General features: G+C 63.4%; 48 protein-coding genes and 1 pseudogene. 26 read left to right on the forward strand and 23 right to left on the reverse strand.

Translation table 11 applies throughout. From position 1 onward, the window contains the following. Together IG169_RS14830 and IG169_RS14835 are read left to right on the forward strand one after the other, a co-directional pair. Positions 1–420: pseudogene (locus tag IG169_RS14830) on the forward strand (N-acetylglutaminylglutamine synthetase); the annotation flags it as partial. Continuing rightward, positions 420–1,583 (forward strand): osmoprotectant NAGGN system M42 family peptidase, encoded by a 1,164-nt coding sequence (locus IG169_RS14835; RefSeq protein WP_193177009.1) that lies wholly within the window; start codon positions 420–422, stop codon positions 1,581–1,583. The pseudogene IG169_RS14830 and the gene IG169_RS14835, both read left to right, overlap by 1 nt. 9 nt (positions 1,584–1,592) lie before the next feature. On the opposite strand, the gene IG169_RS14840 is transcribed toward IG169_RS14835, so the two are convergent. Next, on the reverse strand, positions 1,593–2,837 hold the full coding sequence (locus IG169_RS14840) for a Zn-dependent hydrolase (protein ID WP_193177010.1): 1,245 nt from the start codon (positions 2,835–2,837) through the stop codon (positions 1,593–1,595). Positions 2,838–2,973: 136 nt separating this feature from the next. Here IG169_RS14840 and IG169_RS14845 point away from each other — a divergent pair, with 136 nt between their 5' ends. The 6 genes from IG169_RS14845 to IG169_RS14870 all read left to right on the forward strand — a co-directional run bounded on the left by IG169_RS14845 (position 2,974) and on the right by IG169_RS14870 (position 10,994). Next, a complete protein-coding gene (locus IG169_RS14845) occupies positions 2,974–4,533 on the forward strand; it encodes an ABC transporter substrate-binding protein (protein ID WP_193177011.1) in 1,560 nt (519 codons plus the stop codon). 62 nt (positions 4,534–4,595) lie between these two features. Next, positions 4,596–5,540, forward strand: coding sequence for an ABC transporter permease subunit (locus IG169_RS14850; RefSeq protein WP_193177012.1), 945 nt, complete (start codon positions 4,596–4,598; stop codon positions 5,538–5,540). After that, the gene (locus IG169_RS14855; protein ID WP_193177013.1) at positions 5,540–7,480 is read left to right on the forward strand and encodes a dipeptide/oligopeptide/nickel ABC transporter permease/ATP-binding protein; all 1,941 of its coding nucleotides are present in this window, start codon (positions 5,540–5,542) and stop codon (positions 7,478–7,480) included. The genes IG169_RS14850 and IG169_RS14855 overlap by 1 nt, the downstream gene beginning before the upstream one ends. A 7-nt stretch (positions 7,481–7,487) precedes the next feature. Beyond that, positions 7,488–8,456: an ABC transporter ATP-binding protein gene (locus IG169_RS14860; RefSeq protein ID WP_246717398.1), complete on the forward strand. Its 969-nt coding sequence runs from the start codon at positions 7,488–7,490 to the stop codon at positions 8,454–8,456. Between the two features lie 6 nt (positions 8,457–8,462). Then, positions 8,463–9,251, forward strand: coding sequence for a FadR/GntR family transcriptional regulator (locus tag IG169_RS14865; protein WP_193177015.1), 789 nt, complete (start codon positions 8,463–8,465; stop codon positions 9,249–9,251). Between the two features lie 132 nt (positions 9,252–9,383). After that, positions 9,384–10,994: a CHASE domain-containing protein gene (locus IG169_RS14870; protein WP_193177016.1), complete on the forward strand. Its 1,611-nt coding sequence runs from the start codon at positions 9,384–9,386 to the stop codon at positions 10,992–10,994. A 22-nt stretch (positions 10,995–11,016) separates the two neighbouring features. Here the strand turns inward: IG169_RS14870 and IG169_RS14875 are convergent, their stop codons facing one another. From IG169_RS14875 to IG169_RS14890, 4 genes are read right to left on the reverse strand one after another with little or no spacing between them, the layout of a single operon-like run. Next, complete coding sequence (locus tag IG169_RS14875; protein WP_193177017.1) at positions 11,017–11,448, reverse strand: hypothetical protein; 432 nt, start codon at positions 11,446–11,448, stop codon at positions 11,017–11,019. A gap of 4 nt (positions 11,449–11,452) precedes the next feature. Further along, positions 11,453–11,791, reverse strand: coding sequence for an ElaB/YgaM/YqjD family protein (locus IG169_RS14880; protein WP_193177018.1), 339 nt, complete (start codon positions 11,789–11,791; stop codon positions 11,453–11,455). Next, positions 11,788–12,924: an AI-2E family transporter gene (locus IG169_RS14885; RefSeq protein ID WP_193177019.1), complete on the reverse strand. Its 1,137-nt coding sequence runs from the start codon at positions 12,922–12,924 to the stop codon at positions 11,788–11,790. The genes IG169_RS14880 and IG169_RS14885 overlap by 4 nt, the downstream gene beginning before the upstream one ends. 53 nt (positions 12,925–12,977) lie before the next feature. Continuing rightward, positions 12,978–13,934, reverse strand: coding sequence for a PRC-barrel domain-containing protein (locus IG169_RS14890; RefSeq protein WP_193177020.1), 957 nt, complete (start codon positions 13,932–13,934; stop codon positions 12,978–12,980). Between the two features lie 225 nt (positions 13,935–14,159). On the opposite strand from IG169_RS14890, the gene IG169_RS14895 reads away from it, so the two are divergent. Next, the gene (locus tag IG169_RS14895) at positions 14,160–14,498 is read left to right on the forward strand and encodes a hypothetical protein (protein ID WP_193177021.1); all 339 of its coding nucleotides are present in this window, start codon (positions 14,160–14,162) and stop codon (positions 14,496–14,498) included. A 177-nt stretch (positions 14,499–14,675) separates the two neighbouring features. Here IG169_RS14895 and IG169_RS14900 read toward each other — a convergent pair whose 3' ends face one another. Beyond that, on the reverse strand, positions 14,676–15,431 hold the full coding sequence (locus IG169_RS14900; protein WP_193177022.1) for a Crp/Fnr family transcriptional regulator: 756 nt from the start codon (positions 15,429–15,431) through the stop codon (positions 14,676–14,678). A gap of 118 nt (positions 15,432–15,549) precedes the next feature. On the opposite strand from IG169_RS14900, the gene IG169_RS14905 reads away from it, so the two are divergent. Continuing rightward, on the forward strand, positions 15,550–15,909 hold the full coding sequence (locus tag IG169_RS14905) for a response regulator (RefSeq protein ID WP_193177023.1): 360 nt from the start codon (positions 15,550–15,552) through the stop codon (positions 15,907–15,909). On the opposite strand, the gene IG169_RS14910 is transcribed toward IG169_RS14905, so the two are convergent. Together IG169_RS14910 and IG169_RS14915 are read right to left on the reverse strand one after the other, a co-directional pair. Beyond that, positions 15,910–16,470, reverse strand: a complete 561-nt coding sequence (locus tag IG169_RS14910) for a sigma-70 family RNA polymerase sigma factor (protein ID WP_428982253.1) — start codon at positions 16,468–16,470, stop codon at positions 15,910–15,912. Then, on the reverse strand, positions 16,463–16,678 hold the full coding sequence (locus IG169_RS14915; RefSeq protein ID WP_246717399.1) for a NepR family anti-sigma factor: 216 nt from the start codon (positions 16,676–16,678) through the stop codon (positions 16,463–16,465). Before IG169_RS14915 ends, IG169_RS14910 begins: the two co-directional genes overlap by 8 nt. A gap of 126 nt (positions 16,679–16,804) precedes the next feature. On the opposite strand from IG169_RS14915, the gene IG169_RS14920 reads away from it, so the two are divergent. From IG169_RS14920 to IG169_RS14940, 5 genes are all read left to right on the forward strand, one after another. Continuing rightward, complete coding sequence (locus IG169_RS14920; RefSeq protein WP_193177025.1) at positions 16,805–17,596, forward strand: response regulator; 792 nt, start codon at positions 16,805–16,807, stop codon at positions 17,594–17,596. Between the two features lie 70 nt (positions 17,597–17,666). Further along, positions 17,667–17,831, forward strand: a complete 165-nt coding sequence (locus tag IG169_RS14925) for a DUF1328 domain-containing protein (RefSeq protein WP_193177026.1) — start codon at positions 17,667–17,669, stop codon at positions 17,829–17,831. A 56-nt stretch (positions 17,832–17,887) separates the two neighbouring features. Continuing rightward, positions 17,888–18,859 carry a sensor histidine kinase gene (locus IG169_RS14930; RefSeq protein WP_193177027.1) on the forward strand — a complete coding sequence of 324 codons (972 nt, stop codon included), beginning with the start codon at positions 17,888–17,890 and terminating at the stop codon, positions 18,857–18,859. Positions 18,860–18,992: 133 nt separating this feature from the next. Further along, positions 18,993–20,267 (forward strand): DUF2254 domain-containing protein, encoded by a 1,275-nt coding sequence (locus IG169_RS14935; RefSeq protein WP_193177028.1) that lies wholly within the window; start codon positions 18,993–18,995, stop codon positions 20,265–20,267. A gap of 2 nt (positions 20,268–20,269) precedes the next feature. Continuing rightward, the gene (locus tag IG169_RS14940) at positions 20,270–20,452 is read left to right on the forward strand and encodes a hypothetical protein (protein ID WP_193177029.1); all 183 of its coding nucleotides are present in this window, start codon (positions 20,270–20,272) and stop codon (positions 20,450–20,452) included. A 65-nt stretch (positions 20,453–20,517) separates the two neighbouring features. Here the strand turns inward: IG169_RS14940 and IG169_RS14945 are convergent, their stop codons facing one another. Further along, positions 20,518–20,715 (reverse strand): CsbD family protein, encoded by a 198-nt coding sequence (locus IG169_RS14945; protein ID WP_193177030.1) that lies wholly within the window; start codon positions 20,713–20,715, stop codon positions 20,518–20,520. A gap of 50 nt (positions 20,716–20,765) precedes the next feature. Further along, on the reverse strand, positions 20,766–21,299 hold the full coding sequence (locus tag IG169_RS14950) for a DUF992 domain-containing protein (protein WP_210326043.1): 534 nt from the start codon (positions 21,297–21,299) through the stop codon (positions 20,766–20,768). Between the two features lie 698 nt (positions 21,300–21,997). Between IG169_RS14950 and IG169_RS14955 the strand changes: the two genes are divergently transcribed. From IG169_RS14955 to IG169_RS14970, 4 genes are all read left to right on the forward strand, one after another. Then, a complete protein-coding gene (locus IG169_RS14955) occupies positions 21,998–23,137 on the forward strand; it encodes a sugar ABC transporter substrate-binding protein (RefSeq protein ID WP_193177032.1) in 1,140 nt (379 codons plus the stop codon). A gap of 74 nt (positions 23,138–23,211) precedes the next feature. Continuing rightward, on the forward strand, positions 23,212–24,765 hold the full coding sequence (locus IG169_RS14960; protein WP_193177033.1) for a sugar ABC transporter ATP-binding protein: 1,554 nt from the start codon (positions 23,212–23,214) through the stop codon (positions 24,763–24,765). Further along, positions 24,762–25,748 (forward strand): ABC transporter permease, encoded by a 987-nt coding sequence (locus tag IG169_RS14965; protein WP_193177034.1) that lies wholly within the window; start codon positions 24,762–24,764, stop codon positions 25,746–25,748. Before IG169_RS14960 ends, IG169_RS14965 begins: the two co-directional genes overlap by 4 nt. 50 nt (positions 25,749–25,798) lie before the next feature. Next, complete coding sequence (locus IG169_RS14970; protein ID WP_246717401.1) at positions 25,799–26,734, forward strand: ABC transporter permease; 936 nt, start codon at positions 25,799–25,801, stop codon at positions 26,732–26,734. A gap of 16 nt (positions 26,735–26,750) precedes the next feature. On the opposite strand, the gene gntR is transcribed toward IG169_RS14970, so the two are convergent. The 13 genes from gntR to IG169_RS15035 form a co-directional block, all read right to left on the reverse strand. After that, positions 26,751–27,779 (reverse strand): HTH-type transcriptional regulator GntR, encoded by a 1,029-nt coding sequence (gene gntR / locus IG169_RS14975; RefSeq protein WP_193177036.1) that lies wholly within the window; start codon positions 27,777–27,779, stop codon positions 26,751–26,753. Between the two features lie 199 nt (positions 27,780–27,978). Beyond that, on the reverse strand, positions 27,979–28,509 hold the full coding sequence (locus IG169_RS14980; protein ID WP_193177037.1) for a gluconokinase: 531 nt from the start codon (positions 28,507–28,509) through the stop codon (positions 27,979–27,981). Positions 28,510–28,608: 99 nt separating this feature from the next. Further along, complete coding sequence (kynA, locus tag IG169_RS14985) at positions 28,609–29,448, reverse strand: tryptophan 2,3-dioxygenase (RefSeq protein WP_193177038.1); 840 nt, start codon at positions 29,446–29,448, stop codon at positions 28,609–28,611. Continuing rightward, the gene (gene kynU / locus IG169_RS14990) at positions 29,445–30,638 is read right to left on the reverse strand and encodes a kynureninase (protein WP_193177039.1); all 1,194 of its coding nucleotides are present in this window, start codon (positions 30,636–30,638) and stop codon (positions 29,445–29,447) included. The genes kynA and kynU overlap by 4 nt, the downstream gene beginning before the upstream one ends. Then, positions 30,635–32,257, reverse strand: coding sequence for an AMP-binding protein (locus IG169_RS14995; protein WP_193177040.1), 1,623 nt, complete (start codon positions 32,255–32,257; stop codon positions 30,635–30,637). The genes kynU and IG169_RS14995 overlap by 4 nt, the downstream gene beginning before the upstream one ends. 11 nt (positions 32,258–32,268) lie before the next feature. Next, complete coding sequence (locus IG169_RS15000; RefSeq protein ID WP_193177041.1) at positions 32,269–32,700, reverse strand: RidA family protein; 432 nt, start codon at positions 32,698–32,700, stop codon at positions 32,269–32,271. Between the two features lie 6 nt (positions 32,701–32,706). Continuing rightward, positions 32,707–33,870, reverse strand: coding sequence for an acyl-CoA dehydrogenase family protein (locus IG169_RS15005; RefSeq protein WP_193177042.1), 1,164 nt, complete (start codon positions 33,868–33,870; stop codon positions 32,707–32,709). A gap of 1 nt (position 33,871) precedes the next feature. Next, positions 33,872–34,684: an enoyl-CoA hydratase family protein gene (locus IG169_RS15010; RefSeq protein ID WP_193177043.1), complete on the reverse strand. Its 813-nt coding sequence runs from the start codon at positions 34,682–34,684 to the stop codon at positions 33,872–33,874. After that, on the reverse strand, positions 34,681–35,121 hold the full coding sequence (locus tag IG169_RS15015; protein WP_193177044.1) for a MarR family transcriptional regulator: 441 nt from the start codon (positions 35,119–35,121) through the stop codon (positions 34,681–34,683). The genes IG169_RS15010 and IG169_RS15015 overlap by 4 nt, the downstream gene beginning before the upstream one ends. Then, a complete protein-coding gene (locus tag IG169_RS15020) occupies positions 35,118–35,858 on the reverse strand; it encodes an SDR family NAD(P)-dependent oxidoreductase (RefSeq protein WP_193177045.1) in 741 nt (246 codons plus the stop codon). The genes IG169_RS15015 and IG169_RS15020 overlap by 4 nt, the downstream gene beginning before the upstream one ends. Beyond that, entirely contained in the window at positions 35,855–38,143 is a 2,289-nt protein-coding gene (locus IG169_RS15025; RefSeq protein WP_193177046.1) for a bifunctional salicylyl-CoA 5-hydroxylase/oxidoreductase, read from the reverse strand. Before IG169_RS15025 ends, IG169_RS15020 begins: the two co-directional genes overlap by 4 nt. Positions 38,144–38,306: 163 nt before the next feature. Then, entirely contained in the window at positions 38,307–39,269 is a 963-nt protein-coding gene (locus tag IG169_RS15030; RefSeq protein ID WP_193177047.1) for a sensor domain-containing diguanylate cyclase, read from the reverse strand. 134 nt (positions 39,270–39,403) lie between these two features. After that, positions 39,404–40,165, reverse strand: a complete 762-nt coding sequence (locus IG169_RS15035; protein ID WP_210326044.1) for a GntR family transcriptional regulator — start codon at positions 40,163–40,165, stop codon at positions 39,404–39,406. 92 nt (positions 40,166–40,257) lie between these two features. On the opposite strand from IG169_RS15035, the gene IG169_RS15040 reads away from it, so the two are divergent. The 7 genes from IG169_RS15040 to IG169_RS15070 all read left to right on the forward strand — a co-directional run bounded on the left by IG169_RS15040 (position 40,258) and on the right by IG169_RS15070 (position 46,594). Beyond that, positions 40,258–41,046, forward strand: coding sequence for a citryl-CoA lyase (locus IG169_RS15040; protein ID WP_193177048.1), 789 nt, complete (start codon positions 40,258–40,260; stop codon positions 41,044–41,046). Next, on the forward strand, positions 41,046–42,359 hold the full coding sequence (locus IG169_RS15045) for a phenylacetate--CoA ligase family protein (protein ID WP_193177056.1): 1,314 nt from the start codon (positions 41,046–41,048) through the stop codon (positions 42,357–42,359). The genes IG169_RS15040 and IG169_RS15045 overlap by 1 nt, the downstream gene beginning before the upstream one ends. 38 nt (positions 42,360–42,397) lie before the next feature. Further along, positions 42,398–43,411 (forward strand): TRAP transporter substrate-binding protein, encoded by a 1,014-nt coding sequence (locus IG169_RS15050; protein ID WP_193177049.1) that lies wholly within the window; start codon positions 42,398–42,400, stop codon positions 43,409–43,411. Between the two features lie 71 nt (positions 43,412–43,482). Next, positions 43,483–43,959: a TRAP transporter small permease subunit gene (locus tag IG169_RS15055; RefSeq protein WP_193177050.1), complete on the forward strand. Its 477-nt coding sequence runs from the start codon at positions 43,483–43,485 to the stop codon at positions 43,957–43,959. After that, on the forward strand, positions 43,956–45,257 hold the full coding sequence (locus IG169_RS15060; RefSeq protein WP_193177051.1) for a TRAP transporter large permease: 1,302 nt from the start codon (positions 43,956–43,958) through the stop codon (positions 45,255–45,257). The genes IG169_RS15055 and IG169_RS15060 overlap by 4 nt, the downstream gene beginning before the upstream one ends. Before the next feature lie 44 nt (positions 45,258–45,301). Beyond that, positions 45,302–45,892 carry a VOC family protein gene (locus tag IG169_RS15065; protein WP_193177052.1) on the forward strand — a complete coding sequence of 197 codons (591 nt, stop codon included), beginning with the start codon at positions 45,302–45,304 and terminating at the stop codon, positions 45,890–45,892. Between the two features lie 27 nt (positions 45,893–45,919). Continuing rightward, positions 45,920–46,594, forward strand: a complete 675-nt coding sequence (locus tag IG169_RS15070; protein ID WP_193177053.1) for a glutathione S-transferase family protein — start codon at positions 45,920–45,922, stop codon at positions 46,592–46,594. Positions 46,595–46,725 lie beyond the last annotated feature (131 nt).

Below are 46,725 nucleotides of genomic sequence, written 5' to 3' on the forward strand. Positions count from 1 at the left end.
GCGGCGACCGGCGGCGAATCCCGAATTCCACTCGACGGCGAAACCGAACGCACCGTGCGCGAGGCTGGTTACGGCCTCGACGACGTGTTGCCGGTGGAAACCGAATTGGCGGTGCGCAAGACGGCGAACCTGCATACCGGCGGGACCATCCATGACGTCACCGACATTATCGACCCGACTCTCGTCGACGCCGCGGTGTCAGCGGCGCGCGCGATCGACATCCCCGTCACCGGCATCGACTTCATGGTGAAATCGCCGCGGAGCCGGGACTATGCCTTCATCGAGGCCAACGAACGTCCGGGCCTCGCCAACCATGAACCGCAACCGACGGCGGAGCGGTTCGTCGATCTGCTTTTTCCGCTTTCCGTACCCGCCGCGGTGCGGCAGACTTTGCGTAAAGAAGGGGAGGGTAACCGCTAGTGTCACGCTTGGCCATCGATCACGAATACCTGCTGTCCACACTGGACGCGCTGCTGCAGATCCCGAGTCCGACGGGCTACACGGATCCGATCGTCCGCCATGTCTCGGCGGAGCTCGAACGGCTCGGACTGGGCATCGAACTGACACGGCGCGGCGCGATCCGGGCGATCCGCCCCGGCAAGCGGGAAAGCGGTGCCCGCGCAATCGTTTCGCATCTCGACACGCTGGGCGCGCAGGTCAAATATCTGAAGGACAACGGCCGGCTCGAAGTGGTTCCGATCGGCCACTGGTCGGCGCGTTTCGCGGAAGGAGCCCGGGCGACGGTATTCGCCGAAGAAGGCGGCTATCGTGGCACGATCCTGCCGCTGAAGGCGTCAGGTCACACCTTTAACGACGAGGTCGACAAGCTGCCGGTCGGATGGGAGCACGTCGAGTTCCGCATCGACGCCCTGGCGCGGAACAAGGAGGATATCGAGCGTCTCGGCATCGAGATCGGTGATATCATCGCCATCGATCCGCAGACGGAGTTCCTCGACAACGGTTTCATCGTGTCGCGCCATCTCGACAACAAGGCCGGCGTCGCGGTGATGCTGGCGGCGCTGAAAGCCATGCAGGACGAGGCCGTCGAAACGCCGGTCGATATCCATTGGCTGTTCACGATCGCCGAGGAAGTCGGCGTCGGCGCATCATCGGTCCTGACCCACAATGTCGCCTCGATGATCACGGTCGACAACGGGACCACGGCACCGGGACAGAACTCCGACGAATTCGGCGTGACCATCGGCATGGCGGACCAAACCGGCCCGTTCGACTACCATCTTGCCAAGAAGCTTGCGACGCTGTGCCAGGAAAACGAAATCCGCTACCAGAAGGATATCTTCCGCTATTACCGGTCGGACTCGGCGAGTGCGATCGAGGCGGGTGCCGACGTGCGTACCGCGCTGATCACCTTCGGCGTCGACGCCTCGCACGGCTACGAGCGTATCCATACGCATGCGCTGCGCTCGCTCGCGGAACTGATCACCGCCTATGCGGTCAGCCCGGTGATGATCAAGCGGGACTTCAAGGAAACCTCCGGCGTGAAGGGCTTCACGCGCCAACCGATAGACGAGGCGGCCCAGAAGCTGTCGCCGGCCGTCAAGGACGAGGCACTGAGCAAGTAATGGCGGTCGTCAGGCGCAGGACAGCCGCACAAGCGCGTTCAGCATCAACTGCGCGCCCTTTTCGATGTCGGCCCAGTCGCTCCACTCCTCGGGCGCGTGGCTGATGCCGTTGCGGCTCGGAATGAAGACCAGGCCGGACGGACAGAAAGACTGCATCGTCTGGGCATCGTGACCGGCGCCCGACGGCATGTCCAGCGCGTCGATGCCGAGTTTTTTCGCCTCCTCGGCGAGGACGGCATGGATGCCGGAATCGAGCGTGACCGGCGAAAGCCAACTCTTCTCCTCGATCGTGTGGCTCAGGCCATGCGCCCGCGCGGCGGCCTCGATATCGAGCATGATGCTGGCGCGCATGTGCCGCATGACATGTTCCGACGTGTCGCGAATGATGATCGAGAAGTCGGCCGCGCCGGGAATCGTGTGGGCGAAATTCGGATGGATATCGACCTTGCCGATAGTGATCCGGCTCTCGTCCGTGCCGAAGCGGTCAATCGTCGAGGGGATGGTGCAGGCGAATTCGGCGAGGCCGGCGAAGGCGTCGGACCGCATGTCCATCGGCGTGGTGCCGGAATGGTTGGCGACGCCCTCGAAACGCACCTGCAGATTGCACACGCCCGAGATGCCATTGACGATGCCGACCGCGATCGACGCCCGTTCGAGGACGGGTCCCTGCTCGATATGCAGTTCCAGGAAAGCCTCGATCGAGCCCGGCGTCCATGCGGCATCGAGCGCACCGAACGGATCGAGACCCTGCGCGCGCATGGCGTCGGTGAGCGCTACGCCGTCGCTGTCGGAGGCCAGTTCGATCCATTCGCGCGTGACGGCGCCGGCGATGGTCTGCGACCCCAGCATGCCACCGAAGCGGCCCTCCTCCTCGGCGGTTGCGGCGACGACGACCGCGGTTTTCGGTTCGACACCCGCGTCCTTCATGGCGCGCACGCATTCGAGCGCGATGCAGGCGCCGAGCGAGCCGTCGAAAGCGCCGCCTTCGGGAACCGTGTCCAGATGCGAGCCCGCCATGACGCAGGCGCCCTCGCCCGGACCGTAGCGCCCGAAGAGATTGTTTACAGGGTCGCGGCTCACCGTCAGCCCGTCCTTGCCCATTTGCTGGGCGAACCAGTCGCGTACGGCCATGTCGTCGTCCGAATATCCGACGCGGTTGTAGCCGCCGGTTACGGCATTGAATCCAAATGTATTTACGCCGTCGAGCAGGCGGCGGAGACGGTCTATGTCAATGGCGGGCGTCGGAAGAACCATGATCGAGCCGTGCTTTTTCCCAAGTCTTGTAACGGGGGCCGTCTCTAGGATGCACAAAAATTTATCATAATAAATGCTTGCATGAATTTTAATTTTCCTAATTAATTAACTCCCATCTGCAACGATGGAGACCGCCATGAAGAGACTTCTGGCTGCGGTGATCACGGCCGCATCGCTCGCATTCGCTTCACCTTCCCTCGCTCAAACGCCGCCGAACGTGCTCGTCGTCGGCCAGATCGCGGAGCCAAAATCGCTCGATCCGCATGCGGTCACGGCGGTCAACGATTTCCGCATCCTGATGAACATCTATGACGGGCTGGTGCGCTACAAGGACGGCACGCTGGAAGTCGAACCGGCACTGGCCAAGAGCTGGACGATCTCCGACGACGGAACGGTCTACACGTTCAAGCTGCGCGACGGCGTGAAGTTCCACGACGGGTCGCCGTTCAACGCCGAGGCGGTCAAGTTCAACTTCGACCGCATGCTCGACGAGAACCATCCGTATCACGATACCGGGCCGTTCCCGCTGTCGTTCTTCTTCTCCTCGGTCGACACCGTCACCGCGGTCGACGACCTGACCGTCGAGTTCAAGCTGAAGGAGCCCTATGCGCCGTTCCTGTCGAACCTCGCCTACCCGACCGGCCTGATCGTCTCTCCGGAAGCGGTGAAAAAGTATGGTTCGGAATTCGGCCGTCATCCGTCCGGCACCGGTGCCTACAAGTTCGCCGAATGGGAAGCCAATTCGAAGGTCGTCGTTACCCGCAACGACGATTACTGGGACGGCGCGCCGTCGCTCGAGGCGGTCATCTACCGGCCGATCACCGACGCCAACACGCGCATCGCCGAAATGCTGTCGGGCGGGCTCGACATCATGGTCGAGGTGCCGCCGGACAGCCTGCAGCAGTTCCGCACCGACGCGAACTTCACCGTCTACGAGCAGGCCGGACCGCATCTCTGGTTCCTGATCCTGAATGCCAAGGAAGGGCCTTTCGCCAACAAGGAAATCCGCCAGGCGGCCAACTACGCGATCAACAAGAAGGCGCTTGTCGACAACATCCTGCAGGGCACGGCCGAGGTCGCGGCCGGCCCGACGCCGCCGGCCTTCGCATGGGCCTATGACGACAAGCTGCAGCCCTATCCCTACGACCCCGAAAAGGCGAAGGCGATGCTGAAGGAGGCGGGCTACAATGGCGAGCCGGTGACCTTCTACGTCACCGAGGGCGGCTCCGGCATGCTCGATCCGATCGCCATGGGTACCGCCATCCAGGCCGACCTGCAGGCGGTGGGCATGAAGGTCAATATCGAGACCTACGAATGGAACACCTTCCTCGGCAAGGTGAACCCGGGCCTCGAAGGCAAGGCCGACATGGCCGAGATGGCCTGGATGACCAACGACCCGGACACGCTGCCGTTCCTGGCGCTGCGCACCGGAGCATGGCCGGACAAGGGCGGCTTCAACTCGGGCTACTATTCGAACCCGAAAGTGGACAAACTGCTCGAGGAGGCCCGTCGCGCCACCGACCAGTCAAAGCGCGCCGAACTTTACAAGCAGATGCAGGAAATCGTCCACGACGATGCGCCCTGGGTTTTCGTGGCGAACTGGAAGCAGAACGCCGTGACCAAGGCGAGCGTGGAGAACTTCAAGCTGCAGCCGTCCTTCTTCCTGATGCTGCAGAAAGTCGCCAAGCCGCAGTGAGCGGCGCCGATACCGGCGGAATTCTCCGCCGGTATCGCACCAACCGGGCAGATTGAATCGCAGTGACGGCCTATATCGCGAAACGTCTTCTGGCAGCGATCCCGGTTCTTTTCGGGCTGACGATCATCGTCTTTCTGATCATGGCGATGATCCCGGGCGATCCCGCGACGGCCATTCTCGGCTCCTATGCGACGCCGGAAAACGTCGAACGCCTGAACCGCCAGCTCGGCCTCGACAAGCCCCTGGTTCAGCAATATTTCATCTGGCTCGGAAACATGCTGCACGGCGATTTCGGCCGCTCCTACACGCTCAACCGGCCAGTGCTCGACGAGGTGCTGGAGCGGTTTTCCGCGACGCTGATCCTTGCGGGAACATCGCTTGTCCTGTGTTCCGTCCTCGGCCTGATCGCCGGCGTCATCTCGGCGGTGCGGCAGTTCTCCTGGGTCGACAAGATCATCACCTTTGTCGTCCTGATCGGCATCTCGGTGCCATCCTTCTGGCTCGGCCTGCTGCTGATCCTGGTCTTCGCCGTCGATCTGCGCTGGTTCCCGGCCAGCGGCATGTTCGCGATCTATGGCGGCGGTGACCTGCCCGATCTCCTGCATCACCTGTTCCTGCCGGCGCTGACGCTTGCCGTGGTCGCCACCGGCGTGATCGCGCGGCTGACGCGAACCGCGATGCTGGAGGTTCTGCGCCAGGACTATATCCGCACCGCGCGCGCCAAGGGCGTGACCGAGAACGCGGTGATTTACAAACATGCCTTCAAGGCGGCGCTCGTCACCGTCATTCCGGTCATCGGCATCCAGGCCGGCTTCGTGCTCGGCGGCGCGGTCTATATCGAGACCGTGTTCCAGTGGCCGGGCATCGGGTCGATGCTGGTCAAGGCGATCTCGACGCGCGACCTGCTGCTCGTCCAGGGTGGCGTGCTGGTGGTTGCAGCAGCCTATGTCCTGTTCAATCTCGCCGCCGACGTCGTGCAAACTATTCTCGATCCGAGGCTGCGCTGATGGCCGAAGCCGCTGCCGCTCCGGCAAAGCCCGCAAAGACCACGTCGGGGCGTCCCGACAGCCTGCACCTGCTGCTGAACAACAGCCTGGCGACGGCGGGGCTGGTGATCTTCGCCCTGATCGTGCTGGCCGCACTCGCCGCGCCGCTGCTGCCGCTGCCCGATCCCGATGCCACGGCGCCCGCCAACCGGCTTCTGCGGCCGCTCGCCGAAGGCCATCTCCTCGGTACCGATGCGCTCGGCCGCGACATCCTTTCGCGGCTGATCTGGGGCACCCGCGTCAGCCTCGCCGTCGGCATTTCGGCGACGCTGATCGCCGCCTTTTTCGGATCGCTGATCGGGCTTGTCGCGGGGTATGCCGGCGGCCGGGTCGACACGCTTCTGATGCGCGGCATCGACATGGTGATGGCGTTTCCCTACATCCTGCTGGCGCTCGCCATCGTCGCCGTGCTCGGGCCCGGCCTGCTGAACGCGCTCTACGCCATCGCCGTCGTCAACATCCCGTTCTTCGCGCGCAATATCCGCGGCATCGCGCTCGGCCTGTCGCGGCGGGAATTCGTCGACGCGGCGCGGCTTTCCGGCAAGTCGAACACGCAGATCCTGTTCGTCGAGGTTCTGCCGAACGTGCTGCCGGTGATCATCATCACCATGTCAACGACGATCGGCTGGATGATCCTCGAGACGGCGGGGCTGTCTTTCCTCGGCCTCGGCGCGCAGCCGCCGCAAGCCGATCTCGGCTCGATGCTCGGCGACGGCCGGAAGATCCTGTTCACCGCACCGCATGTCTCGATCATTCCGGGCACGATGATCTTCGCGCTGGTGATGAGCATCAACCTGCTCGGCGACGGCGTGCGCGACGTGCTCGATCCGCGGCTGAAATCGGGCGCGCTGACGCGGCCGGTGGCGCGCACCGCCGTGATGCGTCAGATCGTGCCCGAAGACATCCGGCCGGATCGCAACGCCGTCCTCGACGTGCGCGGCCTGAAGACGGAATTCCATTTCGGCGGCGAGGTCTACAAGGCGGTCGGCGGCGTCGACATGGCTATCGGCCAGGGCGAATGCCTCGGAATCGTCGGCGAATCCGGGTCCGGCAAATCCGTTTCCGCCATGTCGATCATGGGGCTGGTCCCGACGCCGCCCGGCCGGATCACCGGCGGCGTGGCGCTGCTGGATGGCGAAGACCTGTTCGCCGCCACCGACGAGCGCATCCGCCATTTGCGCGGCTCGGCGGTGAGCCACGTCTTCCAGGACCCGCTGTCGACGCTACATCCGCTGTTCACGGTCGGCGACCAGTTGATCGAGGCGATCCAGGCGCATCAGCCGCTGCCGAAAGCGCAAGCGCGCGAAAAAGCCGCCTCATTGCTGAAGGTGGTGCGCATCCCCAACCCGGCCGAGCGGCTGAAATCCTATCCGCACGAATTGTCGGGCGGCATGCGCCAGCGGGTCTGCATCGCCATGGCGCTCGCCAACGACGCCAAGATCATCATCGCCGACGAGCCGACCACGGCGCTCGATGTGACGGTGCAGGCGCAGGTGCTCTCGCTGCTCGACGCCCTGCGCAAGGAGCACAATGCCGGCATCCTGTTCATCACGCATGATTTCGGCGTCGTCTCGGCGATCTGCGACCGCGTCGCGGTGATGTATGCCGGCCAGTTCGTCGAGACCGGGACGACCGATGACATCCTGTCGTCGCCCGCGCATCCCTACACCGCCAAACTGATCGACTGCGTGCCGGTGCTCGGCCAGCCGGAACGGCGTCTCGACGCGATCGGCGGACGCCCGCCGGTGGTCAACCGGCTGCCGATCGGATGCGCCTTTGCGGAGCGCTGCCCGCGCGCGCAGGACGACTGCCGCGCCGCGCCGATCCCGGTGACCGAACTCGGCGAGGGACGCACCGTGCGCTGCGTCCATCCGCTGACCGGAGAGGCCGCCGATGCATGAGGGCGTATTGCTTCAGATCGAAAGGGCCGAACGCGTCTTCGGCGGCGGCCGGACGCTGTTCGGCCAGCCAAAGCCGGCTGTCCATGCGGTCCAGGACGTAACCATCGATGTGCGCAAGGGCGAAACGCTCGGCGTCGTCGGGGAATCGGGCTGCGGCAAGTCGACGCTTGCACGCATGATCGTCGGGCTCGACGCACCGACCGGCGGGCGCATCCTCTTCGACGGGCGTGACCTTGTCGCTGAAGCCGGCAGGGACCTGCGCCGCCTGGCGCGCGAAGTGCAATATGTCTTCCAGGACCCGGTCGCCTCGCTCAATCCGCGAAAGACGATCCGCACCATTCTCGAGGCCCCGCTGATCCACCTGTTGCACCTCGGTAAGGGGCAGCGAGAGGCGCGGCTCGAAGAACTGATGGACGCGGTCAACCTCGCGCCGGAATTCCTCGACCGCTATCCGCACGAGTTTTCCGGCGGCCAGGCGCAGCGCATCGGCGTCGCCCGCGCGCTCGCCGCCAATCCGAAACTGATCGTCCTTGACGAGCCGGTCTCGGCCCTCGACGTCTCGGTGCAGGCGCAGGTGCTCAACATTCTCGATGGTCTGAAGGACCGTTTCGGGCTGACCTATGTCTTCATCAGCCACGATCTTTCCGTGGTGGAGAGCGTCAGCGACCGTGTCGCGGTGATGTATTTCGGCCGCATCGTCGAGGTCGGACCGGGCCGCTCGGTGTTCCGCTCGCCGCGCCATCCCTATACCCACCTGCTGCTGAATTCGGCACCCGCTCCGGGGCGCAAGTCGCTGGTCTCGGAAGACGCCGACACGGAATTACCCGATCCCTACAATCCGCCGCCGGGCTGCGCCTTTTATGCCCGTTGCCCGCGCCGCACCGACATGTGTAATTCCAGAATGCCGTCACTCGAATCGGTGCCGGGCGAAGAGGGGCATGCGGCGGCGTGTTTTCATCCGCATGGGGGAACGTAGACGAAAATGGGAGACGTATCCGACAGGCCGGTGACGCCGTCCGTGACGCCACGGCTCGGAAAACGGCGCAAGCGGCCGGATATCATCGCGGACACGATCCGCGACCGGATCATGCAATCCGGTCTCTCGCCTGGTGACCGCATTCCCGCCGACTGGCTCGATCCGGAGACCTTGAAAGTGTCGCGCGGGACACTGCGCGAAGCGCTCAAGGTGCTGGAGTTCCAAGGGCTGACCGCCAGTAAAACCGGACCCGGCGGCGGCGTCTTCGTGGCATCGATCGCACCGGAAAACGCAATCCGGATGCTCGACAATCTGTTCCTGTTCGAACCGCCGTCGATTTCCGACATCTACGCGATCCGCAAACTGATCGAGCCGGAGCTCGCGGCCACCGCGGCCGCCGGGACTCTGCCGCCGGAGGCCTTCGAGGCATTGCGGGCGACGATCCGGCTCTACGAAGCTGAACCGGAATCGGTCGAGGAGGAATACCGGCAGCGTCTGGCCGAGCTGGATTTCCACGCCGAACTCGCCCGCAGCAATCCGAACCGGCTCCTGGGTTTTGTCGCAGTGTTCCTGCTCAGCCTGCTGCGCGACATGACGGTCTGCCGGGAGATCTATCAGGAACCCAATCCGGAACTGCGCGAGACTGGCCTCAACTACCAGGTCCGCCTGCTGCGGGCGATCAGGGCGGGTGATGCCGAGCGGGCGCGGGAAATCATGCGCCGGCACATGATCGAGGCTGAGAAATACATGCTCGAACGCGCCGCGGTGCGCGAACGGCCGCGACTGGCACAATGACGCGTTTCCCGGATGTAATCACGTCGCGACAGCCGGTCTAGCCGGATTCCCCGGCCAAGGCACAATCCGCAGCTTGCGGTTACCGTGGCGCCAGAATAGGCATATTCGAAATGCTGTTTTCGGAACCAATCAATGAAGCGCTTTCTCCCCGCGACCGTGTTTCTGGTCGTCGCCCTCCTCGGAGCAGGCATCACCTGGATCGTTTACCAGGCCATTCGTGACACCGCCGAAGCAGAGTTCGAATCCCTGGCCAACGAAGCCGTCGACCGCGTTACGTCGCGCGTCGACCAGCATCTTTCGCTGCTTACGGCGACGCATTCGTTCTTCGCGGCCAACGGGCGCGCGGTCGGCAGCGCCGCCTTCCAGACCTTTATTTCCGGACTAGATATCGAGGACCAGTATGACGGCATCCAGGGCATCGGCTACGCCGAGATGATCCGGACCGGCGACGAAGCCCGGGCGGAGGCAATGCTGAAACGCGAATATGGCCTCGACAGGACAATATGGCCGGAAACCGATCAGCAATACCGCACACCGATCGTGCTCCTCGAACCGCATGACCCGCGCAACGACAAGGCGCTCGGCTACGACATGTTCAACGAGGCGCAGCGCCGCGAAACGATGCAGCTCGCCGTGAAGAACCGGGCGGCGATCGCCTCTCCGCCTGTCGAACTCGTTCAGGAGATTACTACTGTCAAACAGGTGGGTTTTCTTGTCTACAAGCCGTTCTTCGCCGATGGCGCGAATGCCGGCGGCATGCCGGACGGTTTCGTCTACGCACCATTTCGGGCCGGCGACCTGCATGCGGCCGCGCTGGAAAATCCTCCGATCCTGCCCGTCGTGCTGAAGACCTACGACGTCACGGACGGCGAACCGCAGCTTCTCTACCAGTCGCCGGCCTTCGACCAACTGCGTGCGCCTAACGCCATGGTCGACACGGTCGAGGCCGACATCGCGGGCCGCAAATGGCGGTTCGTGGTGAGTTCGACCGGCAGCGCCGCTGCCTACGCGGATTTTTTACCCGTCTATGCATTGTGCGCCGTTCTGATCGTGCTCGCCGGATCGCTGGCCGCCGGGGCGCGCTGGCAGCACAAGGCGGTCGATTCGGCGGTCGCGTTGCACGAGGCAAGCCGGAGGAGCCTCGAGGAGAAGGAACTTCTCGTTCAGGAGATGCGGCACCGCATCAAGAACTCGATTTCGCGTATGATGGCAATTGCGCGGCAGACGGCGGCGACTTCGGACACGCTGGAGGCGTTCAGCACGTCTTTCTCATCGCGCATGAACGCGATGGCGAACGCGCAGGATCTGCTCGCGCGCTCGCATTGGGGCCGCGCCGACCTTGGCGATCTTCTGAAGACGGAACTCGGCCAGGTGTTCGGCGACCAACTGCAAAAATCCCAGGTCGAAGGGCCGCAGATCAACCTCAACGAACGCGCCACGCAAGCGCTCGGGCTTGTCTTTCACGAATTGGCGACAAATGCGCTCAAATATGGCGGCGTCGCCGACGAAAATGCCAAACTGGCGGTGCGCTGGACCTATGAAGGCAAGCGCGACAAGCGGGTGCTGAAGCTGGTCTGGGCGGAAAAGGGCAACATCGTCCCCGCGCCGCCGGAAACCAAGGGGTTCGGCACGCGGCTTGTCGAGGCGAGCGTTCGCGGTGAACTCGGCGGCGAGATCGAACGCCGCTTCGGCGATGACGGGATGAGCGTCATCTTCACAATCCCTGCAAAGTCGATCAACTGACTCATGCCGCGTGGCAACCGGGTCAGCGGCTGCGGCGCGCCGGCTTCACGAAGGCGGCGGTGACGGCATAGGCAATGATCGCAGCTACCGGCAGCAGTGCCGGCGTCGCGTTCTGGCCGTGGGCGACACCCGATTTCGTGGCTTCGGCGATTGCCGCCGAACGCAGCGCGGAGGCGCGGATTGCCATCCGCTCGTGACGGCGGCGCAGCAGCACGTTGATCGCCAGCACAGCCAGTCCGAGAACCGCCAGGATCCCGGCCGCGGCCGCCAGGCCTTCGACGAGGCCGAGCCAATCGACAAGCGCGACGATCGCGGCGACGGCGCCAAGCGACAAGGCGGCGACGAAGGCCAGTCCGGCGAGCGCATAGCAGATTACCGCAGAGGCGGCGCGCGCCTTGAGACGCGCCAAGTCCGCCTGCAGCGTGCCCGCCAGGACCTTGAATCCCGACAACATGGCGTTAACGGCGCGTGAGGAACGCAGCCAGAAAGCCGATGCCGGCGGCGATTCCGAGCGCATGGAGGGGATGTCGGCGGATCGATTCGGCGGCCTGATGCTCGAACTCGCTGGCGCGCGCGGAAATGTCGGCATAGACCGCCTCGCCCTTCTCGCGGGCTGCTGCCCTGGTTTCGCGCGAATAGTCGGCGGCGGTGCGGACACCAGCCTCGCCGAGATGGGCGAACCGTTCGGTCAGCGCGGAGAGATCCTTGCGCAGACCTTCGATCTCGGCGGCGAGCTCGGCTTCGCTGGCGAGGCTGCCGTTTTTGGCATTTCGTGCGGTTTTCGTTGCCGTGGTCATGAGTGACTCCTTTCTGGATAACAAACGCGGACGGGCGGCATAGGTTCCATCGCCTCACCGGGCGGACGGCGCGGCGTCAGGATGCGGCGAACGGCGGACAGCGATACCGACTTGTCGGCAACGGCTTTCAGCACGATCAGTGCGGGAACCGCGAAGATCATGCCGGCAAGACCCCATAACCAGCCCCAGAACAGCAACGACAATACGATCGCAAGCGGCGCTAAATTGAGGCGCTGGCCGAGGAAGTGCGGCGTAACGACATTAGCCTCGATGAAATTGATCGCCAGATAAGCCAGCGGCGGCGCGAATATCTGGAACGGCGTGTCGAAATTGATGATCGAGGCGGCCAGGAGCGCCATCGTGCCGATCGCCGGTCCGACGAACAGGATGTAGTTGAGAAGTGCGACGGCAATGCCCCAGACATGCGGCAACGGAACGCCCAGCGCCCACAGCGCCAGTCCGACGGCGGTTCCGAGCGCGGCATTGATGATGCTGGTGACGATGAAATAGTGGCTGACCTCGCGTTCGACGCCCTTCCAGATGCGTGCCGCGCGCAGTTTCGTGGCAGCGGTCGAAAACGGCATGGTCGCCAGCGTCAGGAACGGGCGGCGCATGACGAGAATGAAAGCCGAAATGGTCAGGGTGACGACGACGCCGGTGACAATATCGGCGAGCGAGGTCGCCGCGCGAGCGAGGAAATTCGGTTCGCGCACGACGACCTCCTGGACTTCTGGATCCTTGACGATGTTCTTGACGTCTTCGGCAACCTTGGAAATGGCGTCGCTTGCCTGTTCCGCGGCAGCGAATGTCTGGCGGAGGTGAAACAGTTTCACGCGCAGTTCGGTGACGATCCGCGGATAGGATTCGAAGGTGTCGCTAACCGGGCCCGCCGTCAGAACGAAAATCAACGTCAGGATTGTCGCGACCGCCGAAATGATGAACGCGACGGCGAGGATTTTCGGCATCCCGGCGCGATAGAGCGCCATGATCGGCAGGTGCAGCACAAGCGCGGTCAGGATCCCGAGCGTAATCGGAAGAAAGACAGCCCTGGCGAAAAATAGTGCCGCAACGATCGCGATCAGGAGCGATAGCGTAGCGAGCGAACGGAACAGAAGGCTGTCGAATGTGAGCATCGGGGCAAGTCCTGAAAAATGCCGCGCCCCGATGGGGCGCGGCTAAGCCGGTATTATTCGACCGGCGCGATCAGGATGACCGAACCCTTGTCGGACTTGTACTGATCTTCCGTATAGGCCTTCTGGTTCTCCAGGGCGTCCCTGGTCAGGCCGGTCTTGATTGTCGTCCAGTCTTTCGAGCCCTCGGCACGGGCGAACTGGAGCTTGTCGAAGGACACGGCGACCGGTTTCTCGTTCATGCCGAGAAAACCGCCGACATCAATGACAAAGGCTTCGACCTTGCCACCCTTGTCGATCAAAATGTCGGAAACCTCGCCGACCGTCTCGTTGTCGGCGCCTGTCACGGACATGCCGATGATCTTGTCGGCTTTCAGATCGGCCTGCGAAGCCGGAATCGTTTCCATGCGCGGCGTCGAAGCCGTCGTCATGGTGTCATCGGTTGCGGGTTCGGCATTCATGTGCTGTTCGGCATTGGCCATGTCGTCATTTGCGGTCATGGCGCCGTCCTGCGACGTACCAACCTGCGAATTGTCCATCGCCGTGGTCTGGTCGTCGTGCAGCGCGGAGCGGTCAAAGGCCGGAGCGCCTTCAAGCTGCTGTCTGGTCAGGTCGGCGACGAGAACCATGTCGCCATTATTGTCCGTGGTCCATGCCAGCATGTCCATCGACACAGCGACTTCCTTCTCGCCGATGCCGAGGAAACCGCCGACGCCGGCGATCACGGCCACCGCGCGGCCATCGGGCGTCATGATGATGTCGTTGACGTCGCCGATCGTTTCGGCGTCCTCGCCTGCGCCGCTGTGGATGTTGGCGCCGATGAAACGGGTCGCCAGAACCTGGTGCGGATCGGCGGCATAGAAACCGTCGACCGGCGCTATGTCCTTGTAAGTCTCGCTTGAGAAGACCGAAGAGTTCTGCATGGCGTCGGCGTTCGACGCATCCTGGGCGTAAGCCATCGGCGTGGCGAACAGGGCGACGGCTGCGGTGGTGGCCAAAAGACGCTTTTTCATAGTAAATTCCTTTTCGTGAGTGTTGCTACTCGCTCATCCGGTGGCCGCAAGCTTCCAACGACCGGTCACCGGGTGACCTGTTCCAAACGCGCCGTTCGGCCCGTGGTTCCCCAACAGACGGAAAAGAGTTTTCGCGACGCCGCGCGCGCATGCGGCTGTTCAGCCAAGGTTCATCCCCAGGAACGCAAAAGGATTTCAATCGTTAACCTTTGAAAGGAGCTGACGATGGAAAACCTTGTCTTCGCCATTCTTATGCTTGGCTGCGATCACGCGCTCGACGAGTGTGCCTATGTGCCCACGCCGGTGGAATATTACGCTTCGCGGGAAGAGTGCGAGGACATCCTCCCGCTCGCCTTCCACGAAGCAGAGACCTATCCGGTCGCGCTGGGTGACTGCATCGCCGTGCCGCAAAAATGGATCGAGAAAACTGTCGCCATCGAATGGTCGATCGATGACAGCGAACGGCTCAAGATCGCCGTGGTCGGCCCGAACAACGAAGCCTTCGGCGACGTCCCGTCGACTGCAGTCGCGGCCGGCCGTAACGGCCACACGCCGACCGGCTGACGCAAACGAACAGGTACCGAAGGAGAAAGCCATGCGAACGCTTTCGCCGGCAGAACACCAGCCTCGACAAGACGGCGCGTGAGTACGCCCCAATGTGCGCCTTGGCGGCACGAGCCCCAAAACCGCCAAGGCAAGCAGCGCCCGCCGGTAGTCCGGCGGGCGTATTCTTCCGGGGATTCAGATGAACGGTCTGGCGATATCCGGCAATCCGGTCCAACCGGCGATCTGCTTTAGCACCTCGATATCCTTGATCTCGAATCCGGAATCGAGCCAGTCGATCGCCTTTTGCGCATTCAGCTTGCGCAGTGTCTTGTTGGTATGAACCAGCGACAGGCCGAGCGTGTCGGCGACGTGCTGTTGGGTCAGCGGAGCGATGCGGGTGCCGCGCGGAAAGAGCGCGACGGCCCCGGCGCGCTCGTAGAGAAACGCCAGAAGATAGGCGGCGCGCTCGGCGGCGGATCTGCGTCCGACGCTCAGCAGGTGCTCGTCCAGCATCTGTTCCTCGCGGGCTGCGAGCCATGTGATGTCGAAACCCAATTCGGGATATTTCTCGTAGAGTTCGAACAGCCGGTTGCGCTCGAAGACGCACAGGATCATGTCCGAGAGCGCTTCGACCGAATGATGCATCTCGGACAGGACCGATCCCTGCAACCCGATGAAATCGCCGGGAAGGACATAGTTCAGGATCTGGCGGCGGCCGTCCTCGAGCGTCTTGTAACGAAATCCCCAGCCCGAGATCACCGTATAGAGATGCGGGCTGTGGGTGCCTTCCAGCAATATCGTCGATCCGGCGTCGCTTGCCAGTTCACCGCGCTTGAACGTATTGACGAACCGCAGTTCTGCTTCGGAAAAGGCGCGGAAATGCCCGCTGCACAAGAGCGGGCATTCGTCGCAGGGAATATTGCGTGTGGATTTCGGTGGTGACGTATCCATGACTGGGCCCGGTCTTGTCAAAACTTGTCATTCCCCTGGGTCATTATGTCTTTTATTAATGACCCGGGCAGAATTCTCCCACATACCTGATGCTTAACGCTCTTTTGGAGAAACAGCTGTGCTGTCCGGTAAAAGCATTCTCATCGTCGAGGATTCCGCGCTTATCGCGGTCGATATTGAATCGGTCCTCAGCGAGCTCGGCGCTGCGCGCTTCGTCACGGCGGGCGGCGGCGAGACCAGACTCCCATCCAGCATCACCGACGACCAGTTCGACCTTGCCATCCTCGACATCCGGACGGCTTCGGTCATCGACAACGATCTTTCGTCCATGCTCAAGAGCGGTGGCGTGCCGGTTGTTTTCCTGACGACGGATCCGCAAGATGACGGCGTCCCCTCCTTCGCGGGACGGTTCGAAACCGTCCAGAAGCCGTTCACATACGAAGATCTTTGCGGAGCAATCGCCCGGCTCATCACCTGATCAAGCGGCATTGCCGACCAATGGCCGGTTCATCACATGGGTCGCGACGTCGTCGGGGCCGAATTCGCTGCTGTCGCTGATACCCAGCAATTCGCCCAGCCGGGTTCGGGCGCGCGAAACGCGGCTCTTCACGGTTCCGACCGCACAGCCGCAAATCTCGGCGGCTTCCTCGTAGGACAGGCCGGACGCGCCGACCAGGATGATCGCCTCGCGCTGATCCTCGGGAAGCTGGGCCAGCGCCGTCTGGAAGTCTTGCATGTCGAGCTTGCCGGCCTGTTCCGGATGAGCGGCCATGGCGGCGGTCAACGCGCCGTCGGCGTCGGAGACCTCCCGGCCACGCTTGCGCATCTGACTGTAGAACTCGTTGCGCAGGATGGTGAAAAGCCACGCACGCAGGTTGGTGCCCGGCTGGAAGGAGGCCTGCTTGTCCCAGGCCCGCACGAGCGTTTCCTGGACGAGATCGTCCGCCTTGTCGGCCGCGCCGCAGAGCGACATGGCGAATGCGCGCAAGTTCGGGATGGCCGCAAGAAGGCCGTCCTTGAACGTCTGGCCCTCAGTCATCGGCATCATCCTTCGACTGTTTCTTTTCCGCGGCTTCCAGCTTGTTCAGCAGGTCGACAAACCGGTCGGGGACCGGCTCGCTCAATACCTCGTCGAACTTGGCACGCAGTTTCTTGCCGATTTGCGATGCGGCAAGATCGTCCAGTTTCGGTGGTTTTTTCTTGCCGTCCTGCATTTCGAATTGCGCCTGGTTTTCGGTTGCGGTCATGGCCCTCGTACCTCTTCAATCTAGGTCACAACGCGCAAGGGTGAAATTGGTTGCGAAAAAAATGGAACTTTTCTTTCGCGGCATCGTTTCTAGGTCAACGGAAGTGACAACCAGGAGGAATTCAATATGTCGCTTGCAGCCGAACTATCGGGCGAGATTCCTTATCTGAGGCGCTATGCCCGGTCGGTGATGGGTTCCCAGTCCAGCGCGGACAACTACGTGGCCGCACTGCTCGAAATGCTGATTTCCGATCCGACATCCCTGCCGGATGGCCGGGACATGCGGTCGGGTCTCTATAAAATGTTCGTTTCCCTCTGGTCGTCCATCGACATCAACCTGCGGGATCACCAGGCGGCCGGCATGGAAGGCGGCGCCGCGCGCAATCTGCAGGCGATATCGCCGCTTCCGCGCCAGGCATTCCTGCTCGTCGCCGTCGAAGGCTTCCCGCGCGACAAGGCCGCCTACATCCTCGGCGTCGACGAGACCGAACTCGACGAGTTGCTCGAGCAGGCGCACCGGGACATCGCCGCCCAGGTGGCGACGAAGGTTCTCATCATCGAGGACGAGCCGCTGATCGCGATGGACATCCAGGCGATGGTCGAGGATCTCGGCCACAGCGTCAACGGCATCGCGCGCACGCATGACGAGGCGGTGAAAATGGTGGCCGAGGAACGTCCCGGCATCGTCCTCGCCGACATCCAGCTCGCCGACGGAAGCTCGGGCCTCGATGCGGTCAACGAAATCCTGCAGCAATTGACGCTGCCGGTGATCTTCATCACCGCCTTCCCCGAACGCCTCCTGACCGGCGAACGGCCGGAGCCTGCCTTCCTCGTCACCAAGCCGTTCGAACCCGCGGCGGTCTCGGCGCTGATCAGCCAGGCGCTGTTTTTTCAGGAGGACGTGAAAAACGCGGCATAATCGCCGCCTTCAGGGGAACCGGAGGGGAGCATGCGCGTTACTACCTTGTGCAACAAGAAGGAGACACGCCATGCTTGGATGGGCACTTGCTTTTCTGGTTATCGCCCTTATCGCGGCTTTTCTCGGCTTCGGCGGCATCGCCGGCGCATCCGCAGGAATTGCGCAGATCCTGTTCTTCGTGTTCCTGATCCTTTTCGTGATCAGTCTCGTGGCAAGGGTCATGCGGAGAGTGTAATCATTCATGCGGGCGGACCCGAAACGGTCCGCCCGCCAAATTCCATGGCGTAGGGAATGCCGAACCGGAACATCATACTGAAATCCCTGGTTGGAACGCCTGTCACGATTTTCTTTCAGGATCTGGACGGCAATTTCCAATGGTACGTCAATCCCCAATCCATATGGTCGATCAGAGACCTGAGCGGCACCAACGAACGCGACATCTTCAACGACAGCGACCTGGCGAAACTGGCCACAGCGAAAGCCGAAGCCGCAAGCACTGGCGAACCGCGCACTGTCGAGGTGATTGCCCACGCCGCGGACGAGGAAAGCGGACGCGAGATCCGCTGGAACCTCAACCTGACGCTCAACAAGACCACCGACCAGCAAACCGGCATCGACGGTTTCATCTGCTCGTGCACCGACATCACCGAACAGCGGCAGCGCGAACAGACGCTGAAGAACCTGCTGCGCGAAGTCGCGCACCGGTCCAAGAACATGCTCGCCATGGTACTTAGCCTGTCGGCCCAGACCGCGCGCGTCGCGCCGACGAAGAGCGAATATATCCGCCGCTTCACCGGCCGGCTGCAATCGCTGGCGAAATCCCAGGACGTCATCACCGACCGCGACTGGCGCGGGTCCAACCTCGCCGACCTTGTGCGCCGGCAGGTGTTCGAGGACATTCCCTTCCAGGACGGCCAGATCACCTTCGAGGGCGACGATCTCGAACTCGGGCCGAACGGCACGCTGCATGTCGGTCTCGCGCTGCACGAGCTGGTGACCAACGCGCTGGTGCACGGAGCGCTGACGCTGGGCAACGGCAAGGTCGTCATACGATGCGAGCGCGCGCACAAACCCGAGGACGGCGCGACGCTCACCTGGACGGAGACGCCGCGCGTGCAGTCGGCCGCGACCCGTCCGAAGAGTTTCGGGCGTACCATGCTGGAGCGGATCGTTCCCGCCGCGGTCAACGGAACCGGCGTTCTCGAACTGACCGACGAGGCGGTCAACTACCGCCTGAAAATCGGCAAAACGGAAATCGTGTAACCTCTCGGACGCGGCGACGGGAGGCGCCGCCATAGATTCCGCGATAGGGTCGCGAAACCGTGTACAGGGGAGACAGATTGCGGCCGGCGTTGCCTCCGGTAACCGTGACGTTGAAAAAGGAGGGCAGCCGAGCTTGTTCCATTCCCTGCGCAGGCACTTCATCAACATCCGCGGCCTGATCACCGTGCCCGGCGCGATCGCGCTCGCCATCTGGGCATTCAGCGTCCCGCTTCTCTGGCTCGACCACCAATACGGCCCGCAGGTCGAAACCGCGTTCGGATCCCTGCTGGGGCTTTCCTACGAGACCGCGGCCGATGTCCTGTCGACCATCGCAACGGCCGCCATCACCACGCTCAGCCTCGTCTACTCACTCGTGCTCGTCGTCTTCACGCTGGCCGCCGGAAACATCGCACCGCGCCTGCTCAAGCTGTTCACGAGCGACCGGGTCAACCAGGTGACCGCCGGCCTTCTCGGCGGCACCTTCCTGTTCGCTCTTACGGTGCTCTACCGGGTCCGGCCGGATTTCGTACCGGTGTTGTCCGTCGCGATGGCCATTATGTTGGCCGCGCTGTTCGTGCTGCAGCTGATCTATTTCGTGCACACGGTATCGCGCAGCGTCACCATCGACGAGGAAATCGCGAGCATTTCCGCGCAACTGGAACGCCGGATCCTGAAAATGGTCCGCGAAGACGAGGAAGAGGCGTCCAATCCGCGCCCGCCGCTCGATTTCCCCTACCGCATCGCGACCAGGGAATCCGGCTACCTGAATGCCGTCGACGAGGACGCTCTCTACCGACTGGCCTGCGAACACGATCTGACGGTCCGGCTGCTGAGCAAGCAGGGCGAGTTCATCCTGGAGGGCCAGGCGGTCGCGAAAGTGTCGCGGAGGCCCGACGACCAGGACGGCGAATTCGACCGCGCGATCCGCGACACCCTTCTGATCCTGCCGTCCCGCACCACCGTCGGCGACATCGAGTATTCGATCAATCTCCTGCTTGAGATCGCCCTGCGCGCGCTTTCGCCCGGCGTCAACGACACATTCACGGCCATCGCCTCGCTCGACCGCATGACCGCCGCTTTTTCCGCCGCGGTCCGGCACGGGCTGCGGACCCGCGATGTCAGCGACGAGGATGCTGTCGTCAGGGTCGAGATACCCGGCCTAAGCCTCGACGACATGCTGAACACGGCCTTCCATCCGCTGCGGCAGGCGGCGGCGGGCAACATGCTGATGATGCAGCACATCGCCGATGCACTGACGCGGCTGCACGAAATCGGGAACCAAAGGGCACAAGCGCTCATTTCATCCCATGGAACGTTGCTGCTTGCGAGTTGCAAGGCATCGGGCCCGCTCGACGAGGACTACGCCTTTCTGGAGCAGCGACTTCCGTTCCTCAAACCGGGAGAATGACAATGCCGGAAGAAAGCACAGCCAATATCGACGCGCAGAACCGCCACATCGCGCAGGAGGCGCAGACCGATACCGATCTGGAAACCGTCGTGCCGCCGACATGGAGGACAAGTTCGCGGTGGCGTTTCGGCGCGGCCGCGGTGGGTGTCCTGATCATCATCCTGGCGCTGGCTCAGGCGTTCTGACACCGTCGCCGTAATAAAAAAGGCCGCCCCAATCGGGCGGCCTTTTTCTTTGATGCGGCGTTCGCTCAGAGCGAATTGATCCAGTCGTCGACCTCACGCATGGCTTCTTCCTTGGTCTTGCCATAGCGGTACTGGATCTTGCCGGCGAGTTCCTCTCGCTTGCCATTGACCTCGGCCAGGTCGTCGTCGGTCAATTCGCCCCAGGACTGGCGGGCCTTGCCCTTGTACTCGTTCCACTTGCCTTCAATCTGGTCCCAATTCATTTTCATTCTCCTTGTTCGATTTTGATGTGAGGCGACCTCCGGAACCCGGATCAGTTGGCGCCGGAATGCAGTTCCAGCTGGCTGACGGCGAGTGCGAAGTTCAGCCCTTTCTGGCTGGTTACGCTGATCGGCTGGAGCGCGATCGTCTCGCTCGATCCGCCGACAAGGGCGTTGGCGCCAATACCGGCACCAGCGGTCGCTTCGGCAGATATGCCGTAATAGTCACCGGCAAGTGCGCCGGGGCTGAACTCGACGGTGGTCGGCGCGAGGACGGCCCAGGTCATGTATGTGACATCGGTCTTGCCGATATCGACGCCATATTTCGAGATCACGCCGAAATAGGGTTCCTTGGCGCCGTCACCGGCGGGACGGTACGTGCAGCTGACGTCCTTGGTCGAACCGAAGACGAAGCCGGAGCCGCCCTTCACGACGCAATCGAGGACACCGACTTCAACGCGCTCGATATTCTTGGCCGGCTTGGTATTGGAAGGCGCGTTGTCGGATTCCTGCGCCAGTGCCGTGCCGGCCAGAAGGGCGGCGGTCAGCGCCAGGGCGCCGGTCGTCGTCGTTTTACCGAAATTCATCATTGTCTCCTTAGGGTCGTATTGGATCGAGCCGGCCTAAGCGCGGACAAGATCCTCCTGTTCCGAAACCGCGGTTTCGGAAGAGGCTGGTTTGTGTCGTTGCGTTCAGCTTTTCGGCGATCGCGGAATGCTCCGCGGTCGTGTGGTCAACGCATGACAACGATGTCGGTTCCTGACCGCTGTCGTTATTGCAGGGATGAAAAGCAGATTGCCCACCGCGAACCGCCGGCCCTATGCTTGCCGAAGTGAGGCCTTTGGACGCGAGTGGATCATACTGCAGGGTCCGGCGGCGCTTTGCGGGAATGTCGCCTGCCCGGCGACAGCCTGTCTTACATATGCAACGCTCAGGAACCTCGGATATCTGCGCGCCCTTGGCTCCCCGGACCCGGTGTGCATGGCACTTCGCGCATCATGTCCTGCACTTGTGAGCGCTATCAATATATCAACCGCCTATCCCGAAAATTTTGCCACGACTCCCGAAAAACTGGGATAACAGGTGAAATTTGTCGCTATTCGATCTATTGACAGCGCTGTCAAATCTCCACTACTGATTAGATGAGAGGTGTCAGCCGGCCGACGGTCGACCCGCTCGGTGATACGTCGGGAGGAGGACCCGGCAAGCCACGATCCGCCGCATCTGCGGCGGGCGCGAAGGCCGCATCTCCGGACGCCGCAAAACATCATCCTGGGAGGAATCAATGAAACATAGATACTTGTCGCATTCTGCGAGCGGACTGTGCGCAGCCCTTTTCCTGACTTTGTCAGCCGGAACCGCTTCCCTGGCCGAACCGGCCGTCGTCGCCGGACCGGCCGCCGACCCGGACTGTTACGTTCCGTGGTCTGACGCCACGAAATTCTTTCAGTACCCGGCCAAGGAAGGCCCTTATCGGGTCGCGCTGGCAAATGGTTATATCGCCAATACCTGGCGCATCCAGATGATCCAGACGGCCAAGGCCTACGCCGCGCAACCCGACGTCGCCGCCGACCTGAAGGAATTCAAGGTCGTCTCAACCGGCGAGGACGTCGCCGCGCAGATTTCCGCGATCAACAATTTCATCGATTCCGGCTATGACGCGATCGTCGTCAACGCGCAGAACCCGCAGGCCTTCGCGCCGGTCATCCGCCGCGCCAAGCAGGCCGGCGTGATCCTGGTCGCCTTCGACAACATTCTCGACACGCAAGACGCCATCAACGTCAACGTGGACCAGAAGGGCCTCGGCGTGTTGTGGGCCAACTGGCTCGACAGCCACCTGCCGAATGGCGGCAAGGTCCTCGAAGTGCGCGGCGTGGCCGGCACCTCGGTCGACACCGACCGCCACAACGGCATCCACGAGACGCTCGATGCGACCGGCAAGAACTGGGACGTGATCGAGGTTGTCGGCAAGTGGGATGACGGCACGGCGCAGAAGGCGACCGCCGACGCCATCGCCGTTCACGGCCACTTCGACGGAATCACCGCACAGGGCGGCGACACCGGCGTCGTGCAGGCCATGATCGATGCCGGCCATCCGTTCGTCCCGTTCGGCGGCGAGACGGAAAACGGCTTCCGCAAGTTCTGCGGCAAATACGCTTCCGAAGGCCTGGTCTGCTCGTCGGCGGGCACCGGTCCGGCCCAGGTCGCCGTGGCGATCAAGACCGCGATCGACGCGCTCAAGGGCAATGTCGTGCCGCAGGCGGTCAAGCTGCCGCTGGCGATCGTCGAGGACCCGGACTTCAAGGATGGCGTGAACTACTATTCCGACCAGTCCGACAACTTCTTCGTCGGTAACTCCTTCCCCACTTGCGGGATCAACTTCTCGGCTCAGGAGATCATGAGCCAGAGCGGACAGAACCAGTAAGCGCGTTCCAACAAAATCAGCTATAATGACCGCGGGACTTTGCAGTCCCGCGGCGCCCACCGGGAGGGGTATCGATGGCCGATGAAACGGCTTTGTTCCGCATGGAAGGGATTTCCAAGCGGTATGGCGGTGTTCACGCCCTCGAGAAAGCCGAACTGAACGTGCATGCCGGTCGGGTCCACGCCATTCTCGGCGAGAACGGCGCCGGCAAGTCGACGCTGATCAAGGTGATGTCGGGCGTCGTCGCCCCGGACGAGGGGCGCATGTTCCTCGACGGCCAGCCGATCAGTTTCGCCGATCCGGCCTCGGCCAACCGTGCCGGGATCGTCTGCATCTTCCAGGAACTTTCCCTCATCCCCGACCTCTCGGTCGCCGACAACATCATCGCGTCCAATCCGCCGACGCGTTTCGGCCTGATCGACCGCAAGGAACAGCGCCGGCTTGCCGAGGAAGCACTCGCCAAGGCCGGCGGCGAAGACATTCATCCGCGCGCCCGGGTCGGCGACCTGCCGCTGTCGCGTCAGCAGATCGTCGAAATCGCCAAGGCGCTGGCCCGCAAACCGCGCGTGCTCATCCTCGACGAGGCGACGTCGGCGCTGACCGCGTCCGACGTGACCAAGGTCATGGCCGTGCTGAAGCGCCTGCGCTCGGAGGGCATGGCGCTGCTCTACATTTCCCACCGCATGCACGAGATCGCGGAACTCGCCGACGAGTGCACGGTTTTCCGCAACGGCCGCAATGTCGAAAGCTACGAGCAGGGCACCAAGACCGACAACGAGGTCGTCGAAATGATGATTGGCCGCGAGTACCGGCACGTTTTCCCGGAAAAGACCCCGCTCCCGCCGAGCGACAAGCCTCCGGCGCTGGAGGTAAGGAACCTGTCCTGGTTCAACAAGCTCAATAACGTCTCGCTCGATGTACGCGCCGGCGAAGTCGTCGGCCTCGGCGGCCTCGACGGCCAGGGCCAGCGCGACCTGCTGCTGGCGCTGTTCGGCGTGCTGCGCGGCGTGACCGGCGAGATCCTGATCGACGGCCGGCCGGTCACTGTGAAGAACCCGCGCCACGCCAGATCCGGCGAGGTCGGCATGGCGCTCATTCCGGAGGACCGCAAGACCGAGGGCCTGATGCTGCCGATGTCGGTAATGCAGAACCTGTCCTTCGCGGCACTCGGACAATTGTCGACCTTCGGCGTGATCGACCGCGCCGCCGAAAAAAAGCGCATCGACGAGATGATCCGGCTGCTCGCCGTGCGCACCGCCAGCACGGACATTCCGGTCAGCGCGCTTTCGGGCGGCAACCAGCAGAAGGTCGTCATCGCCAAATGGCTGATGATCTCGCCCAAGATCATCCTGCTCAACGATCCGACGCGCGGCATCGATGTCGGCACCAAGCAGGAAATCTACCAGCTGCTGCGCAAGCTCAGCGACGAGGGCGCGGCGATCATCCTCTATTCGACGGATTACGACGAACTGATCGGCTGCTGCGACAGGGTGATGGTCATGTATGACGGCGAGATCAAGACGACGCTCGCCGGCAACGAAATCACCGAGCATGCCCTGGTGGGCAGCGCGCTCAATATCGGAACCGAAGAAAGGGAGGCCGGCGCCAAGCCGGGGGTCGGCGCATGAAGGAGTGGCGCTTCATAATGGCGGAACATCGCGGCACGCTGCTGGCGTTCACGCTGTTCATCGCGATGTTCGTGATCTACGTCTCCAACCATCCCGCGGGCTTCACGCCCAATGTCGTGCAGACCGCGGCGAACAAGGGCGTGATCCTGGCGCTTGTCGCCATGGCGCAGGCGTTCGTGGTGCTGACGGCGGGCATCGACCTGTCGGTCGGCATGATCTTCGTCCTGTGCAACTGCGTCGGTTCCTACGTTCTCGGCGGGGCGCCCGGGCAAGTCGGGCTTGGCGTGTGCGCCGTGCTCGCGACGGGTCTCGCCTGCGGCGCGCTCAACGGCCTGATCGTGATCTACGGACGGTTGCAGCCTATCGTCACGACGATCGCGACCGGCGCGATCTTTTTCGGCATCGCGCTGTGGCTGCGCCCCTATCCGGGCACGATACCCGATTTCGCCGCCGATCTCGCCGACACCTTCACCGGCAAGGTGTTCGGCGTCGTCCCGGCGAGCCTCGTGTTCCTCGCCGCGGTGGTGCTGCTGATCTGGGTGCCTGTGCGCCGTTCGGTGATCGGGCGGACGATCTATGCCGTCGGCTCCTCGGAGATGGCAGCCTACATGTCCGGCATGCCAGTGCGGCGCGCGCGGTTCACCGCCTTCGTGCTCGGCGGGCTGATGGCGGCGTTCGGCGGGCTGTTCCTGACCTTCTTCACCTATTCCGGCGAAGCCTCGCTCGCCAATGGCGACAACTACACGCTGTTCTCCATCGCCTCGGTGGTGCTCGGCGGCGTGTCGCTCTATGGCGGCCGCGGCAGCGCGATCGGCGCGATTTTCGGCGCGCTGGCTTTCCGGGCCATCGGCGACCTGCTGTTCGTGTTCGACCTCGATCCGCTGTGGCAGCCGCTGTTCCAGGGGTTGGTGCTCGGGCTCGCCGTGACATTCGGCGCGGCGCGGCTGTTCCAGATCCGCAACCGGCTGGAGATGTTCACGTGAGAGACGCGATGACGAACGACGCCCAGCCATCCTCCCGGCCGCCCCTGCACATGCGCATCAACCTGCCGATCGTGATCGCATTTGCCTGCATCATCCTGCTGCTGCTCATCGGCAGTCTCTATTCGAAAAGCTTCCTGTCGCCGGAATATCTGCTGCAGCAACTGAAGGTGGCATCGTTTCTCGGTGTCATCGCCACGGGCATGATGCTGATCATCCTGCTCGGGCAGATCGATCTTTCCGTTCCCTGGGTGCTGACGACCGGCGCCATGATGGCCTCGGCGGCGACCGCCTACGGACCGCTCGGCGAAGCGCTCGCGGTGCCTTTCGGGATCGCCTGCGGCGTCGCGATGGGCCTCGTCAGCGGTGCCGGCGTCGCCTATCTGCGCATCCCGGCGATGATCGTCACGCTCGCGATCAACGTGATCGCGCAAGGACTGATGGTCGCCTATACGGGCGGCTTTTCACCCGCCGATACCGCGTCGGACGCGATGCGCTACCTGGCCACCGGCAACCTGATCCTCGGCGTGCCGAACGCGATCCTCGTGTGGGCGGCGATCGGCGCGCTGGCGGTTTTCGCGCTCAACCGCACCACGTTCGGACGCGCCGTCTACGCGATCGGCAACCGCGAAAGCGCGGCCTTCCTCTCCGGCGCGGCGACGCAGCGCGTGGTGATGTTCTCCTTCGCGATTTCCGGCGGGCTGGCGGCGTTCGGCGGCGTTCTACTTGCCGGCTATGCCGGCAAGGCGGCGCAGTCGATGGGCGACGCCTATCTGTTGCCGGCCATCGCATCGGTCGTGCTCGGCGGCACGTCGATCCTTGGCGGGCGCGGCAACTATCTCGGCACCGTTGCCGGCGTAATCCTGGTGACGCTGCTGCAGTCGATCCTGTCGGTGATGCAGATCTCCGAATATGGACGTCAGATCATCTACGGCGCGGTGATCGTGTCGATGCTGCTGCTCTACGGGCGCGAGAAGGCGCTGCGCTGACCGGCTACGTGCCGGATCAGCCGGTGCGCGCCGTGCTTTCGCGCTCGATCAGCTCGAAACCGAGATTGACCGAGCGTTCGGCTGGCGGTTCGCCCGATATGGAGGCGATCAGCATTTCGATCGCCTTGCGGCCCATTTCGTAGCGATAGGTCTTCACGCTGGTCAGCGTCGGGTGCACGGTCGAGGCGATGTCGAAATCGTTGAAACCGGAAATCCCGAAATCCTCGGGAACGCGGATGCGCCGGCGCTGACATTCGAAAAGCGCGCCGAGCGCGATATCGTCATTGTTGGCCTGGATGGCATCGGCATCGGGAAAGCGGGCGATGAACTCGGAAAGAAGCTGCCCGCCCAGCAACACGTTCGACGTCTTGTGTGTCGTGACGATCATTCGCTCGTCGAACAGGCCCGCTTCCTGCATCGCCCTGGAATAGCCCTCGAGGCGCTGGCGCGTGCGCACGTCCATCTGCGCCGCAAGGAAACCGATCCGCTTGTAGGACCGGGCGATTAGGGCGCGCGTGGCGACCTCGGCCGCCTCGCGGTGGTCGAAGCCGACCGCCATGTCGACGGGATCTGGCGGCAGATCCATGATCTGGACGACCGGGCATTCGTTGGCCTTGAGAAGCCTGTGCGCCTCCTTGGACTGATCGAACCCGGTCACCAGAAGCGCGGCCGGGCGCTGGCCAATGAAGAGACGCAGCAGTTCCTCCTCCTTGATGGAGGAATAGTTCGTGGTGCCGAGCTGCGCCTGGAACGGCGTATCCTCGATCGTGTCGTAGATGCCGCGCAGCACGTCGGTGAAGACCGAGTTCGTTACCGACGGGATAATCACCCCAATGACGTTCGTGCCCGCCGAAGCGAGCGCCCGGGCGGCCGTGTTGGGAACATAGCCGATCTTGGCGACAGCGCGGTTGATGCGTTCGCGCAGAACCGGCGAAACAGAGGCGGGATTTCGCAGCGCCCGCGACGCGGTAATAGCGCTAACATCAGCGACTCGGGCCACATCGGCCAATGTCGGCTTTCCCGATTTTCTGCCGATTTTGGACAATTTCTCGCTCCGCCTCCCCTTCGATTACTATAGGCAGGCTTCACGTGTTTTGCTAGCGCTATCATGTGGTTTCACCGACAACGCGCGGAGGCGCGAATCGGTCCGGGAGCGTGCCGATACTGGCATGCCCGCCAGCAACTGCACAACGGCCCCGTGCCCGTGAACCTGACAACCGCAACCGCCTCGCAGGGAAAGCGCGTCACGTCTCCAGCGGGTAGTGGCCAAGAACCTCGGCGACAAGCGCCTCCGTGCCGCGTTCGAAATCGAGCGCCATGCCGGGCTCGTCGGAGCCGAGCGGCTCCAGCGTCGCCAACTGGCTGTCGAGCATGCTGGCCGGCATGAAATGGTCCCGGCGGCGGGCGATTCGCGCGCGCAGTTCGTCTTCGTCGCCGGTCAGGTAAAGGAAATACACGCGCCCGATTTCGGTACTCAATAGGGCGCGGTAGCGACGGCGAAGCGCCGAACAGGCGATCACCACGGGCATCCCGGTCGCCACGCGGCGTTGGCGGGCATCGGCCGAAATGGAAAGAAGCCAGGGCTCGCGCTCGGCATCGGTCAGCGGAATGCCCGCCGCCATCATGTCCTTGCTGCTTTGCGGATGGTGATCATCGGCTTCGACGAAGGCCGCGCAAAGACGGGCCGCAAGCGCACGCCCCAAGGTGGTCTTGCCGACGCCGCAGACACCCATCACGACGAAGGCGTCGATCCCCTCCCCGTCGTCGATACTCATCCTCTTGGCCCACGCATCGCCATCCAGCGCCCTCTCCGGCGGAAATACAGCTTTCAAGCTAGCAGTCTGGCGCGGCAAGCGCCATTGGCCGGGCCGGCGTCAGAGGTCGGTGCGCAGGTGCCAGAGTTCAGGGAAGAGTTCGGTCGACAGCATCCGTTTGAGATAGTCGACCCCGGCGGTGCCACCGGTTCCGCGCTTGAAGCCGATGACCCGCTCGACGGTCGTTACGTGGTTGAAGCGCCAGCGCCGGAAATAGTCCTCGAAATCGACCAGTTTCTCGGCGAGCTCGTACATTTCCCAGTGATGTTCCGGGTCGCGATAGACCACGGTCCAGGCGGCGGCGACGCCGTCATCGGCCGTATAGGGCTTCGACACGTCGCGGTCGAGTACTGCCTGCGGCACAGCGATGCCGCTTGCCGACAGACGCCGGAGCGCCACGTCATAGAGGCTCGGCCGTTTCAGTTCGGCTTCCAGCAAGGCGGCGATGTCCGTGCGGTGCGCATGCGGACGCAGCATCGCTGGATTGCGGTTGCCGACAGCGAATTCGATCAACCGGTACTGCCATGACTGGAAGCCGCTCGACTGGCCGAGCGCGTCGCGAAAGCGGGTGTAATCGCTCGGCGTCATGGTGCGCAGCACATCCCAGGCGTTGTTCAGCTGCTCGAAGATACGGGCGACACGCGCCAGCATCTTGAAAGCCTGCTGATGCCGGCCGTCCTCCAGCGCGGCACGCGCCGCGCCGATTTCGTGCAGGGCGAGACGCATCCACAGTTCCGACGTCTGGTGCTGGATGATGAACAGCATCTCGTCATGGGCGTCGGAGAGCGGATTCTGCGCGGTCAGTATCTGGTCGAGCGCGAGATAGTCGCCATAGGACATGCGGCCGTCGAAGCCCATTTGGGCGCCTTCGGCTGCGGGATCATAAGGCGTCTTCGTCATGTGACCGCGCTCCGTTTCATGAATTCCGGCTTGTCCCAGCCTCGGGTCGCGACAATTTCGGCCAGGACCGCGACCGCGCGGTCGACATCGGCCTCGTCGATATAGAGCGGCGTGAAACCGAAACGCATCACGTCGGGCGCACGGAAATCGCCGATCACCCCGCGCGCGATCAGCGCCTGCATGGCGGCGTAGCCATGCTCGAATGCGAAGGACACCTGGCTGCCGCGCACCGATGCGTCGCGCGGGCTGACGAGGCTGACATCCTCGCATTCGGCCTCGACGCCGGCGATGAAGCGTTCACACAGTTCGATCGAGCGGCGGCGCAGATCGGCCATGTCCAACCCGTCCCAGACGTCGAGGGCGGCGTCGAGAACGGCGAGCTGGATGACCGGCGGGGTGCCGACACGCATGCGGTCGATGCCGCGTCCGGGCCGGTAATCGGGATCGAAGGCGAAGGGCGCCTCGTGACCGAGCCAGCCGGAGAGCGCCGGCTGGATGTCTTCGGCAAGGTCAGGCCGGACATAGATGAAGGCCGGCGCGCCGGGGCCGCCATTGAGATATTTGTACGTGCAGCCGGTGGCGAAATCGGCACCCGCCGCCGCCAGGTCGACCGGTACCGCGCCTGCCGAGTGGGCGAGATCCCACAGCGCCAGGGCACCGGCGTCATGGGCCTTTTTCGTCAGGGCCGCCATGTCGTGCATGCGCCCGGTGCGGTAATCGACCTGGGTCAGCATCAGCGCGGCGACGTTTTCGTCGATCGCGTCTTCCACCTCTTCCGGCGCGACGACGCGCAGTTCGTGGCCCCGCCCAAGGCTGCGCAACAGGCCCTGCGCCATGTAGAGATCAGTCGGGAAATTGCCGCTGTCCGACAGGACGACCTTGCGGTCAGGGCGCAGGTCGAGCGCGGAGGCGAGCGCCTGGTAGACCTTGATCGACAACGTGTCGCCCATGACGACCGTTCCGGGCGCTGCGCCGATCAGACGGCCGATCCGGTCGCCGATGCGGCGCGGCAGGTCCATCCATTTCGCCCTGTTCCAGGCCGTGATCAGCATCTCGCCCCATTCGGCGGTGATCGTCTCGCGCGCCCGCGCCTCCGCCGCCTTCGGCAGGGCCCCGAGCGAATTGCCGTCGAGATAGGTGATGCCGTCGGGGATGTGGAACATCGCCTTGGTGGCAGCGAAGTCGGTCATGTTTTGTCGTTCCTCAACATGAAGCGCTGGATCTTGCCGGTCTGGGTCTTCGGCAGCGCCTCGGTGAAGACGATACGGCGCGGATATTTGTAGGGCGCGATCGTCGCCTTGACGTGATCCTGCAGCCGCAACACCATGACATCGGAGGGTTCGGCGCCCTCGATGAGTACGACATGCGCCTCGACGATCTGGCCGCGCGCCTCGTCGGGCGCGCCGACCACGGCGCATTCCAGCACGTCCGCATGGGCAAGAAGTGCCGCTTCCACGTCGGGGCCGGCGATGTTGTAGCCCGACGAGATGATCATGTCGTCATTGCGCGCGGCAAAGTGGAAGTAGCCGTCCTCGTCCTGCCAGAACGTGTCGCCGGTGATGTTCCAGCCGTCGCGCACATAGTCTTTCTGGCGGTCGTCGGCGAGATAGCGGCAACCGGTCGGACCACGCACCGCCAGCCGGCCGACCTCGCCGCGCGGCATCTCCTCCATGTCGGGCCCGACGATGCGGGCCTCGTAGCCGGTGACCGGCTTGCCGGTGCATGCCGGGTGGCTGTCACCGAACCGGTTGGAAATGAAGATATGCAGCATCTCGGTCGCGCCGATGCCGTCGAGCATCGGCTTGCCGGTCTTTTCCATCCATTCCTCGTAGACCGGCGCGGGCAGCGTCTCGCCGGCGGACACCGCCGCGCGCAGGCTCGAAAGATCGGCGCCCTCGTCCATGGCGCGCAGCATCACGCGGTAGGCGGTCGGCGCGGTGAAGCAGACGGTCGCCTTGTACTCCTGAATGATGTCGATCATGCTCGGTGGCGAAGCGTTTTCGAGAAGCGCGGCCGCGGCGCCGAAGCGCAGCGGAAAAATCGCCAGTCCACCGAGACCGAAGGTAAAGGCGAGCGGCGGGGAACCGACGAAGATGTCGTCCGGAGTAACGTTCAGAACTTCCTTCGCATAGCCGTCGGCAATGATCAGCAGATCGCGGTGGAAATGCATCGTCGCCTTGGGCGACCCGGTCGTGCCCGAGGTGAAGCCGAGCAGCGCGACATCGTCGCGGCCGGTTTTAACCGCATCGAAGCGGACCGACTTGTTCAGCGCGACGCGGTCCAGTTCGGCGTCATGATTGGCGGTCCCGTCGAAGCCGATCACGGTTTCGAGGAACTTCGAATCCTTGGCGCAGGCGATCATCTCGTCCATCAGCCGCGTATCGCAGAGCGCGAATGTGATCTCCGCCTTGTCGACCACCTTCGACAATTCGCCCGCGCGCAGCATCGGCATGGTGTTGACCACGACCGCGCCGGCTTTGGTCGCCGCCAGCCAGCAGGCAACCATCGCCGGATTGTTGGCCGAGCGGATCAGAACCCTGTTGCCGGGCCTGACGCCGTAATCCTCGACGAGGGCATGCGCGATGCGGTTGGTCCAGTCGGACAGTTCCTTGTAGGTCCGCCGGCGGCCGTTGCCGATCAGCGCCGTGTGGTCGCCGAAACCCTTCTCGACCATGGCGTCGGTCATTTCCACGGCGGCGTTGAGATAGTCCGGATAGTCGAACCCCTCCAGGTTCAGCACCGGCCACTGGTCCGCGGGCGGCAGGTTTCGCCTCGCGAAGTCGTCGACATGCCCGCTTGGTCCCAGCATTGCTTCCTCCGTTACATTGCCGACAATGCGTTTGCCCGCGGCGGGATGACCGCCGTCGCCTCGATCTCGACCTTCGCGCGATCCTCGACCAGCGCCACGACCTGCACAAGCGCCATGGCCGGGAAATGCTTGCCGATGATCTCGCGATAGACGCCGCCAAGGTCGCGCAGCCGCGAGAGGTATTCGTGCTTGTCGGTCACGTACCAGGTCAGGCGCACCAGGTGTTCCGGCCTTCCGCCCGCCTCGGCGAGCACCTCGACGATGTTGCGCAGCGTCTGGGCGACCTGGTCGATGAAATCGTCGCTCTCGAATACCTGATCGGCATTCCAGCCGATCAGCCCGCCGAGAAAGACCATCCGGCCGGACGCGGCGACGCCATTGGCGTAGCCCGCAGCCGGCTTCCATCCCTTCGGATGCAGGAACTCATGCGGCGACTGTGTCATCGGCCGTTACCTCTTCGAAACATCTTGGATTCCCTCTGCCAGCGCCGCACGCGCGATGACAATCTTCTGCACGTCGCTTGCGCCCTCATAGATGCGCAGCGCACGGATTTCGCGATACAGGCTCTCGACCGCCATGCCGTGGCGGACGCCGTCGCCGCCAAAAAGCTGGACCGCCTGGTCGATGACTCGCTGCGCGGCCTCGGTCGCATGCAGCTTGGCCATCGCCGCCTCGCGGCTGACGCGGGCCGCGCCCTGGTCCTTGGTCCAGGCGGAGCGGTAGATCAGCAGCGCGGAGGCATCGATGTCGAGCGCCATGTCGGCGATATGGCCCTGCACCATCTGCAGGTCGGCAAGCGGCGCGCCGAAAAGCTGGCGCGAGCGCACGCGGCCGAGCGCCTCGTCGAGCGCGCGACGGCCGAAACCGAGCGCCGCCGCGCCGACCGTGGCACGAAAGACGTCGAGGACCGACATCGCGATCTTGAAGCCTTCGCCCGGCCTGCCGATCATCGCACTCTGCGGCAGTTCCACCGCGTTGAACCGCAGATGCGCCAGCGGGTGCGGCGCAATCACATCGATGCGTTCGACGATCTCGAGACCCGGCGTGTCGGCCGGCACGAGAAAGGCGGAGAGGCCCTTGGCGCCCGGCGTCTCGCCGGTGCGCGCGAAAAGGACGTAGAGGTCGGCAATGCCGCCGTTGGAAATGTAGGTTTTCTCACCGTCGATAATGTAACGGTCGCCGTCCCGGCGCGCCGTCGTGGTCATGTTCGCGACGTCTGATCCGGAGGCCGGCTCGGTCAGGGCGAAAGCGGAAATCGCCTTGCCGGCGCGGGTCTTTTCCAGCCATTCGCGCTGTTCCGGCGTTCCGAACAGGCTGACGGCGCCCATGCCGAGCCCCTGCATGGCGAAGGCGAAATCGGCGAGCCCGTCGTGGCGCGCCAGCGTCTCGCGGATCAGGCAGAGCGTGCGCACGTCGAGCGTTTCGCCCTCGCCGGCGCCGGAGTGCTGCAGCCAGCCGCCCTCGCCCAGCTTCGCTACCAGAGCGCGGCAGGCCGCATCGACATCGCCATGATCGGCAGGCAGGTTCTGTGCGCACCAGCCATCAAGCGCCTCGGCGAGCGCGCGATGCCTGTCCTCGAAGAACGGCCAGCCGAGAAACGAACGGTCAGCCATGTCAGTTGCCCTCGAAAACCGGTTTCTCTTTGCCGACGAAAGCATGATAGGCGCGGGCGAAATCCTGCGTCTGCATGCAGATCGCCTGGGCCTGCGCTTCCGCTTCGATCGCCTGTTCGAGGCCCATGTTCCATTCCTGGTTCAGCTGCGTCTTGGTGATGCCGTGGGCGAAGGTCGGACCGGCGGCGAGCCGTTTGGCCAGCGCCATCGCCTCCTCTTCCAGTGCGTCGGCGGAATGCAACGCATTCCAGAAGCCCCAGTTGGCGCCTTCCTCGGCGCTCATCGTGCGGCCGGTATAGAGCAGTTCGGCGGCACGGCCCTGGCCGATAATGCGCGGCAGCATGGCGCAAGCGCCCATGTCGCAACCGGCAAGGCCGACGCGGGTAAACAGGAATGCGGTCTTGGCTTCCGGCGTCGCCAGCCGCAGATCGGAGGCCATGGCGATGATCGCGCCGGCACCGACGCAGACGCCGTCGGCGGCGGCGACGATCGGCTTGCCGCATCCGATCATCGCCTTGACGAGATCGCCGGTCATGCGCGTGAAGGCGAGAAGCTCCTTCATGTCCATCCTGACCAGCGGGCCGATGATGTCGTGGACATCACCGCCGGAACAGAAATTGCCGCCATTGGAGGCAAAGACCACGACGTCGACATCGCTGGCGTAGACGAGCGCGCGGAAGGTGTCGCGCAACTCGGCATAGCTGTCGAAGGTCAGCGGGTTCTTACGGTCTGGCCGGTTCAGCCGGATGACGGCGATGCGATCCTCGACGTCCCACAGGAAATGCTTCGGCTTCAGCGATGCGAGTTCGGTCATTGGTCTTCCTTTCGCATCCGTTTGAGAATGCCATTCAACGTGTCTAGGTCTTCCCCGGAAAGACCGCCGAAAAGCGCGTTCACCTCGCGCTCATGCTCGGCGGCCAGATGTTCGAAGTTGGTGCGGCCCTTGTCCGTCAGCGCGACATGCACTGTGCGCCGGTCGCTTTCCGAGGGGATGCGGCGCACGAGGCCGTCCGCCTCGAGCCGGTCGACGACGGCGGTGGCATTGCCGTTGGAGACGAGTAGCATGCGCGACAGTTCCGACATGGTCACCGGCTCGCGACTGCGAAACAGCGCCGCCATGACATCGAAGCGCGGCAGCGTCGTGTTGTGATTGACGCGCAGGAATTCGCGCAGATGGCTTTCGCTGGCGCGGGTAATGCCCAACAGCCTGATCCAGAGTTTCAGGCGGCGCTTCGACAGCGGATCGCTCACGACTCGCCCCCGGTGATCGCGATGGCCTGGCCGTTGACGCCTTCCGAGCCCGGGCCGCAGAGGTAGAGCGCGGCGGCCGTCACCTCGGCCGGCTGAATCAGCCGGCGCTGCGGATTGGTCGCGGTCACGGCGGCGATCGCATCCTCGCGGCTGCGTCCGGTCTTCTGCATGATGTTGGCGATTGTGCGCTCGGTCATCTCGGTCTCGATATAACCGGGACAGATCGCGTTCGCGGTCACTGGCTGGCGGGCGACCTCGTGGGCGACCGAACGGATCATTCCGACGACGCCATGCTTGGAGGCCGAATAGGCGGAAATGTAGCCGGCGCCCTTCAGCCCGGCGACCGAGGCGACCGCGATCAGCCGGCCCCATCCATGCATCTGGCGCAATCCCTCGCGCATCGTCAGGAAAGTGCCGGTCAGATTGACGGCGATCAGGGCGTTCCACTGGTCGAGGCTGGTCTTGGCCAGCGCCGAACTTTCGGCCGCGCCGGCATTGGCGATGACGATATCGACCGGTCCGGCTTCCTCGAACATCGCCTTGACACTCGCCTCGTCGGTGACGTCGGCGGTGACGCAGCGGATCGCCGCGTTGCCAGCGGCGACCTTTTCGAGCGGTTCGCGGCGCCTTCCGGCGATCACGATTTCGGCTCCCGCCTCGGCAAAGCCGCGCGCGAAGTCGGCGCCGGTGCCGGTGCCGCCTCCGGTGATCAGGACCCTCTTGCCGGCAATCGTCATGCGCGTATCGCCTCCTGCTGCGCGCGCTCTTCGAGGCGGAACGCCTGGTTGCGGCCGGCCAGATAGGGCAACGGCCAATGTGCGTCCCGGTCGCCGAGCATCACGGCCGCATGCAGCGTCCAGTAGGGGTCGGCGAGGTGTGGCCGGGCGAGACAGACGAGATCGGCGCGTCCGGCCATCAGGATCGAATTGACGTGATCGACCTCGAAGATGTTGCCGACCGCCATGGTGGCGATCCCGGTCTCGTTGCGGATGCGATCGGAGAACGGCGTCTGGAACATGCGCCCGTAGATCGGCTTCGCCTCGGTCGAGGTCTGGCCCGCCGACACGTCAATGATATCGGCTCCGGCTTCATGGAACATTTTCGCGATCTCGACGGCATCCTCAGGGGTGATGCCGTCGCTCCCCACCCAGTCATTTGCCGAGATGCGCACGGACATCGGCTTTTCCTCCGGCCAAGCCGCGCGCATGGCTGCGAAAACCTCGAGCGGATAGCGCATCCGGTTTTCAAGGCTGCCACCATATTCATCGGTGCGCAGGTTGGAAAGCGGCGAGATGAAGGAGGAAATCAGGTAGCCGTGCGCGGCATGCAGTTCGATCATGTCGAAGCCGGACCGCTCGGCCATCCCGGTCGCGGTGACGAACTCGGCCTTGACCGCATCCATATCGGCGCGGTCCATCGCCTTCGGCACCACGTGGTCGGGCGACCAGGCAATCGCCGAGGGCGAGATGATCGGCCAGCCGTCTTCGACGAGCGGCTTTTCGTCGTCTTCCCACGGGACCTGGACCGAGGCCTTGCGCCCGGCATGGCCGATCTGGCAGCAGATCTTCGCCTCGGTTTCCGCATGGACGAAATCGACCAGGCGCTTCCAGCCGGTCTCGTGTTCCGGCGCATAGAGGCCGGGACAGCCCGGCGTGATCCGCCCTTCCGGCGAAACGCAGGTCATCTCGGTATAGACAAGCCCCGCGCCGCCCTTGGCGCGCTCGGCGTAATGGATGAAATGCCAGTCGGTCGGACAGCCGTCGACAGCCTTGTATTGCGCCATCGGCGAGACGACGACGCGGTTGGCCAGTTCCATGTTGCGCAGCTTGTAGGGCGCAAACATCGGCGTGCGGCCCGGCTTGCCGCCGGCCTGCGCCTGGAACCAGTCCTCCGCCTTGCGCAGCCATTTCGGATCGCGCAGACGCAGGTTCTCGTGGCTGATGCGCTGCGAGCGGGTGAGCAGCGAATAGTTGAACTGGATCGGATCGAGATCGAGATAGCGCTCGACCTCCTCGAACCATTCAAGGCTGTTGCGCGCGGCCGACTGGAGCCGCAGCACTTCCACCCGCCGCTCTTCCTGGTAGCGCTCGAAGGCGGCTTCCATGGTCGGCTCGGAATGCAGGTAGTCGGCGAGCGCGATCGCGCTGTCGAAGGCAAGGCGCGAGCCCGAACCGATCGAGAAGTGACCGGTCGCCGCCGCGTCGCCCATCAGCACGACGTTGCCGTTGTACCATTTCTCGCAGATCACCCGCGGGAACTGCATCCAGACCGCCGAACCGCGCAGATGCGCGGCATTCGACATCAGCTCGTGGCCGCCGAGATGCTTCTCGAAGATCTTGCGGCAGGTCTCGACGGTTTCTTCCTTCGACATGTGCTCGAAGCCCCAGCGCTCCCATGTCGGCGGCAGGCATTCGACGATGAAGGTCGCGGTGTTGTCGTCGAACTGGTAGATATGGGCCCAAACCCAGCCGTGTTCCGTCTTCTCGAAGATGAAGGTGAAGGCGTCATTGAATTTCTGGTGGGTGCCTAGCCAGACGAACTTGCACTTGCGCATGTCGATGTCGGGCTTGAAGACATCCTCGTATTCACGCCGCACGAGGGAATTGATGCCGTCCGCGCCGACGACGAGATCGTAATCGCGCCGGTATTCCTCGGCCGACTTGAACTCCGTCTCGAACCGCATCTCGACGCCCAGTTCACGGGCGCGTTCCTGCAGGATGATCAGCATCTGCTTGCGGCCGATACCGGCAAAGCCGTGCCCGCCGGAGACGGTGCGCACACCCTTGTGGATCACCGCGATATCGTCCCAATAGGCGAAATGATCGCGGATCGCCTCCGTGCTCTTGGGATCGTTCTTCTGCATGCGCTCCAGCGCATCGTCGGACAGGACGACGCCCCAGCCGAAGGTGTCGTTGGCGCGGTTGCGCTCCAGCACGGTCACGTCATGCGACGGATCGCGCAGTTTCATCGAGATAGCGAAATAAAGCCCGGCGGGACCGCCGCCCAAACACAAAATCTTCATGGAATCTCCCCGGAGACACGCTCCTTTAGCCAGAGAATGCCATCAAGCAAAAATTATTTCAAGCTTGAAATTTTAACCTTGAAGCTTTTTGCCGCGAATACCGAACCGGCGGGCATCCGCACCGGACTTCTGATTTGGAGAGATGAAGAATACCGGCGGGTGGCTACCGGGCCACGGCCACCCGGTTACGGCCGCCGTTCTTGGCGTTGTAGAGGGCAGTATCGGCGCGGGCCACGAGCCGATCGAAGCTCGTTTCGCCGTCCGCCAGGGAGGCGACGCCGAGGGAAACCGTGAAGCGGAACGTTCCGGATTCGGCGCGCACGTCGATGGCGTTGGCCGCCTCGCGAAGCTTTTCACCCAGCGCCTCTGTCGCCTGCAGGCCGAAGCCGGGAAGCAGCAGCAGGAACTCCTCGCCGCCGATCCGCGCGAAAACGGCGTCCTCGCCACCTTCCGCGCGCACGATCTCGCTGGCCGCGCCGGCGAGCGAGATCAGCGCCTGATCGCCCACGCCATGGCCGTAACCGTCATTGATCTTCTTGAAATGGTCGACATCGAGCAGCGCAACGGAGAGATCGAAACCCTCTTCGGCCGCCTTCTGCATGTGGCGGGCGGCTTCGGTGAAGACGTGGCGGCGATTGTGGGCGCCGGTCAGTTCGTCGATGATGGAGAGTTGCTGGAGCTTGCGTTGCTTCTGCTTCAGATCGCTGACATCCTGCAGCAGAATCTGGACAACCGGCGTTCCCGCCCAGGGAAGCCGTACCGAGATCAGCTTGATGCAGATCGCCCGGCCGACTCGGTTGTGCAGCAGCGTTTCCTGATTGATCGGCTCGATGCCGTTGTCGAACGACCGGTCGATCTGCCGCATGACGCCGGGGATTTCGCTCTTGGCAACGAAATCGAGCAGATGCTGGCCGACAATCTCGCCACGCCGCACACCAAGCATCCGGTAGGCTTCCTGGTTGGCAAAGAGTATGCCCTGCCTTGTATGGATGAGAAGACCCATCGGCATGATGTCCAGCATCATGCCCATACGCTCCTGCGTATCGATCAATGCCTGCTGGGTGACCTTCGCGGCATCCAGGGAATCCTCCTCGTAGAAGAACTCCCGCGTGAGTGCTCGACCCATTACGCTCCCCCTTACCCCACGCAAGCCATGTATCAGGGATCGTAAACAATGGGTTTCCCAAACGGGAACATATGCCCGGATTCGGTCTCATCACACATTTTTGTAAGCGTTGACTTACCAGATCCTGCAAAATCTCAGGGGGATTTTTCGATGGTGCCGGCAAACTCCGCTTTGGAAAACGGGACAGCTTCTCCGGGCCGGCCGGCGCGGAACACCTCCGGTCGTATCGCGCGAACGAAGTCGCGCGCACGCGACAGGTGACCACGGATGGCCGCATCCGCCGCCGCCGCATCACCGGCAAGAATCGCCGAGGCGACGACGCGGTGCTCATGCAGGGACTCCATCATGACATCGCCCGTCAGTTCCGACGCGATCTGCGCCATGATAAGCGAAAGCTGAAGCTGACTGTTGAGCTTGACCAACTGACCGTTGCCCGCCGCCTCGAAAACCGCGGCGTGAAAGCGCCGGTTCTCGGCGAGATAATCGGAGGTTGAGAAGCGCGGCACCTCCTCCCATATCGGCGCGATCCGGCGCTCGAAGCGCTCGCGCGTGCCTGGATCGGCGATCTTTTCCGCGGCGAGCCGGGCGGCAAGCGCCTCCAGCTCCAAGCGGATTTCGAACAGCTCCATCGCCTCGGTCATGGTCAGCCGCCGCACCAGGGCGCCGCGATTGGGAACGATCTCAATCACGCCCTCTGCGGAGAGACGGCGGAACGCTTCGCGCAACAGGCTGCGGCTGACGCCGAGTTCGGCCGTCAGGTCGGCTTCGACGAGGCGCTGCCCCGGCACAAAGCGCCCGGCCTGGATCGCCTGCATGAGAAAGTCGACGACCGTGTCGCCCTTGGCGCCGTGGCGTGGTTCCATCCGTATCATTCTCCGCGCCGGCAGCCCGGCCATTCGGTTCCCCGTCAATCTAGAGACGGGGCGTCGTATTGACAACAGCAAAATTGTCCGACAATATTGCCCGACTTTTCGGGAGGTGTCGAACAATGATGATCGGAAAAAACGCGGGAGCGACCACGGCGATCAGCACCGCTGACGCACAGAGCGTCACCGTTCGCGGTCGCGATCTGTGCTCCGACCTGATGGGGCGCGTCGGCTTCACCGATTATTTCTGCCTGCTGCTCACAGGCAGGGAACCGACCGAAAACCAGCGTTTCTTTCTCGATTTGCTGCTCGTGGCGATCGCCGAACACGGCCTCGTGCCGACTAACCAGGTCGCGCGGATGACCTATGACGCCGACCCCTCCGCACTCCAGGCGGCCGTCGCGGCGGGTATATTGGGTTGCGGCTCGGTCGTTCTCGGTACCGCGCAGTCTTGCGGCGAATTCCTCATTCAAGCCAGGCGCATGACCGACGAAACCCGCGGCGATCCCGCAACGACAATCCGGGACCTGGTTGCGGAAATCCGCCGCGAAGGCGGTAAGGTTCCGGGTTTCGGTCATCCGCTGCACAAACCGGTCGATCCGCGCGCCCAACGCATCCTCGACCTCGCGGAAGAACGCACCGCCGGCAGCCCTTATGTCGCTCTCGCGCGGGTGGCCGCGACGGTGGTGCCGGAAGCCTGGGGCAAACCGTTGCCAATGAACGTCTCGATGGCAATCGCCGCGGTCCTGCTCGACCTGGAATTCCCCGCCGGCATGCTGAAAGCGATCCCGATCCTTGCCCGAACCGCGAGCCTGCTTGCGCATCTCGGCGAGGAGCAGAAAAATCCGATCGGCTTTCTCATGGCGCATCACGCCGAAAACGCCATTACCTACGAAGAGCGGGCGTCGTGATGCACAACGTCGCCGCCGAGACCCTTCCCTGGGACAAGCAGTCCAGCGCCGATGACCCTGCCTATCGCGAGCAGATTGCCTGGCTGTTCGAGCACTCGCCCTTCTATCGCGGCAAGCTCGAAAAGGCCGGATTCCGGGATGCCACAAGCGTCGGCGGACTGGCGGAAATCGCCGCCCTTCCCTTCACGGAAAAGGACGAATTGCGCCAAAGTCGCACGCCGGACAATCCGATCGGAACGCATCGCGCCGCGGCAATGGAAGACATCATCCGCATCTATTCGACAAGTGGCACGACCGGCACGCCGAGCTATATCCCGTTGACCGGGGAAGACCTGTCCAACTGGGTCGAGATCTCCTGTCGCTCCTATGGCGCGTCTGGCGTGCGGCGCGGCCACATGATCGTCTCCACCTACAATGCCGGGCCGTTCGTTGCCGGCGTCACGCTCGACGCCTTCGCGGCGCTTGGCCTGTGCCATGTGCCGGTCGGCGCGGGAAACACCGAGCGGCTGATGTCGGCAGTCCGTCTTCTGAGGCCCGACATTCTCGCCTGCACACCGTCCTACGCGCTGCATCTGGCCGAATGGGCCGCCGAGCGCGGTATCGACATCGCCAACTCGGCAATCGAACGCATTCTCGTCGCGGGCGAACCCGGCGGCGGCGAGCCGGCCATGCGCGCGCGCATCGAAGAGGCGTGGAACGCCAAGGTTACCGAGGCGATGGGCATTGGCGACATCTCGGTCTCGCTATGGGGCGAATGCGAAGCACAGCAAGGCATGCACTTCTCGGGCCGCGGCATCGTCCATTTCGAACTGATCGACCCCGACTCCGGCGCACCTATCCCGTTCGAGGACGGCGCGGAGGGGGAACTCGTCTACACGCATCTGAAGCATCGCGCCGCACCGCTGCTGCGCTTCCGCAGCCGTGACCATGTTCGCATCCAGGCCGGACCATGTTCCTGCGGGCGCACTGCGCCGCGCGTGCGCTGCATCGGACGGACGGACGACATGATGATCGTACGCGGCGTCAACGTCTTTCCCACCGCCGTGCGGGAGGTCATCAACGAATTCTCGCCCACGGTGAGCGGCGTCATCTCGATCCGGCCGCAGACAAAGGGCGTCAAGCAACAGCCGCCGCTGCACATTGCCGTTGAACTCGCCGAAGGCATCGCCGGTGATGGCGCGCTGGCGGAGAACATCCGGAAGCGCGTCCGCGACAAGCTGGTCTTCACCAGCGCCATCGATCTCGTGCCGTGGGGCACGCTACCGCGCACGGACTACAAGTCGAAATTGGTGGACTGGTCCGCCGCGCAATAAGTCGGACGACAAAACCAACCTCAATCAAACGGGAGGAAATGATGAGGAAACTTGGATTGATACTCGGGTCGCTGGCGGCCTTGGCGACGGGCGCAGCGAGCGCGAATGCCGCCGAATACGAACTGAAGATCTCGTCGATGTTCCCGTCGACGCATTTCATCCAGAAGCTCGCTCTGGAGCCGTGGGCGAACGAGATCGAGGAGAAAACCGGCGGTCGGGTTCACATCACTTTCTTCTCCGCCGGATCGTCGCTCGGGGACGCGACCAAACAATACGATCAGGTGCGGTCCGGCGTCGTTGACTTCGCCGTCGGCATTCCGGCCATTCCGCGCGGGCGCCATCCGCGTATCGTTCTGGTGGAACTGCCCTTCACCGTACCGAATTCCGCCGTCGGCACCTGCGCGCTGACCCGGATGAAGGACACGTTCCAGCCCGACTTCAAGGGCACCCGGATTCTCTCGTTGACGGTGACCGAGCCGAGCGCCGTTCACACGAAGGAAAAGGTCGAGACCCTCGATGATCTCAAGGGACTTCGCATCCGAACACCCACTCCGGCAATCACCGCCATGCTCGAGGAGATCGGCGCGACGCCTGTCGGCATGCCGCCCACGGAAATCTACGAAAGCGTGGAACGCGGCGTCGTTGACGGCAACATCATGCCGTGGGGACCTGTCGGCGCATTCAAGCTGTGGGAGGTGCTGCACTATCACATCGACGCGCGCATCAACCCGGTCAGCATGTACACCCTGATGAACCAGCGCAGCTACGACTCGCTGCCCAAAGACATCCAGAAGGTCATCGACGAGACCAGTGACGAGGTCTTTTCCAACTGGGGACACTGGTGGGCGGATACGGACAAGGAAGCGATCGACGCCGCCAAGGCTAACGGCAATGAAATAATCCCGATGTCCGACGAGGTCCGCAATCAATGGCGCGAGCGGCTGATGCCGGTCGTCGACAACTACATCAAGACCGAGTCGGGCATGGATCCCGATGCAGCCAGGGCGATCTATGCCGACATCGGCAAGGCTGTCGCAGCTTGTGAAGACTAGAACAGGCCGAACGGAGGCGCCGGAACATCCACTCCGGCGCCCGCCGCTCCGTGCCGGCAAGGAAGTCTCTCGTGAAAAAACTGACAACCGCAGTCGCCATTCTTGGCACCGTGCCTCTTCTGGTCGCTGTGGCGCTCACGGTAACCGACATCGTCTTGCGTTCCCTCAGCAGCCACACGGTCCACGGGCTGACCGACATTGTGACGCTGTGCACCATGATCGGGGCCATGTTCGCCATCCCCTTCGGCTTCTCGCATGATCAGCACGTCGCGATCGACGTGTTCACCACGCACATGCCCCGGAGCGTACAGCGCGTCCTGCTCGTTGTCGCGGCTCTGCTGGGCTTCTTCTTTCTCGGCGCCGTGTTCTGGTTCTCCATCCAGCAGATGATGACCGAATACGGATACGGTGACCGCAGCCAGTCGATCGGCATCCCTATGGTATGGTACTGGATCCCGCTCGTGGTCGGGATCGGCCTCGCCGCAATCGTCAATGCCTGGCTGATCGTGCGCCATGTGCGCGGTTGGCAAGAGGGCGACCGTTCATGACACCGCCCGTCATCGGAGTAATCGGTCTCTTCGTGCTGCTCGGCCTGATCGCCTTGCGTGTGCCGGTCGCGATCGCGATGGGCCTCGTCGGAATTTGCGGCGGTGTCATTCTCAACGGATGGCTGAGTCTCGGCTTCATCCTCGGCTCGCAACCGTTCGTGACATCGTCATCCTATTCGCTGTCGGTGATCCCGCTGTTTGTCATGATGGGCGCTTTCGCATCGCGGGCCGGCCTGTCGGCCGCTCTGTACCAGGCTCTGCACAACCTCATCGGCCACTGGCGCGGCGGCCTTGCGTCGGCCACGATCGGCGCCTGCGCAATCTTCGGATCGGTGTGCGGATCGAGCCTTGCCACGGCCGCCACGATGGCGCGCGTCGCGATCCCCGAAATGACCGAGATCGGCTATGACCGCCGCCTGACGTCCGGCGCCCTTGCCGCCGGGGGTACGCTTGGAATCCTGATTCCGCCCTCGATCATAATGGTCATCTACGCACTGCTGACGGAGCAGTCGATCGGTCGGATGTTCCTCGCCGGAATGATTCCCGGCATACTTGCCGCTGTCCTGTACATGACCGCGAACTATATCATCGTGCGGCTGAACCCGTCGCGCGCGCCCCGCATCCCGCGCGCCGGCCTTGGCGAGAGGTTGAACGCATTTCGCCAGATGGCCCCGATCCTCGGGCTGTTCCTCGTGGTGATGGGCGGCATCTATCTCGGCTTCTTTTCACCGACGGAGGCCGCGGGCGTTGGCGCGTTCGGCGCGATCGTACTTGCCGCACTGCGCAAGGAGCTCACCTGGGACGTCGCGCGCGACGCGTTGATCGAAACCGCCGGCACGACCGGGATGCTGTTCATGATCCTGATCGGAACCTCGGTCCTGCAGTTCTTCATCGAAACCTCGACGCTGCCGCGTGTTGTCGTCGACTGGATAAACCTGCTCGGCCTGCCGCCCATCGGCGTTATCGTGATGATCCTGGTGATCTACGTCATCCTCGGCTGCTTTCTCGACAGCCTTTCGATGATGCTGATCACACTGCCAATCGTCTTTCCCATGGTGACGGCACTGGGCTACGATCCGATCTGGTTCGGCGTCCTGGTCGTGTCGGTGGTGGAAATCGGCCTGATAACGCCCCCGCTCGGCATGAACCTGTTCGTAATCGCCGGCAGTGTCGACGATCTGCGGTTCGAAACGGTCGCACGCGGCGTGCTTCCTTTCCTTCTGGCGGATTTCGTTCGCGTCGCGCTTCTGGTGGCGGTCCCGGCGCTCTCACTCGCACTTCCGAAGCTGCTCATGTAGGCGGGCAAGAGTGATATGGTGCCAGTTCAACCAGGGAGGTGACCGTGAGAAAACTTCAGACACAGGGTGTCCACCACATCACGATCGTCGGGGCCGACCGCCAGACCTCGATCGACTTCTGGGAGGGCGTTCTCGGCATGCCGTTCGTCTTCGACCAGCCTAACCTCGACCGGGAAAGCGAAGGGCATATCTATTTCGACCCCGGCGACGGACGGCTGATCACGGTGTTCACCAACGAGGACCGCAAACCCGAGCCGAGCCGCACGCCGACGGATGTCGGCTGCGTGCACCACCTCGCCTTCGCCGTCTCGCAGGCGACATTCTGGCAGGCCGTCGAGCGGCTCGACGAGCGCGGCATCAAGCACAGCGGGCCGAAGGATCGCGGCTTCATGGATTCGATCTATTTCAACGATCCGCTCGGTTTGCTGATCGAACTCGCCTCCTACCGCTTCGAACCGCCATGGGGCGTCTCGCACGGCCAGGTGATGCTGGAAGCACACAAGATCCGCGTGGCGCGCGGTGACCACCATATCGACAGGATCCATCTTGCCGACGCGATCGAGAACCTGACGGCGAAAACCTTCGGCAGCCTGTCGGCGGACCGCGGTCCGAAAGACCCTTACAAGAACAAATAGACGGCGCAGCCGTCACTGGAGGAAGCCATGAAACTGCACATGCATCCCGCATCCATCACCAGCCGGCCTGTGCGCCTGCTGATCGCCGAAAAAGGCCTCGATGTCGAAGAGGAGGTCGTCGACCTGTTCACCGGCGCGCATCACCAGGAGCCCTATGTCTCGTTCAACCCGAACCGGCTCGTTCCGGTGCTCGAAGACGGCGACATGAAGCTGACGGAGAGCGCCTCGATCCTGCGCTATCTCGCCGACAAATACGACATGCCGGAATATCCGAAGGACCTGAAGCAGCGCGCCAAGGTCAACGAGATCATGGACTGGTTCAATTCCAACTTCTACCGCGACTGGGGCTACAATCTCTGCTACCCGCAGTTGTTCCCGCATCACAAGCGGCGGAGCGACGAGGGCCAGAAGGTCGCCATCGAATGGGGCAGCGAGAAGAGTGCCTTCTGGCTGCAGGTCCTCGACGATTACTGGCTCGGCGACGGTCGCCCGTATCTCACCGGCGACCGCATCACGATCGCCGACTATTTCGCTTCCTCGATCATGGCGCTCGGCGACATGATCCGGCTCGATTACGCGAAATATCCGAATGTCGAGCGCTGGCTGAAGAACGTGAAGAGCCTAGACAAGTGGGGCGAGGTCTCCGAAGCCCTCGACGGCTTCGCCGCTTCGCTGGAGGGGCAGCAATTCGTCACCGCCTGATCCGCTATCCGGAGGGTGGGGAGGAAGAGGCCCTAGAGCTTTTCAGGGACAGATAGAAACATTCTGTTTCTCGTCCGGTGCGGCGATCCGCGCGAAGGCGCGCGCGGCGCGTAGCGGGGCTACGGGCAAGC

The sequence above is a fragment of the Oricola nitratireducens genome (assembly GCF_014904745.1).
GTDB classification, from domain to species: Bacteria; Pseudomonadota; Alphaproteobacteria; order Rhizobiales; family Rhizobiaceae; genus Oricola; species Oricola nitratireducens.

Excerpts from the sequence above, each read along its gene's own strand:
- IG169_RS14840 (WP_193177010.1), bottom strand. The coding sequence starts at position 2,837 with ATGGTTCTTCCGACGCCCGCCATTGACATAGACCGTCTCCGCCGCCTG.
- IG169_RS14845 (WP_193177011.1), top strand. The coding sequence starts at position 2,974 with ATGAAGAGACTTCTGGCTGCGGTGATCACGGCCGCATCGCTCGCATTC.
- IG169_RS14855 (WP_193177013.1), top strand. The coding sequence starts at position 5,540 with ATGGCCGAAGCCGCTGCCGCTCCGGCAAAGCCCGCAAAGACCACGTCG.
- IG169_RS14865 (WP_193177015.1), top strand. The coding sequence starts at position 8,463 with ATGGGAGACGTATCCGACAGGCCGGTGACGCCGTCCGTGACGCCACGG.
- IG169_RS14870 (WP_193177016.1), top strand. The coding sequence starts at position 9,384 with ATGAAGCGCTTTCTCCCCGCGACCGTGTTTCTGGTCGTCGCCCTCCTC.
- IG169_RS14875 (WP_193177017.1), bottom strand. The coding sequence starts at position 11,448 with ATGTTGTCGGGATTCAAGGTCCTGGCGGGCACGCTGCAGGCGGACTTG.
- IG169_RS14880 (WP_193177018.1), bottom strand. The coding sequence starts at position 11,791 with ATGACCACGGCAACGAAAACCGCACGAAATGCCAAAAACGGCAGCCTC.
- IG169_RS14885 (WP_193177019.1), bottom strand. The coding sequence starts at position 12,924 with ATGCTCACATTCGACAGCCTTCTGTTCCGTTCGCTCGCTACGCTATCG.
- IG169_RS14890 (WP_193177020.1), bottom strand. The coding sequence starts at position 13,934 with ATGAAAAAGCGTCTTTTGGCCACCACCGCAGCCGTCGCCCTGTTCGCC.
- IG169_RS14895 (WP_193177021.1), top strand. The coding sequence starts at position 14,160 with ATGGAAAACCTTGTCTTCGCCATTCTTATGCTTGGCTGCGATCACGCG.
- IG169_RS14900 (WP_193177022.1), bottom strand. The coding sequence starts at position 15,431 with ATGGATACGTCACCACCGAAATCCACACGCAATATTCCCTGCGACGAA.
- IG169_RS14910 (WP_428982253.1), bottom strand. The coding sequence starts at position 16,470 with ATGACTGAGGGCCAGACGTTCAAGGACGGCCTTCTTGCGGCCATCCCG.
- IG169_RS14915 (WP_246717399.1), bottom strand. The coding sequence starts at position 16,678 with ATGACCGCAACCGAAAACCAGGCGCAATTCGAAATGCAGGACGGCAAG.
- IG169_RS14920 (WP_193177025.1), top strand. The coding sequence starts at position 16,805 with ATGTCGCTTGCAGCCGAACTATCGGGCGAGATTCCTTATCTGAGGCGC.
- IG169_RS14925 (WP_193177026.1), top strand. The coding sequence starts at position 17,667 with ATGCTTGGATGGGCACTTGCTTTTCTGGTTATCGCCCTTATCGCGGCT.
- IG169_RS14930 (WP_193177027.1), top strand. The coding sequence starts at position 17,888 with ATGCCGAACCGGAACATCATACTGAAATCCCTGGTTGGAACGCCTGTC.
- IG169_RS14940 (WP_193177029.1), top strand. The coding sequence starts at position 20,270 with ATGCCGGAAGAAAGCACAGCCAATATCGACGCGCAGAACCGCCACATC.
- IG169_RS14945 (WP_193177030.1), bottom strand. The coding sequence starts at position 20,715 with ATGAATTGGGACCAGATTGAAGGCAAGTGGAACGAGTACAAGGGCAAG.
- IG169_RS14950 (WP_210326043.1), bottom strand. The coding sequence starts at position 21,299 with ATGAATTTCGGTAAAACGACGACGACCGGCGCCCTGGCGCTGACCGCC.
- IG169_RS14955 (WP_193177032.1), top strand. The coding sequence starts at position 21,998 with ATGAAACATAGATACTTGTCGCATTCTGCGAGCGGACTGTGCGCAGCC.
- IG169_RS14960 (WP_193177033.1), top strand. The coding sequence starts at position 23,212 with ATGGCCGATGAAACGGCTTTGTTCCGCATGGAAGGGATTTCCAAGCGG.
- IG169_RS14965 (WP_193177034.1), top strand. The coding sequence starts at position 24,762 with ATGAAGGAGTGGCGCTTCATAATGGCGGAACATCGCGGCACGCTGCTG.
- IG169_RS14970 (WP_246717401.1), top strand. The coding sequence starts at position 25,799 with ATGCGCATCAACCTGCCGATCGTGATCGCATTTGCCTGCATCATCCTG.
- IG169_RS14980 (WP_193177037.1), bottom strand. The coding sequence starts at position 28,509 with ATGAGTATCGACGACGGGGAGGGGATCGACGCCTTCGTCGTGATGGGT.
- kynA (WP_193177038.1), bottom strand. The coding sequence starts at position 29,448 with ATGACGAAGACGCCTTATGATCCCGCAGCCGAAGGCGCCCAAATGGGC.
- kynU (WP_193177039.1), bottom strand. The coding sequence starts at position 30,638 with ATGACCGACTTCGCTGCCACCAAGGCGATGTTCCACATCCCCGACGGC.
- IG169_RS14995 (WP_193177040.1), bottom strand. The coding sequence starts at position 32,257 with ATGCTGGGACCAAGCGGGCATGTCGACGACTTCGCGAGGCGAAACCTG.
- IG169_RS15000 (WP_193177041.1), bottom strand. The coding sequence starts at position 32,700 with ATGACACAGTCGCCGCATGAGTTCCTGCATCCGAAGGGATGGAAGCCG.
- IG169_RS15005 (WP_193177042.1), bottom strand. The coding sequence starts at position 33,870 with ATGGCTGACCGTTCGTTTCTCGGCTGGCCGTTCTTCGAGGACAGGCAT.
- IG169_RS15010 (WP_193177043.1), bottom strand. The coding sequence starts at position 34,684 with ATGACCGAACTCGCATCGCTGAAGCCGAAGCATTTCCTGTGGGACGTC.
- IG169_RS15020 (WP_193177045.1), bottom strand. The coding sequence starts at position 35,858 with ATGACGATTGCCGGCAAGAGGGTCCTGATCACCGGAGGCGGCACCGGC.
- IG169_RS15025 (WP_193177046.1), bottom strand. The coding sequence starts at position 38,143 with ATGAAGATTTTGTGTTTGGGCGGCGGTCCCGCCGGGCTTTATTTCGCT.
- IG169_RS15030 (WP_193177047.1), bottom strand. The coding sequence starts at position 39,269 with ATGGGTCGAGCACTCACGCGGGAGTTCTTCTACGAGGAGGATTCCCTG.
- IG169_RS15035 (WP_210326044.1), bottom strand. The coding sequence starts at position 40,165 with ATGGCCGGGCTGCCGGCGCGGAGAATGATACGGATGGAACCACGCCAC.
- IG169_RS15040 (WP_193177048.1), top strand. The coding sequence starts at position 40,258 with ATGATGATCGGAAAAAACGCGGGAGCGACCACGGCGATCAGCACCGCT.
- IG169_RS15045 (WP_193177056.1), top strand. The coding sequence starts at position 41,046 with ATGCACAACGTCGCCGCCGAGACCCTTCCCTGGGACAAGCAGTCCAGC.
- IG169_RS15050 (WP_193177049.1), top strand. The coding sequence starts at position 42,398 with ATGATGAGGAAACTTGGATTGATACTCGGGTCGCTGGCGGCCTTGGCG.
- IG169_RS15060 (WP_193177051.1), top strand. The coding sequence starts at position 43,956 with ATGACACCGCCCGTCATCGGAGTAATCGGTCTCTTCGTGCTGCTCGGC.
- IG169_RS15070 (WP_193177053.1), top strand. The coding sequence starts at position 45,920 with ATGAAACTGCACATGCATCCCGCATCCATCACCAGCCGGCCTGTGCGC.